Source organism: Micromonospora sp. BQ11, assembly GCF_052068135.1.
Taxonomy (GTDB): Bacteria; Actinomycetota; Actinomycetes; order Mycobacteriales; family Micromonosporaceae; genus Micromonospora.
In genome coordinates this window covers 514,091-557,902 of sequence record NZ_JBQHDB010000003.1, presented here as the reverse complement: position 1 = coordinate 557,902, position 43,812 = coordinate 514,091, and the positions used below count along the sequence as shown (strand labels likewise).

General features: G+C 69.1%; 41 protein-coding genes and 2 pseudogenes (1 of these 43 running past the window's edge). 28 read left to right on the top strand and 15 right to left on the bottom strand.

The window, feature by feature from the left end; genetic code table 11:
* Positions 1-1,935, top strand: a 1,935-nt coding sequence (locus ACTMSW_RS09645; RefSeq protein ID WP_441180179.1) for a ricin-type beta-trefoil lectin domain protein, incomplete at its 5' end; no start/stop codon positions are given.
* A 362-nt stretch (positions 1,936-2,297) separates the two neighbouring features.
* Here ACTMSW_RS09645 and ACTMSW_RS09640 read toward each other — a convergent pair.
* On the bottom strand, positions 2,298-2,654 hold the full coding sequence (locus ACTMSW_RS09640) for a VOC family protein (protein ID WP_441180178.1): 357 nt from the start codon (positions 2,652-2,654) through the stop codon (positions 2,298-2,300).
* A gap of 470 nt (positions 2,655-3,124) precedes the next feature.
* Here ACTMSW_RS09640 and ACTMSW_RS09635 point away from each other — a divergent pair, with 470 nt between their 5' ends.
* The 9 genes and pseudogenes from ACTMSW_RS09635 (at position 3,125) to ACTMSW_RS09595 (ending at position 12,367) form a co-directional block, all read left to right on the top strand.
* Complete coding sequence (locus ACTMSW_RS09635; protein ID WP_441180177.1) at positions 3,125-4,108, top strand: hypothetical protein; 984 nt, start codon at positions 3,125-3,127, stop codon at positions 4,106-4,108.
* A gap of 37 nt (positions 4,109-4,145) precedes the next feature.
* Positions 4,146-4,682, top strand: a complete 537-nt coding sequence (locus ACTMSW_RS09630; protein WP_441180176.1) for an adenylyltransferase/cytidyltransferase family protein — start codon at positions 4,146-4,148, stop codon at positions 4,680-4,682.
* Positions 4,683-5,381: 699 nt separating this feature from the next.
* Positions 5,382-6,569 carry a TerB family tellurite resistance protein gene (locus tag ACTMSW_RS09625; protein ID WP_441180175.1) on the top strand — a complete coding sequence of 396 codons (1,188 nt, stop codon included), beginning with the start codon at positions 5,382-5,384 and terminating at the stop codon, positions 6,567-6,569.
* Positions 6,559-7,962 carry a hypothetical protein gene (locus ACTMSW_RS09620; RefSeq protein ID WP_441180174.1) on the top strand — a complete coding sequence of 468 codons (1,404 nt, stop codon included), beginning with the start codon at positions 6,559-6,561 and terminating at the stop codon, positions 7,960-7,962. The genes ACTMSW_RS09625 and ACTMSW_RS09620 overlap by 11 nt, the downstream gene beginning before the upstream one ends.
* Positions 7,963-8,017: 55 nt before the next feature.
* A complete protein-coding gene (locus ACTMSW_RS09615) occupies positions 8,018-8,197 on the top strand; it encodes a hypothetical protein (RefSeq protein ID WP_441180173.1) in 180 nt (59 codons plus the stop codon).
* 389 nt (positions 8,198-8,586) lie between these two features.
* Positions 8,587-9,615 (top strand): Kelch repeat-containing protein, encoded by a 1,029-nt coding sequence (locus ACTMSW_RS09610; protein WP_441180172.1) that lies wholly within the window; start codon positions 8,587-8,589, stop codon positions 9,613-9,615.
* 366 nt (positions 9,616-9,981) lie between these two features.
* Positions 9,982-10,810, top strand: a pseudogene (locus ACTMSW_RS09605) (ABC transporter ATP-binding protein).
* On the top strand, positions 10,807-11,568 hold the full coding sequence (locus ACTMSW_RS09600; RefSeq protein WP_441180171.1) for an ABC transporter permease: 762 nt from the start codon (positions 10,807-10,809) through the stop codon (positions 11,566-11,568). Before ACTMSW_RS09605 ends, ACTMSW_RS09600 begins: the two are co-directional and overlap by 4 nt.
* 29 nt (positions 11,569-11,597) lie before the next feature.
* Positions 11,598-12,367: pseudogene (locus ACTMSW_RS09595) on the top strand (MerR family transcriptional regulator).
* 110 nt (positions 12,368-12,477) lie between these two features.
* Here the strand turns inward: ACTMSW_RS09595 and ACTMSW_RS09590 are convergent.
* Positions 12,478-14,799, bottom strand: coding sequence for a sigma-70 family RNA polymerase sigma factor (locus ACTMSW_RS09590; protein ID WP_441180170.1), 2,322 nt, complete (start codon positions 14,797-14,799; stop codon positions 12,478-12,480).
* A 135-nt stretch (positions 14,800-14,934) separates the two neighbouring features.
* A complete protein-coding gene (locus ACTMSW_RS09585) occupies positions 14,935-15,987 on the bottom strand; it encodes a LysR family transcriptional regulator (protein ID WP_441180169.1) in 1,053 nt (350 codons plus the stop codon).
* A 420-nt stretch (positions 15,988-16,407) separates the two neighbouring features.
* On the opposite strand from ACTMSW_RS09585, the gene ACTMSW_RS09580 reads away from it, so the two are divergent.
* The 8 genes from ACTMSW_RS09580 (at position 16,408) to ACTMSW_RS09545 (ending at position 25,273) form a co-directional block, all read left to right on the top strand.
* On the top strand, positions 16,408-18,306 hold the full coding sequence (locus ACTMSW_RS09580) for a choice-of-anchor Q domain-containing protein (RefSeq protein ID WP_441180168.1): 1,899 nt from the start codon (positions 16,408-16,410) through the stop codon (positions 18,304-18,306).
* A gap of 120 nt (positions 18,307-18,426) precedes the next feature.
* Positions 18,427-18,984 (top strand): RNA polymerase sigma factor, encoded by a 558-nt coding sequence (locus ACTMSW_RS09575; protein WP_441180167.1) that lies wholly within the window; start codon positions 18,427-18,429, stop codon positions 18,982-18,984.
* 114 nt (positions 18,985-19,098) lie between these two features.
* Entirely contained in the window at positions 19,099-19,959 is an 861-nt protein-coding gene (locus ACTMSW_RS09570; RefSeq protein WP_441180166.1) for a hypothetical protein, read from the top strand.
* A complete protein-coding gene (locus ACTMSW_RS09565; protein ID WP_441180165.1) occupies positions 19,956-20,837 on the top strand; it encodes an ABC transporter ATP-binding protein in 882 nt (293 codons plus the stop codon). Before ACTMSW_RS09570 ends, ACTMSW_RS09565 begins: the two co-directional genes overlap by 4 nt.
* Positions 20,834-22,480 (top strand): hypothetical protein, encoded by a 1,647-nt coding sequence (locus tag ACTMSW_RS09560; protein ID WP_441180164.1) that lies wholly within the window; start codon positions 20,834-20,836, stop codon positions 22,478-22,480. The genes ACTMSW_RS09565 and ACTMSW_RS09560 overlap by 4 nt, the downstream gene beginning before the upstream one ends.
* The gene (locus tag ACTMSW_RS09555) at positions 22,477-23,163 is read left to right on the top strand and encodes a hypothetical protein (protein WP_441180163.1); all 687 of its coding nucleotides are present in this window, start codon (positions 22,477-22,479) and stop codon (positions 23,161-23,163) included. The genes ACTMSW_RS09560 and ACTMSW_RS09555 overlap by 4 nt, the downstream gene beginning before the upstream one ends.
* A gap of 356 nt (positions 23,164-23,519) precedes the next feature.
* A complete protein-coding gene (locus ACTMSW_RS09550; protein WP_441180162.1) occupies positions 23,520-24,674 on the top strand; it encodes a sensor histidine kinase in 1,155 nt (384 codons plus the stop codon).
* Complete coding sequence (locus ACTMSW_RS09545; protein WP_441180161.1) at positions 24,671-25,273, top strand: response regulator; 603 nt, start codon at positions 24,671-24,673, stop codon at positions 25,271-25,273. Before ACTMSW_RS09550 ends, ACTMSW_RS09545 begins: the two co-directional genes overlap by 4 nt.
* 49 nt (positions 25,274-25,322) lie before the next feature.
* On the opposite strand, the gene ACTMSW_RS09540 is transcribed toward ACTMSW_RS09545, so the two are convergent.
* On the bottom strand, positions 25,323-25,445 hold the full coding sequence (locus ACTMSW_RS09540; RefSeq protein WP_441180160.1) for a hypothetical protein: 123 nt from the start codon (positions 25,443-25,445) through the stop codon (positions 25,323-25,325).
* Positions 25,446-25,762: 317 nt separating this feature from the next.
* Positions 25,763-26,965 (bottom strand): low temperature requirement protein A, encoded by a 1,203-nt coding sequence (locus tag ACTMSW_RS09535; RefSeq protein WP_441180159.1) that lies wholly within the window; start codon positions 26,963-26,965, stop codon positions 25,763-25,765.
* Between ACTMSW_RS09535 and ACTMSW_RS09530 the strand changes: the two genes are divergently transcribed.
* Genes ACTMSW_RS09530 through ACTMSW_RS09515 form a run of 4 tightly spaced genes read left to right on the top strand, consistent with a single transcriptional unit; the run spans position 26,964 to position 30,265 of the window.
* Positions 26,964-27,611: a lactococcin 972 family bacteriocin gene (locus ACTMSW_RS09530; protein ID WP_441180158.1), complete on the top strand. Its 648-nt coding sequence runs from the start codon at positions 26,964-26,966 to the stop codon at positions 27,609-27,611. The genes ACTMSW_RS09535 and ACTMSW_RS09530 overlap by 2 nt on opposite strands.
* Before the next feature lie 55 nt (positions 27,612-27,666).
* Positions 27,667-28,158, top strand: coding sequence for a hypothetical protein (locus ACTMSW_RS09525; RefSeq protein WP_441180157.1), 492 nt, complete (start codon positions 27,667-27,669; stop codon positions 28,156-28,158).
* Positions 28,159-28,217: 59 nt separating this feature from the next.
* Positions 28,218-29,678 carry a hypothetical protein gene (locus ACTMSW_RS09520; protein WP_441180156.1) on the top strand — a complete coding sequence of 487 codons (1,461 nt, stop codon included), beginning with the start codon at positions 28,218-28,220 and terminating at the stop codon, positions 29,676-29,678.
* Positions 29,675-30,265, top strand: a complete 591-nt coding sequence (locus tag ACTMSW_RS09515) for an ATP-binding cassette domain-containing protein (RefSeq protein WP_441180155.1) — start codon at positions 29,675-29,677, stop codon at positions 30,263-30,265. The genes ACTMSW_RS09520 and ACTMSW_RS09515 overlap by 4 nt, the downstream gene beginning before the upstream one ends.
* A gap of 10 nt (positions 30,266-30,275) precedes the next feature.
* On the opposite strand, the gene ACTMSW_RS09510 is transcribed toward ACTMSW_RS09515, so the two are convergent.
* From ACTMSW_RS09510 to ACTMSW_RS09485, 6 genes are all read right to left on the bottom strand, one after another.
* Entirely contained in the window at positions 30,276-30,932 is a 657-nt protein-coding gene (locus ACTMSW_RS09510; RefSeq protein WP_441180154.1) for a response regulator, read from the bottom strand.
* Positions 30,929-32,083 carry a sensor histidine kinase gene (locus ACTMSW_RS09505; RefSeq protein ID WP_441180153.1) on the bottom strand — a complete coding sequence of 385 codons (1,155 nt, stop codon included), beginning with the start codon at positions 32,081-32,083 and terminating at the stop codon, positions 30,929-30,931. The genes ACTMSW_RS09510 and ACTMSW_RS09505 overlap by 4 nt, the downstream gene beginning before the upstream one ends.
* Positions 32,084-32,106: 23 nt before the next feature.
* On the bottom strand, positions 32,107-32,856 hold the full coding sequence (locus ACTMSW_RS09500) for an ABC transporter permease (RefSeq protein WP_441180152.1): 750 nt from the start codon (positions 32,854-32,856) through the stop codon (positions 32,107-32,109).
* Complete coding sequence (locus tag ACTMSW_RS09495; protein WP_441180151.1) at positions 32,853-33,749, bottom strand: ABC transporter ATP-binding protein; 897 nt, start codon at positions 33,747-33,749, stop codon at positions 32,853-32,855. The genes ACTMSW_RS09500 and ACTMSW_RS09495 overlap by 4 nt, the downstream gene beginning before the upstream one ends.
* 287 nt (positions 33,750-34,036) lie before the next feature.
* On the bottom strand, positions 34,037-34,366 hold the full coding sequence (locus tag ACTMSW_RS09490; protein ID WP_441180150.1) for an FtsX-like permease family protein: 330 nt from the start codon (positions 34,364-34,366) through the stop codon (positions 34,037-34,039).
* A 55-nt stretch (positions 34,367-34,421) separates the two neighbouring features.
* Positions 34,422-35,300 (bottom strand): LysR family transcriptional regulator, encoded by an 879-nt coding sequence (locus ACTMSW_RS09485; protein ID WP_441180199.1) that lies wholly within the window; start codon positions 35,298-35,300, stop codon positions 34,422-34,424.
* Between the two features lie 101 nt (positions 35,301-35,401).
* Between ACTMSW_RS09485 and ACTMSW_RS09480 the strand changes: the two genes are divergently transcribed.
* On the top strand, positions 35,402-36,118 hold the full coding sequence (locus tag ACTMSW_RS09480) for an SDR family oxidoreductase (protein WP_441180149.1): 717 nt from the start codon (positions 35,402-35,404) through the stop codon (positions 36,116-36,118).
* An 86-nt stretch (positions 36,119-36,204) separates the two neighbouring features.
* Here the strand turns inward: ACTMSW_RS09480 and ACTMSW_RS09475 are convergent, their stop codons facing one another.
* Both ACTMSW_RS09475 and ACTMSW_RS09470 read right to left on the bottom strand, forming a co-directional pair.
* Positions 36,205-36,891 carry a response regulator gene (locus ACTMSW_RS09475; RefSeq protein WP_441180148.1) on the bottom strand — a complete coding sequence of 229 codons (687 nt, stop codon included), beginning with the start codon at positions 36,889-36,891 and terminating at the stop codon, positions 36,205-36,207.
* Entirely contained in the window at positions 36,888-38,144 is a 1,257-nt protein-coding gene (locus ACTMSW_RS09470; protein WP_441180147.1) for a sensor histidine kinase, read from the bottom strand. The genes ACTMSW_RS09475 and ACTMSW_RS09470 overlap by 4 nt, the downstream gene beginning before the upstream one ends.
* 132 nt (positions 38,145-38,276) lie before the next feature.
* Between ACTMSW_RS09470 and ACTMSW_RS09465 the strand changes: the two genes are divergently transcribed.
* The 3 genes from ACTMSW_RS09465 (at position 38,277) to ACTMSW_RS09455 (ending at position 41,223) form a co-directional block, all read left to right on the top strand.
* Positions 38,277-39,011 carry a DedA family protein gene (locus ACTMSW_RS09465; protein WP_441180146.1) on the top strand — a complete coding sequence of 245 codons (735 nt, stop codon included), beginning with the start codon at positions 38,277-38,279 and terminating at the stop codon, positions 39,009-39,011.
* Between the two features lie 47 nt (positions 39,012-39,058).
* Positions 39,059-40,186, top strand: a complete 1,128-nt coding sequence (locus ACTMSW_RS09460) for an acyltransferase family protein (RefSeq protein ID WP_441180145.1) — start codon at positions 39,059-39,061, stop codon at positions 40,184-40,186.
* Positions 40,187-40,296: 110 nt separating this feature from the next.
* Positions 40,297-41,223: an NADP-dependent oxidoreductase gene (locus ACTMSW_RS09455; RefSeq protein WP_441180144.1), complete on the top strand. Its 927-nt coding sequence runs from the start codon at positions 40,297-40,299 to the stop codon at positions 41,221-41,223.
* Between the two features lie 292 nt (positions 41,224-41,515).
* Here the strand turns inward: ACTMSW_RS09455 and ACTMSW_RS09450 are convergent, their stop codons facing one another.
* Positions 41,516-41,884, bottom strand: a complete 369-nt coding sequence (locus ACTMSW_RS09450) for a MerR family transcriptional regulator (protein WP_441180198.1) — start codon at positions 41,882-41,884, stop codon at positions 41,516-41,518.
* 144 nt (positions 41,885-42,028) lie between these two features.
* Positions 42,029-42,637 (bottom strand): TetR/AcrR family transcriptional regulator, encoded by a 609-nt coding sequence (locus tag ACTMSW_RS09445; protein ID WP_441180143.1) that lies wholly within the window; start codon positions 42,635-42,637, stop codon positions 42,029-42,031.
* A gap of 102 nt (positions 42,638-42,739) precedes the next feature.
* Here ACTMSW_RS09445 and ACTMSW_RS09440 point away from each other — a divergent pair, with 102 nt between their 5' ends.
* Together ACTMSW_RS09440 and ACTMSW_RS09435 are read left to right on the top strand one after the other, a co-directional pair.
* Positions 42,740-43,390: a hypothetical protein gene (locus ACTMSW_RS09440; RefSeq protein WP_441180142.1), complete on the top strand. Its 651-nt coding sequence runs from the start codon at positions 42,740-42,742 to the stop codon at positions 43,388-43,390.
* 30 nt (positions 43,391-43,420) lie between these two features.
* A protein-coding gene (locus ACTMSW_RS09435; protein ID WP_441180197.1) for a lysostaphin resistance A-like protein crosses the window boundary here: on the top strand, positions 43,421-43,812 show its start. The gene runs 577 nt beyond the window's last position; only the first 392 of its 969 coding nucleotides appear in the window; it begins with the start codon at positions 43,421-43,423; the stop codon falls past the right edge of the window.

Here is a 43,812-nt window from a genome sequence, read left to right as displayed (position 1 = left end):
CGCGACGGCGGTCAGCAGATCACCCTGGAGTGGAAGACTCCCGGCTCGTCGTCCTTCGTCGTGGTGCCCAACTCGGCGCTGAGCACCGACGCCGGCGTGGTGCGGGTCACCGCCCCGGGTAAGAAGGAGTGCGAGGGGGTCACCGACTCGCCCGGCGACGGCCTGCCGCTGAACGGGGTGCATCCCAGCTACACGCTGACGAACTTGCGGCCGAACGGCTTCCAGCCGCAGGTGACCGGCATGGACTGGTTCGCCGATGGCCGCATGGCCATCTCCACCTGGGGCGGCACGGACAACACCAGCGGTGAGGTCTACATCCTGAGCAATACCGGCGGCGCGACCGGGCCGGGTAGCGTGACGACGAAGAAGATCGCCGGTGGTCTCAAGGAACCGATGGGCCTGAAGATCGTCGACGGGGTCGTCTACGTGTCGGAGAAGCAGCGGCTGACCCGGCTCGTCGACACCAACAACGACGACGTGGCCGACAACCTGGAGACCGTCGCGACGTGGCCGTTCGGGGGCAACTTCCACGAGTTCGCCTTCGGTCTGCTGTACCAGGCGCCGCACTTCTACCTGAACCTGTCGGTGTCGATCAACTACGGTGGGGCGACCACGGACCCGCAGCCGGCGGCGAACCGGGGCACCACGATCAAGGTGCACAAGGACACCGGGGCGGTGTCCTACGTGGCTGGTGGTCTGCGGACCCCGCACGGCATCGGGTGGGGGCCGGAGAACGGCATCTTCGTCACCGACAACCAGGGTGGCTGGCTGCCCTCGTCGAAGCTGCTGCACATCAAGCAGGACCGGTTCTTCAACCACTACATGAACCCGGACGGCCCGTTCGACAACAACCCGGTGACCCCGCCGGTGCTGTGGATGCCGCAGAACGAGATCGCCAACTCCCCCAGCGGTCTGGTGACGGTGCCCAGCGGCACCTACGCCGGGCAGCTGCTCATCGGTGACGTCACCTACGGCGGTCTGCAGCGGGCGTTCCTGGAGAAGGTCAACGGCGAGTACCAGGGCGCACTGTTCCGCATGACCCAGGGCCTGGAGGCGGGTATCTCCGAGGTTCACCTCGGCCCGGACGGCGCGATCTACGTCGGCGGGCTCGGCGCCGGCGGCAACTGGGGACAGTCCGGCAAGCTGCAGTACGGGTTGCAGAAGCTGACCCCGAACAACACCGCCACCTTCGACATCAAGGCCATGCGGGCCACCAGCGGCGGTTTCGAGCTGGAGTACACCCAGCCGCTCTCGGCCGACACTGCGAATGGCCTCGCCGCCCGTTACAAGATCAAGCAGTGGCGCTACCAGGCCACCGCCGGCTACGGCGGCCCGAAGATCGATGAGGAGACACTCACGGCCACCTCCGCGACGCTGTCCGCGGACAAGAAGACCGTCACGTTGACCATCCCCGGCCGCAAGGCCGGCCACGTGGTGTACGTCCGCTCTCCGCGCCCGTTCAGCTCCGAGAGCGGCCAGTCGCTGTGGAGCACCGAGGCCTGGTACACCCTCAACGCCATCCCCGGCACCACCACGCCGCCGCCCGGCGGCACGGCAGGCACGATCACCGGCATCGGCGGCAAGTGCCTGGACGTCAGCAACTCGGGCACCGCCGACGGCACCAAGATCCAGCTCTGGACCTGCAACGGCACGAACGCCCAGAAGTGGACCCGTGTCGGCGACACCTTCCAGGCGCTCGGCAAGTGCCTGGACGTCAGCCAGGGCGGCACCGCCAACGGCACGAAGGTGCAGCTGTGGAGCTGCAACGGCTCGGGGGCACAGGTGTGGCAGCCACAGTCCAACGGCTCCATCCTGAATCCGCAATCCGGCAAGGTTCTCGACGCCGCCGGGGTCAGCTCCGCTGACGGCACCCAGATCCATATCTGGAGCTACGTGGGCGGCGCCAACCAGCACTGGACCATCAACGGCGGATAGCAGCACCCCGCTTCGCCGGTGACGACACAGGGCGGGGAGGCCACAGGTGGCTTCCCCGCCCTCCGGCTGCTCAGGCCCGCCGGGCCACGCCCTGAGCAGACCGCCGACGAGCGTGGCTGCCTCGGCAAGTCGCGCGGCAACCCGCTCACCGGTTGAGGGTTTCCCGAAATCAGCGCGGTGTCGCCCAGGTGCAGCCGGACCCGACCATCGAGCAACCAGCCCGCATTCGAGGTCACTGCCAGCGCGTCACCGAGCCGCACCGTCATCGAAGGCTTCAAAAAGTACGCGATGGAGCTGCCCGAAGTCCTGTCGGTACTCGGGCGCCGTGAGATCGTTGGCTTCGTGCAGCCGCGAACGCCTCATCATTCGTAGTACTGAACGAGGCAGAACTCATGGCCTTCCGGATCTGCCATGACGACGACCACGCCCTCGTCGTATTGATGCCGGTCACCCGTCGCCCGGCCGCCCAGCTTGATTACCGCCGCCACGGCCTTCTCAATGTCGTCAACGGTGACGTCGAGGTGGATCCGCACCTTGCCAGCGGCAGGCTCGGACACCGGCTGAAACACCAACCGCGGCTGAGGATCACCCCGTTCGCCGAGGTAGATCCAACCATCCTGCGACGGTCCAGGTTCCCGACCCAGCAAGGCGCTCCAAAATCGGGCCACGCGTTCGGGATCGAGGCAGTCAATCGTCACACCAGACCAGGTGTACGTCACGTGCACGATCCTGACAGATTTTCGGATCTACCCGGTGGACCTCCCGACATGAGCAGTCCGAACCCGTGTTGCCAGGGCGGCAGCGAAACTGCCAGCGGGGTCGGCAGACACGTTCGCCCGTCCTGAGAGGAGGGCGTCGGGGCCGACAGATGGCCTCTGCGTGATCGCGGACGCCACCAGGAGGTCCTTGCTGTGCTCGGGCGGGCTTGATGCAGTAGCGGCTGGCGGTCGACTCGTTGAACAGTGTCATGCGTCGTCTCTGCTGCCCTCGGTGGCCCGGGTCGTGCGGTGGTTCGAGCGAGGCGGCCCCGGCCGAGCAGCCGACCCGCTGCGGCTCCTCGTCGTTCCGGGCATCGCCGAAGAGCACGTCGAAGCGGTGCTTCTCCACTGCGGTCGAGCACCACCGGTGTCGCGCTTGGCCCGTAGGCCATGCTCGACGCCGTACGTCGTCGCGACCCTACGATCCGCGCATGAGCGACTGGCTCGACGTCAGCGACAAGCTGGGTTCGGTCATCGGCGCGCTTATGGGCTTGGTTGCCGTTGGGATCACGATCGGTGGATCCCTGCTGCGGCGGCGGGCGTCCCGGACGGCCCTCGCCGGACCGGAGTTGACCGCTCTTCCGCAGGATCAGGACCACGATGCGGCCCGTCATCGCTACCGCTTCTTCGGGCACGTGCCCGCGCTGTCCGAGGTGTACGTCCGGCAGCAGGTCGCTGGCCTGGGCGCAGCCGACCTGGCGATCGGTATCGTGGACATGCTCGCCGACAGCCGGCACACGGTCCTGCTCGGCGGGGCCGGAGCGGGAATGTCGGCGTTGGTCGCCGCGGTCGTGGCCGAAGGCGCCCGGGATGCGCTCCGGGGCCGTCGGCCGAAGGTCGTCACTGTTGCCGTCGCCGGCGGATCTGGTCGAGCAGTCTCTGCCGGGTGCCCTAGCCCTTGTCTGCCGCGACGACCGAGAAGCTCGACCTGCCGGCGTCCACTTTCGACCGGCCGCCAGCTCGCTCGCTGGCGGTTCATGGTCGACGGGATCGACGGGGTCGACGATTCGGAGGCACGGTCACGGGTGCTCTGGTCGCTGCAGAGCCGGCTCGCCAAGCCGTCGGTGGCACACCAGCTCGTCGTCACGACCCGGCCGCTGCCTGAAGAGGAGATGTCGGCGCTCCGGGCGTCCGGTGTCGACACCTACGAGCTGCAGCCGTTCGATCAGGATGAGCTGGACGCCTTCGCTCGGCGCTGGTTCGCCACCCGGCGTCCCGAGGCACCGGACGAGGCGAATGAGCTGGCCGTGCGGTTCGTGGCCCGGGTGGCGGGTGCCCGGCTCGGCCCGGTGGCCCGAGTACCACTGCTGACGACGATCGCCGCGATGGCCGCAGAGATGGTCGACTTCTCCGGGGAGACTGCGTCAGCGACGTTCAAGGTTCGTCCTCGTGTTGGATTGGGGGGATCGGCCTGATCGTGCAGAGCAGGCGTGCCTGCTGGGATCCGGCTCGTTGCCGCCGAGCGCGCCGCTGGCGGCCGACGCGCCTACCAGCACGGGGGAGACGAACGACGACCGAGTCGCACGGCCAGCTAGCGAGGTGATGTGCGCCATGGTAGAGGGTAAGATCAACAGCCACAAGACGCGCGTCTATGTGGATATGGTGGGAGACCTGTTCCACCCGGGCCATGTCGCACTTCTCCGAGCGGCTCGTGGATTCGGCGATTGGCTAATCGTCGGAGTGCTTTCTGACGAAACCGTCGCCTCCTACAAGCGGAGGCCCATCATGAGCCTCGCCGAGCGGGTCTCGATCGTCGAGGCATGCCGGTACGTCGACGAGGTGGTGCCCGACTCGCCCTATCAGCTCACTCCCGAATTTCTGGACGAGATGCAGATATCCGTGGTCGTGCACGGGGACGACATCTCGCCGGAGGTCATCGAGGCGGTATACGGACCGATAGCCGCGGACGGCCGACTGCAGCTCGTCAAATACACCGCCGGAGTTTCCACGACGGATCTCATCAACCGGGTGAAGAGATATCTGGCGTAAGGCCACCCGCCACCACGGCCGATTACACAAGCTCTGAATACCCCGAGCGCAAGTCGAGCATGCCGTGCCGTCACATGTTCTGGGTATTTCCTGCTACTACGACGAGGGCTCGCGATCGAGGCAACCAGGTTCGACGAACGGAAACCCGCATACGCGCATCACCAACGATGCCGCCACCGCGACCGCATCATCATCGAAGCCGGCTTGAGCTTCTGCCCTTGGTCGGCTCTCAGGATCTGTAGTGGGGTGGAGACGGGGACGGTCGTTCTGCCGGGCTTGGCACGTACCGTGTCGGCGGTAGCGATGCCGGCCAGGACAGAACGGCGGTGACAGCCGCCGCCAGCGGCGGCAGACAGATCATGGCCGGGTCCGGCGGCGTACAGCCGGCGCAGGTCAGGTCCGACGAGCACCTCGCGGTGCGGTGCGTCGCGAGGTGACGACGCCGGCCAAGCGCGACAGCTCACTGAGCGCGACGAGCCCGCCGAGACTGCCCTCGCTGTCAGAAGCCGGGGTGCCGATGAGCCGCCCGGCGGCGGCCCGGCTCCGGGTGGCTCGCCAGGCATGGAGGTGCTCGGCGAGGTGGCGACGCCATAGCCGTAGGCATCGAAATTTGGCCGATGAGGACATGATCTAGGGCCGCCGGGAGGACGTCGTCTCGTCGGTGATCACCGATAGCCTTTCGCCAAAGAAGTGAAAGGGATGGCGATGGACCTTCGTGAGGTTGGGCTTGGACGGCTGAAGGGCGTTGCCGACGCCGCTGGACGGATGGTTGCCGACAGCACGAGCGTGGCGAGGCAGCTTGTTGCCGATGCTGCTGGCGAGGCACAGGAGAGAGTGAAGCAGTCCGCCGAGCAGGTGATGGCGAAGGTCGAAGAAGTCAAGGAGGACCTGTCGGCCTGGTCGTCCCGCAACCCCGCCAATGTCGGCGACTTGTCCGCGCTCAACGCCGACGGGAAGTTGCTCTACTGCCGCGTGTTGGTCAGCTTGGCGCTGGTCGACGGCCTCCTCGATCCTCGCGAGATCGCGAACCTGTACTTGTTCGCGTCGACCATTGGACTCGACGGCGAAGCACGATCGGAGTTGCGCAGGGAGATCACTGGAGCGCAACGCGATGCAGTGAGCGACGCACCGGACATCGACGCCACTGTGGAGCTGTCCAGGAAATTGCGCGAGCTCCTCGAGGAAGATCAGCGCGAGCCGGTGTTCACGGTGCTGGTGCGCGATCTGGTGCGAATCTCGCGTGCTGACAGGCATGCTGCCGACGCCGAGCGCGAGCGAATCGTGCTGGTCGCAGGACTGGTGTTCCCCGAGTCGGCTGACAAGGTCGTGGAGGCGACCGAACGCTTTGTGATCACGGAAGAGGACTTCGCTTCCGGCAGGATCACGACCAGCCAGTTGGAGACCACCACCAAGGACATCGCTGCCAAGGCGGCGGCGTTCGGTGCACCGATCGCCGCGATCAGTCTTGCTGGCAGCGTCTCCGGCCTCAGCGGGGCGGGAATCACCTCGGGTCTGGCGGCCCTGGGGTTCGGCGGTCTCCTGGGCCTGAGCGCGATGGCCACCGGAATCGGCACGGTGGTGATTCTCGGGGTCGCGGTCCATCAGGGCACGCGTTGGGCGCTGGCCACCAACGAGCGTGAACGTGAGAATCGGCGCGAGCATCTGATTCAGCAAGTCATCAAGAATCACCAGCAGGCAATGGCAGAGCTCACCGACGACATCGCAGGGCTCGCGCACCGGATGGAGGTCTACCTCACCCAGACCACCAGGAACGAGGAGCGACTCGCCACGCTCAGGGCTGAGTTGGCCGCCTTCCAGGCGGCCCTGGTGAATCTGCACACCAGTCAGGAGGCCTTCGAACGGCGGGAGCCGCTCAGTGCCGAGTGACCAGCTTTCGGCTGCCGCCGCGGTCGTGGCTTACCAGTCCGTCACGCTGACTGAACTGCGGGGCTTGTTCGACCGAATGGAATTCGACCTCAAGGACGTCCTCGAACGCGAACGTCGCGTCAGCGACACTCTGGACTCGGTCGAGTCCGAGTTCGACGCGGTGCGCGCCCGTCTCCAAGCGATGGGCGTCCTCGTACCAGCCCCCGAGTCCCAGTCGAACGCAGCGACCACCGTGAGTGTCCAGGCACCGAACAGCTCCCGTTACGCCGTGCCCGTCGTTCCGGCTGGCGACGACTTCGACCAGCTCGTCAGACTTGCCGAAGCCCGGTTGGATCTGCTGGGTATCGATCTGAGCCGGGATCCGCTCCAACAGGTTCTTCCCTCCGGCCAGATAGCTCGCAGCCTGGGCAGCTACACCGAGGAACATGGCGACATCAGCTGGGACGAGACCGACTGGACAGTCGTCCTCATTGCCGGAGCTCTCGCGACCCTCCTCGACGTCATCCTCGTCCGCATCCCCCAGGATTCCACCTTCCTGGGCGAGAAGCAGGCGGGATCGCCCCTCACCACGTGGCTCAAGGACCGTGACCGCGCACAAGACATCCACACCCGATTCTTCAAGAGGTTCGAGAAGCTCGCCAAAGTGCCCTATGACGCCCCGACCACGAAGGCCACCGACGGCCTGATCAGCGGCATGCGGCCGGCTACCCATCGGCTCCAGAGCCTCGGCCACGATCCGGCCCTGGGTTTCCTCGCCGGCGTGGCAGATCTCATGCACGGCACCGGCACCTACATCGACAAGGCAGGGCAACTGATCCAGGTACCCACCGACTACGACCCGGTCGACCTGATCACCGCGTTCATCACCCAGGTGCGCCATCTACTCTCGGACGTCTACACCCCTGCCGGTCTGCAGCCTCCGTTCTTCAGCCTGCTTCAACTCGGACAGATACGTTCCCCGTTCGCATTGGACCCTTCCGGCGTCACGGTGCCCTGGACCGACGTCGCCCGCTACATGTACACGAACGGCTACGACCTGCGCCACTTCTTCACGATGGGCATCACGCCTGGCGTCGTGTCCGCGATCATCCGCGGATACTGGCTTCTCAAGAGCTATGCCACCGGCGGTAGCGCAGCGCAACGGAAGCTGGAGCACGCCAAACTCACCTCCATGCTGCTGCTCGGGCACACCATCGCCACCTCAGGCACTCTTCTCAAGACCGGGCTGCTGTTCGGCATGAACCCGGCCGCCCTCAACTACAACCAGATTCTCGCCATGGCGCCCGCCACCATCGCCTGGTTCACAGAAGCCGTCGCCCGCGACCATCGAATCACACAAGCGCTGGACAAGGAATGGGAATTGCTCCTCGCCGAATCCGATGGGCAATCGTGATCAGCGAGCACCTCGCGGGCCTTGGCAGACTTCCTTGTCCCGACAGCCTCCAGAAGTGACTCTCGCCGATGCGGGACAGACGTCCGTGATGCCAGGCGGCCGCCGCCTCGGAGACGCCCATCAGATCCATCAGGTCGAGGGTGGCGTCCGGATCGAGGCGTTCGACGTCGCCGCGCAGCGCCCGGAGCAGCACGTTCCAGACCTCGTCGCCGTCGCCGTGAACCGTGCCCTGTAGTGGTCGCCGCACTTGAGCAGTACTGACGCGTCGACCGCCAGGAAGGGTCGCGGCTCGTACACCTTTGCCGGACCCGGCGCCGCCGCCTTTCCCGCGGGCACCGCCCACGGTGCAGGTGAGGAAACTTCCCTTTCGCATTGTGCGGAAATGACCCGGCGAGGAAACCCACAATGACTTGCCGAGGGACCACTTATCGGCCACGGCACCTTTTCGCCATCGGTGGGAAGTGACAGATTTCCGCGGTTGTGGCGTACGTCAGGCTGTTAGCGTGCGCGAAAGCGGAAACGCCCGCCGACGCATCGCGAAGGAGCGCCGTAGTCGTGACGACAATTCGTATTCTCGGCCGTGCTGCGCCAGGTAGGACACTGTGCCTCGCCATTGCCGTCGCGGTGGCCCAGATTCTGACACCCGTCGCCGGTGCCGTGGGCGGGGGTGACCCACCCGCAGTCGACTGGCGGGCGGAGGACGCGCTGTCGAGCCCCCGCTACGCGCTGGCGGCGGCCACGGCGTCGGACGGGTCGATCTTCGCAATCGGGGGCGCCGGCGGGGCTTCGGTCACCGGGGTCGTGGAGGTCTACACACCTCGAACGAGACAGTGGAAGGCCGGTCCGTCGCTGCCCCACCCCAGGTACCGGCATGCGGCGGCCACTGGCGGAGACGGGCGCGTCTACGCGATCGGTGGCAACTCTCCCGGCGCCGAGGGAGCGTTCCTCAGCTCCGTGCTCGCCCTGACACCGGGCGACGACCACTGGGTGCCCCTGGCGCCGATGCCCACCGGACGACAACTGCTTGCCGCAACAGCCGGCACCGACGGCCGCGTCTACGCCGTTGGCGGGCACCGCGGCGACTCGCTCGCCACTCTCGAGATCTACGACCCGACGGTGGACCGGTGGGCCACCGGAGCGTCGATGCCCACGCCGCGCAACGACATGGGGGTGGCGGGCGGACCGGACGGGCGGATCTATGCGATCGGCGGCTGCGGAGACGGTCTCCTGAACGCTCTCGACATCGTCGAGGCGTACTCGCCCGCCACCGACTCCTGGACGACTCTCGCGCCGCTTCCCAGCCGGCGGTGTCTCGTCGACGCCACGACCGGCCCGGACGGCCGGATCTACGCGATAGGGGGCTGTGAGCTGGTGACCGACGCCACGGGAGCGCCAGTCGACTGTGTGGACACCACCCGGGTGGACGCGTACTCACCCGACACCGACACCTGGGAGACAGTCACCGGCACCACCGTCGCCCATCGTGAAGGGGCGGCGGTCACGAGCGGCAGGAGGATCTTCGCCATCGGCGGGCACACCACCGCGGTGGAGTCGGCGCGGGTGACTGCCCGCCACCGGGTCCCCCAGCCTCCGGTCGGCGACTCTTCCCCCGACCCCCAGCCCCCGGCGGAGGCGTCGCGCACCGGACGTTAGCGACGGCTGGGTGCCTGGGGGATCCGATCGCCGATCCGACTCCGCTGGAGCACTTCGTCACGGCCGGGCAAGGTGATGCGCGCCCGACCTGCTCACCCTCGCGGCGGAGACGGCCGGCGCGACGGGCGTACGCATCGAGGTGCCGGGACTGGCCGACGTGGTGGCGCGAGCCGGCTGGTGACCGAGGCCCGGCGGCTCGCCACCGCGCTGACCGCCTGATCCGCTGACTAGCCTGCAGTGCCGACAGCAGGTAGTCCGGTCGCTGAGCCCACCCGTAGGCCCGACATCCACGTCGGCGGCTGATGCCGGCCAGATGTTGGTTCCGGGCTTGACCTTGACGCAGCGTCAACCCTGCATGCTGGCGCCATGTCCAGAGATTCTCGTCAGACAGCCGAGCCGGCTATCCAGATTCAGGGCCTGGAGAAGTCGTACAAGCAACTGCACGTGTTGCGCGGCGTGGACTTCGACGTGGCGCGGGGCACTATCTTCGCGCTGCTCGGCTCCAACGGGGCTGGCAAGACCACCCTCGTGCGGATCCTGTCGACGCTGCTCCGGCCGGAGGCGGGAACGGCCAGGGTCAACGGCTTCGACGTCACCACCCAGGCGGCGAAGGTTCGCGAGTCCATCAGCCTGACCGGGCAGGCAGTTCGCGGCCGTCGACGAGATCCTCAGCGGGCGGGAGAACCTCATGCTGGTCGCCCGGTTGCGGCACCTGCGGGACCCGGGCCGGATCGCGGACGACCTGTTGGCCCGCTTCGCGCTGACCGACGCGGCCACCCGGAAGGTGTCGACGTACTCCGGCGGCATGCGCCGCCGCCTCGACATCGCGATGAGCCTCATCGGGAACCCGCCGGTGATCTTCCTCGACGAACCGACCACCGGACTGGACCCGCAAGCGCGCCTCGAGGTGTGGCAGGCCGTCCGAGAGCTCGCCCGGCAGGGCACGACGGTCCTGCTCACCACGCAGTACCTCGACGAGGCCGAACAACTCGCCGACCGGATCGCGATCCTGCACCAGGGACGCATCATCGCCGACGGCACCCTCGGCGAACTGAAGCGGCTGCTTCCGCCGGCCACGGTCGAGTACGTCGAGAAGCAGCCGAGTCTCGAGGACGTCTTCCTCGCGATCATCGGCGACCAGGGCACAGCAGACGCCCCCAACCCGACGGCACAAGCAGTCAAGGACCCTCGATGAACAGGCACTTCCTCGGCGACACCGCCGTCCTGCTGGGGCGGTCCCTGCGCCACATCAGCCGCAGCCCGGACACCATCATCACCACCGCGATCATGCCGATCGCCTTCATGCTGCTGTTCGTCTACGTGTTCGGCGGCGCAATCCAGACCGGGTCGGACAGTTACGTCAACTACCTGCTGCCCGGCATCCTGCTCATCACCGTTGCCTCCGGCATCTCCTACACCGCGTACCGGCTCTTCCTGGACATGAAGAGCGGCATCTTCGAGCGGTTCCAATCCATGCCGGTCGCACGCTCGTCCGTGTTGTGGGCGCACATGCTGACCTCGCTGGTCGCCAACCTCGTCTCGCTGGTCGTGGTGGTGCTGGTCGCCTTGGCCATGGGCTTCCGCTCGCAGGCCGGCGCGCCGGCCTGGTTCGCGGTCACCGGCATCCTGATGCTGTTCACGCTGGCCCTGACCTGGCTCGCCGTGATCCCGGGCCTCACCGCGAAGTCCGTGGACGGCGCGAGCGCATTCTCCTACCCACTCATCTTCCTACCGTTCATCAGTTCGGCCTTCGTACCCACGCAGAGCATGCCCGGTCCGGTGCGCGTCTTCGCCGAGAACCAGCCGGTGACCGCCATCGTCAACACGATCCGCGACCTGTTCGCCCAGCAGCGAGTCGATGGCGACATCTGGATCGCCCTCGCCTGGTGCACCGGTCTCCTCGTTGTCGCCTACGGCGTCGCCATGGCCATCTACCGCCGCCACGTCGGTTGACGACGGCCATCGTCGTGCAGGCTGAAACCATGCTGACGATCGGACAGTTGGCGTCCTACGCCGGGGTGACGATCCGTGCGGTGCGGCACTACCACCAGATCGGGCTGCTGCGGGAGCCGGAGCGGGACGCCTCCGGCTACCGCAGCTACGACGCCGCCGCGGTCGTGCGACTCATCCGGATCCGGACCCTCGCCGAGGCAGGGGTCCCGCTGGCCCGGGTCAGCGAACTTCTCGACGCCGACCCGGAGACGTTCGCGGCCGCGACCATGGAGATCGACCGGCGGTTGGGTACCCAGATTCGCGAGCTGCAGGAGCACCGACGGCGCATCGCGCGGCTCGGCTGCGGCGACTCCCTGGCCGTTCCGGCGGAGGTGGTCGACTACCTCGACCGCCTGAGAGGCACCGGAGCGCCGGCTGCCGTCATCGAGGCCGAGCGCGACGGGTGGATCCTCATGGCGGCGCGGTGGCCAGAGGTGATTCCGGAACTCATGGCCGACAAGGTGGCCCAGCTGGCCAATCCGAAGGTCGTCCAGCTTTACCAGCTGATCGGCCGGATCGCGGACGACGGGGCGACGAGGAGCTGCTACGCGACACGGCCGACCTGATGAGTGAGCTGTTCGAAGAGGCTGCGGCCAACGGGGAGCTCGATCGGCAGGACGACGTCACGCCCGACGCGGCATTCGTCCGCCTGATGGACGCGTTCGCCGGCGCCGCCCACCCCGCTGTCGGGCGGTTGCGCGACCTGCTCGCCGAGCGTGGCTGGACCGGGTGGACCGTGATCGAGAAACGCGAGCCATGAGGCTTGTGAAGGAGGTGATGGTGCGCCGCCCGGTGACCGTCGCCGCGTCGCGTACCGGCATGACGACACGGGCAGCCGACGCTGACGGCAGGCCCGGGTGCGGTTCGCCGTCAACGGCGTTCGAGGGCTCCGCGATCCACCGGGCGCGCGCGGGCGGCCCGACCGGCGTCCAGCTTCGGGGCCAGCTCCTCCGCGCCGCTGTCAGCAGCGGGGCTGCCCCCCGCGAGGCGGAAGTCGGCGGCGTCCGCGTCGACGAAGCGCGGCGAGCCGGTGAGCACCGCTGGATCCCTCGGCGTATCGAATTCTCCGGCCAGCAGGTTGTGGTCGAAGCGGACGCCGGTGGAGCGGTGGACCATCGCCGCCGGACTGCCCGGGCCGGGCACCACGATGTTGTTGCTGACCCGTACGTCCCGGGCCCTGGTGACCGCCAGGTCGATGTCGATGGCGGGGTGGGTGGCGTTGTGGTAGAGCGTGTTGTTGACGACGTCGACGTGTGAGCCGTCGAAGATGTTGATCCCGCGCCCGCCGTTGTGGTGCGCGATGTTGTTCTCCACCAGGGTCCGCCCGGTGTACGGCTGCTGGAACAGCGGAGCGCCACGGATGTCGTCGTTCTCCAGCGACTCGACGATGATGCCGTTGCCGTCGGTCACCCTCCTGGCCGCACCGCTGCACAGGCACGGGACCAGGTTCTGATTCTCGGACGACACGTTGCCCCGGATGACCATCTTGTAGCCCGTACGGCTGTCGGAGTTCCACAGGTTCGAGAACGAGATGCCGCTGCCGCCGTACGGTGAGTACCAGCCGTTGCGGCTGGTGATGTTGTAGGCCGCGGTCACGTAGTCGGCGTACTGCACCGAGAGGCCGGCCAGCGTGCAGTCCGTCAGGGTGTTGCCCCAGACCACGACATGATGCGGACGCCGCGGCGGGTCGGCGTTTCGGAGTTCGGTGACGGCGATGCAGCTGTTGGAGACGGCGGGATCGGAGACGTCACCCCGCTTCGCCGCCGCGACCTGCTCCTTCGTCAGCTTGGTGCGCAGACCGGTGACGGTGAAGCCGGAGACGGTGACGTAGGAGGCACGCACCCAGATGCCCTGCCATTGCGAGGCACGTACCACCGGACGCGCACCGGGATAGGCGGCCCACGTGATCCACTTCTTCGGGGTGCCGGATCGCTGGATCGTCACGACGCTCGACTGGCGCGCGTCGCTGTACTCGCCGTCGTCGACCAGCACCGTGTCCCCCGGCTCGGTCAGCTCGGCGGCACGCCGCAGCGTCCGAAGGGGCTCGGCGCGCGACCGACCGCTGTTGCGGTCGTCGCCGGTGCCGGAGACGTACAGGTAACGGCCGCCCTGGGTCGGCGGCGTCTCACGCGCCGACCAGTCGGGGCCGCCGAAGCCGGCTCCGGCGCCGACCGGAGCCGCTGCCGTGGCGGACGGAGACGCTGACGGTGTGGCCGAGGCGGAGAAGGCGGGTGTACTCGGCGGGGCGGCGGTGAATCGGGGTGCCGTGACGATCGAGGGGGTGGGTGACCGGTTGACGATGAAGGCACCGACGCCGAGCACGGTGACGAGGGCGGCCCCGACCACGGTGACCCACTTGACCACCGGGTTCTGCAGGATGCCCGACGTGGGGACAGCCAGCTTGCCGGCGGCGTCGCCCAGGTGCGGGGGAGGGGCCAGCAACGGTACGGTGACCAGAAGCCGCTCCAGTGGCAGTAGCGTGGCCGCCGCTGCACCGCAACGGCGGCATCCCTGCACGTGCCGGGTCAGCCGTTTGCGCCAGACCGGAGCTGGCCGACCGTCCCAGGTTCTCAGCAGACTACGGAGTTCGGCGCAGCCCTCCGGCCCCTCCATGGCGGCCAGGGCATCGACGATCAAGCGGGCCGCCTCCACGCGGAGCCACAGCCGTTGCAACCGAACCCGGGCGTGCGATGCGGAGATGCCGAGTGCCGGAGCCAGCTCGCTCCTTGCCATGGCATCGACCTGCACCAGCCACCACAGGCTGAGTAACGCCTGGTCGTCGGCATCGAGCCAGCCGGTCGCCGCCGCGAGCGTACGCCGCTGCCGGCCGGCCTCCAGGCGGTGTACTGCCTCGTCGCCCGGAGCGACGTGCTCGGCCACCAGATCGTCGGGGTCGGCAAGGGTGAAACGCTGCCGGTCGGCGCCGATCCGGTTGCCCCGCCGCCGGGTCTCGCGGATCGCGATCGTCACCAGCCACGAGCGGAATTTGGCCGGTTCCCGCAGCCGCGGCAACCCGGCCATCGCTCGCACCATCGTCTCCTGCGTCACGTCGTCCGCGTCCGCCGGAGGCAGGGTTCGGGCGGCGACGTTGTAGACCAGCGGCAGATGCTCGCGCAGCAGCCGGTCCAACGCGGCCCGATCGCCCTGTTGCGCGGCGACGATCAGGTCGGCCGGCACCACGTCCGCGCTCACCGGCACCCTCCCTGGTGACGCTGGTGCCACGGCCGTCTGGGGGCGCGCGTGGCGCCGCATCCCGACCAACCCCCAGAACCCGATCTCACCGTCGGCCTCTCCGTTTCCGGACGTCGCCGGGACTCGTCCCGCTTTTCACGACGTCGTGGCGTACCGCTGCACAGTGGTACGGCCGGGGTGCGAGAGCCGTTGAACGATAGCCGGGCGGTGGCGGGCCGGTCGCTCGGCCAGGCTTTCGGCCACACCGCGCATCGTCGCCAGCACCCGGTGGGCCAGCTCGGCCGGGGTGGTGGACGACCACGACAGGTAGGCCGCACATTCCGGGGCACCGCGAACCGGCCGTCGGACCACGGTCTGCCCGGATGCGGTGAGAGGGCCGGCGAACGCCACGACCCGCCCGGCCGCCACCATTCGCTGGATCTCCTCGGCGTCGTCGCTGGTGGGCACGACCCGTGGGCGAAAACCGCCCAGCGCCGCGCAGGTCCGCTCCAGCAGGGCAGGGCCGTGCCCACTGGCGCCACCGGCCCACACCTCGTCGGCGAGGTCAGCCAGCTCGACCGAGTTCCCCGCGGCCAGCCGGTGGCCCGCCGGCAGTTCAACCGCCAGCGGCGACTCCCCGATCAGGGCCGTCTCCAGGTCGCGCAGGTCGGGCGGCTCGGTGAAGGGCATCCTGTACCACAGCCCGAGCTGCACCTGCCCCGCTCGGAGCCGGTCGGCGAGCACCCTGGGCGACGGAGCCGTCCCGCACGTCCAGCGGACTCGACGAAACCGTTGCACCAGGGGTCTGAGCATCCGGGGCGGCTCCACTGCGCTGACGTCGAGCCGTGCGGCGAGCCGCTGCGGTGACGACGCAGGCTCGGGCGGTTCGACCGTGGTCCCGGTCATCTCGAGCTGGACCTGTGCCCAGCTCCGGGCGGTTCGGTCGATCCAGTCGCTGAGCACGAGTCCGGCGGCCGTCAGGGTGGTCACCCGCGTGCTGCGTTCCAGCAGACGCACCCCGAGGGACTCCTCCAGCCGGCGGATCCGTACTGAGAGGGCCGGTTGCGTGATCTGTAGGGTGGCTGCCGCCCGGGTGAAGTTGAGCTCCTCCGCAACGGCCCGGAAGGCGGTCAGGTCGCCCCAGTTGATCCGGGCGAGGCCGCTCTCCCGAGCCAGCAGGTGCGGCCCGATCTTGCAGTCGTCATGCATCACAACTCTCCCTCCTGCCGGTACACGGCGTACCGGGCTCTCGCCGTGCAGACCCGGTCGGGACGCGGGGCGTAACACGAACTGGAAAGAAACGACGGGAAGTCCCCGGTGACACCTCGGCCCCGCCCAACGTCGAAGAGCCGCTACGCGTACCAGCGGGGTGCCGGGCGCCGACTGATAAGGCTGTCGACATGAATAGTCCCCGAAGCCTGCTTATCGTCGTCGCCGAACGACGGACAGTCCTGATTGATAACGTTCTCGACATGACCATCCATGGCCGAGTCAATATCATTGCGCTCTTCCCTTAAGTGTTCTTGAAGTAAACGCAGACAACCCGGGATGAACAATTGTTGCCGTTAGTCTCTTGACGCCGCAGAACTATCGCCGGCGATGCCGCTTCATCGATCTCTCGGAGTTGTCGTGTCCGTTCCTCACCACGTTCCTGCCCACACCGCCCGGCCGAAGGGGCGGCGGCTGTTGGTCGCCGCCGTCACGGTGCTCACCGTCGGGGCCGTCGGGCTGACCGCCGCGGTCGCCTCGGCGGGCGACAAACCGGCGGTCGACTCCCTCGTCCTGCTCGACGCCAGCAGCGATCAGCGGGTGCCCGGCCGGCAGCCGCTACGCTCCCGCGAAACGGTCGACCTGGCCGCGCTGGGCACCCGGGAACTGAGCGTGCAGGCGCTCACGTCCGCGAAGGTGGGCAGCGTCCGTTTCGAGGTCGACGGTAAAACCACCCGGGTCGAGAACCACCAGCCGTACGTGCTCAACGGCGACGCGGAAAAGGGCACCGACTTCCTGCCGTGGCAGCCCACCGTCGGGCGGCACACCCTCGTGATCACTCCATACCTCAAGGACCACGGCAAGGGCGAGGCCGGCACTCCCGTCCGCATCACCCTCACCGTCACCGACGGCGATTCCCCGACCCCTCCGGCGCCGGGTCCGGGCGCCACCGATCCGAACGCCGCGCCCGGCACCCCGAAGCCCGGCACCTCGAAGCCCGCCACGCCCGGAACTCCCGCGTGGTCGGCGGGCCGGATCGCCGGTGCCGGTATCGGCGGGCCGACCTGGTCCGCCGGACAGTTGCCGCCCACCCAGGGCGGGCGGCACCGGTACGTCAGCGGGAACGGCAACGACCAGGCCGACGGGCTGACCCCGGCCACCGCGCTTCGCACCCTGCAGCGGGCGGCCGACCTCACACAGCCCGGAGACACCGTGGTGATCGGCGACGGCACCTACTCCGCGCCGGGTAGGCAGTTCGTACTGGGCATCAGGCGTTCCGGCACGCCGAGCAAGTGGATCACCTACGCCAGCGCGCCGGGCGCCACCCCGAGGATCGAGGCCACCGGGTGGCAGGGTGTGGCGGTCAACGCCCGCTACGTCACGGTGGCCGGGCTGACCGTGCAGGGCGCGACCGACCGGCTGACGGAGCGGCAGAAGAACGCCGCCCGTAACGGCGACCTGAAGGATCCGATGATCAACACCAGTTGCATCGCGGTGGCCGAGCCGCACGGAGGTGGCGAGTCGACGTACCCGCACCACGTCCGGATCCACGGCAACACCGTGTCCGGCTGCCCGCTCAACGGCATCAGCGCGATGCACGCCGACTACGTCGAGGTCACCCACAACCTGTCGTTCGGCAACAGCAACTGGTCACCCTACGGCGGCAGTGGAATCTCGCTGTTCCAGGCGTGGAACTCCGACGGCAGCACCGGCCACAAGATGATCGTCCGCGGCAACATCACCCGCAACAACGGCTCGTTCGTCAAGTGCGGCTGCAGCGACTTCAAGGAGATCACCGACGGCGGCGGCATCATCATCGACTCCTTCGACAACCGGGACGCGAAGATCAAGAAGCCGTACCGCGGGAGGACGCTGGTGGAGAACAACATCGCCTACGGCAACGGTGCCCGCGGCATCAACGTCTTCCGCAGCGCCCACGTCGACGTCGTCAACAACACCGTCCACCACAACGGCCATCAGCCCTCGATCAGGGACAACATGAGCGTCGTCAAGGCGAGCGACGTCCGGGTCTTCAACAACATCCTGGTCAGTGCCGGTGGCGACATCACCGCCGCCTCGATGTCCGCGGCTACCGGAGTCACGTTCGACTCCAATCTGATCGCGGGTGGGACGAACGTCTCCGACCCACGCAAGCTGTCCGGCAACCCCCAGCTGGCCAACCCGGGCGGGGGCGACTTCCGGCTCCGGAACGGCAGCCCGGCCATCGACAGCGGAACCGCAAGCCTCGCCGCAAAGACCGACGCCAGCGCCACTCCGCGGACCGGTCCGGTCGACCGGGGCGCCATCGAACACCGCTGACACGACCCCGTCAGCGTGGGGCCCGGCGTGCGTCGCCGGGCCCCACCGCTGCGCCCTGGGGTGGCCGAGAATCTCCTCCGACATGTGAACCGCTGACCCGGTGCTGTGCGATAGAGGTGTGTGACGACTGCTGCTGTCCCGCCGCCGAGCGACGCTGAGCTGCTCAGCGCGGTCGCGGCCGGCGACCGCGCGTCTTTCGAGGCCCTGTACCGCAGGCATGCGCCGTGGCTGGTGGTCCGGTTGAGGTACCGCTGCGCGGACGAAGCCCTGGTCGATGATGTGGTGCAGGACGCGTTCCTGCAGGTGTGGCGGGGCGATACCGGCTTCGAGTCGCGCGACACCGGTGAGGTTGCCGGCTGGTTGTGGCGTATCTGCTCCCGCCGGCTGGTTGATGCGGTGCGTCGGCGGGGGACGCGTGATCGGTTGTGGCAGCGGCTCAGCTGGCGCCGCGCGGATGTGGCGGCGTCGGCCGAGGATCTGGTGCTGGCCGGAGTGGAGCACGGCGATCTGGCGGGGGCGCTGGGGCGCCTGTCGCCGGAGCTTCGGGCCGTGCTGCAGGCGACGGTCCTGGACGGGTTGACCACACGCGAGGCCGCGGTGCTGCTCGGTATCCCGGCCGGCACGGTCAAGACCCGGGCCATGCGGGCCCGCGCGCAGCTGCGCCGGGAGTTGGCGTGAACACGACGGGCGCGGTGCGGGCCTCGGTTCGCCGGACGCGCGGTGTGCGCGGCGGGTCACCGGTCAGCGGTACGGCTTCGGGCGATCGTCGTTGCGCGGAAGGGGGTGGCCCGGGTGGGTGGTGACTGGCATCTCGATGCGGGTCTGCTGGACAGCTACGGCGAGGGCCGGTTGGACGGGCCGGTGCTGTGGTCGGTGGAGGCGCACCTGGCGGCGTGTGCTGTCTGCCGTGGGCGAATCGCCACCGCTTCGGCGGCGCCGGCGGTCGAGCGGATCTGGCAGCGCCTTGACGCTGCCGTCGATGCGCCGCGCCCCGGTGCCGTGGAGTGGCTGCTGCTGCGGATCGGCGTACCCGAACACCTGGCCCGGTTGTTGGCCGCCACCCCGACGCTGCGGTTGTCCTGGCTGTGTGCGGTGGCGGTGACCCTCACCATCGGGGTCGCAGCGAGTTGGCTCGGTCGCTTCGCGCAGATGCCTCTCGCTCTGCTGGCCGTGGTTCCGATGATCGCGGTGGTCGGTGTCGCGGTGGCCTTCGGGCCGCGCGTCGACCCGACGTACGAGATCGGGCTGGCCGCGCCCTTCGACACGTTCCGCCTCGTGCTGTTGCGTACGTCCGCGGTGCTGACCGTGACGATCGTCCTGGCGGGCCTCGCCGGCGTCGCCGCCCCAGGCGCCGGCCTGCGGACGATGGCGTGGTTGGCCCCGGCGCTGCTGCTGACCGTCGCGACGCTGGGGTTGAGTCCGGCGCTCGGCCCGGTCCGGGCCGCGAGGATCACCGGCGCCACGTGGTTGCTCGCGCTGGTCACGACCGTCCGGCTGCCCACCGGCTCGTCCGCGCTGTTCGAGCCGGCCGTCCAGGCCGGCATGGCAGCCACCGCCACCGCCGCCGCGGTGGCCGTCCTGGTCAACCGGTGGCGCTTCGACACCGGGCACCGCCTACCCCTGACCCCTCGATCCCGGAGGTTGCACCGATGACCGTCGCATCACCCTCGTACACCGACGTGTCCGTCCGGGGGGTGACCCTGCGCTACGGGCGGACCACGGCCCTGCACGACGTCTCGTTCGCCTTCGGTGCCGGCGTCACCGGCCTGCTGGGCCCGAATGGTGCGGGAAAGACCACCCTGCTGCGGGTGCTGGCCACCGCGATCACACCGGACACCGGGACGGTGTCGGTGTTCGGGGCCGACCCGAGCGCTCCGGCCGGCCGGCTCGCCGCCCGCAGACGGCTCGGCTACATGCCGCAGGAGCCCGGCTTCCACCCGAACTTCACCACGTTCGAGTTCGTCGACTACGTGGCGATCCTCAAGGAACTGGGCGACCGCCGCACGCGCCACGACCAGGTGCGCCACGCGCTCGCCGAGGTCGGACTCTCCGACGAGCGGAGCAGGCGCATCAAGGCGCTGTCCGGCGGCATGCGCCGGCGCGTCGCGCTGGCTGCCGCGATCGTCGGCCACCCCGACCTGTTGATCCTGGACGAGCCGACCGTCGGGTTGGACCCCGAGCAACGGCTACGGTTCCGCGAACTGATCGCCGAGCTGGGCGAACGCTGCACCGTGCTGCTGTCGACCCACCAGACCGAGGACGTCATGTCCCTGTGCCGGCGGGTGGTGGTGCTGCACACCGGCCGGGTCCGCTTCGAAGGGCCCCCGGCGGAACTGGCCGACGTGGCCCGGGGGCGGGTCTGGCTGAGCCAGGCCCGCGGCGTGGACACCGTCGCGGCGTGGCGTACCGGCGAGGGCGAGTACCGCAACCTCGGCTCCCCACCGCCGGGCGCCCGGCTGATCCCCCCGACCTTGGAGGACGGCTACCTGCTGCTTGGCGGGGCCGACGCACAGCAGGAGGCCCACGCATGACCACCGTGCGATCCACCGCACCGCGGCACACCGTCACCGACGCCCCGGCCGGCGGCTTGGGCGAGGCGAACGCCGCGACCCTGGCCCTGGCCCGGGTCGAGAACTGGCGCCTGCTGCGCCACCCGATCGTGCTGACCGCGGTCACGCTGGTCCTGACCGGCTGGATCGTGCCGGCGTTCACCGGCTCCGTCACCAGGTTCCCGGTGCTGTACGCCGAGGACTCGGCCCTCCTGTTCGAGATGACGCTGATCGCCGCAGCGGTCATGATCGCCGCCAATCTGGCCGTGCTGCGCACACACCGTCACGGCGTGACCGTGTTCACCGACGTGCTGGTCCTGCCCGCCTGGCGACGGACCCTGGCCCACCTGCTCTCCCTCCTGCCGTCGGCCGCCGTCGCCGGCATCCTCGCCGTCGCCCGCATCGCGCAACTGGGCCTGCAGTCCGGCGCGGCCGGCTCACCGGACCCGCTGCAACTGGCTGTCGCACCGGCCCTGGTCCTGCTGTTCGGCGCGGTAGGGGTGCTGCTTGGCAGCCTCGTACGCTCCACCGTCGTCGTACCGGTGCTGCTCGTGCTGCTCCTGTTCTTCTGGCTGTTCCGGCCCCCCTTCTTCGCGGGGAGCGAGAAGCGCCTCAGCTGGTTGTCGCCGGTCGAACTGTTCCCCGGTGACGTCGGCCCCGGCGGTCTGCCGCCGGTGCAGTTGATGTACGAACCGGCCGGCGCGCACCTGCTCTACCTGCTCGCCCTGGCCGTGCTCATCGCGGTGGCCGCGCTGCTGCGCGCCGGCGCGCCGGCGATTCGTACCGCGCCTGCCGGCGTGCTCGCGCTGCTGGTCGTCGTGGCCAGCGGTGTCGCCCAGGTGCAGCCGACGCCGGACGACGTCATCGCCCGCCGCACCACCATGACCAACGAACCGTCCCGTTTCCACGACTGCGTTCAGCGGGACACCGTCACCTACTGCGCCTTCCCGGAGTTCGTCGCCTGGACCGAGGCCTGGCGACGGGTCGTCGACGGTGTCCGGCGTCCGGTGCCCGCCGAGCGCGCGACGACGCCCCTCGTCGTACGGCAACGCACCGTCGCGGCGAACATCGACAAGTCCGGGTCCGTCCAGAACGGGGCGTCCCTGCGGGCGTGGCAGGACGACGACCGTCGCGCCGGAACCCCAGAGGCCATCTCGGTCGGCACCCAGTGGGGGACACCGATGGACGAGATCGGCTTCGCCGTACACGTCGCGCACCGTGTGGTCACCGGAGCCGCGATCGCCTCGGAGAAGGCGCTCGCGTGCGGCGGCGTGGGGGTGCTCACGGTGTGGTTGGCCGCACAGTCCACGCACGCCGCCGGGAAAGGACTACCGGAACTGCTCGACGCCTCCAGCAGCGGACGATCCGAATACTTCCAGTCGCTCGGTGGCGGCGAGCAGATCGAGATAGGCATCCGCGAAATCACCGTGGCGCAGCAACTACTGGAACAGCCGGCCGACAGGATCACCGACGTCGTGGCCCGATCCTGGTCGCGATTGACCGCACCGGGAACGACCCTCGAGCAGGCCGCAGAGCTCCTCGGCACGACCGCCCCGACCAAGCTCGCCCCCATGCCACCCGAGGAACTCGCCTACTACGGCGACGACTTCAAGGAATGCGGATGAGCCTCGCGCCGGCCCTGCTGCCCCACACAGTCCGAGGCGCCCGCTGGACACCAGTGGCCGCCGCGGCCGCCGCCGGAATCGCGTTCGTCCTGGTCATGACGCTGGTCCCGGTGACGCACGACACCACCGGCCTGACCAACGTGCTGCGCATCGCCGCACTGTTCGGCGCGGTCGGCGCCGCGTTCCTCCTCGACGACCCCAGCGAGTCCAGCACCGCCGCCACACCGGTGCCCCGACCCCTGAGGATCCTGCTCCGGCCGCTGGTCGCGATACCCGCGCTCCTGCTGTGGTGGGCCTCGGTCCTGCTGTTGCTACGTCGTGACACCGACCCACAGACCTGGCAAGCAGTACCGGCCGCCGGCTGCACCCTGGAGATGGCCGCGCTGGCCACCGTGGCACTGGCCGCAGCCGCCCACGCGGTACGCCGCCCACCGCACACCGAAGGCGGAACGACCGCGGCGCCGACCGTCATCGTGCTCGTCGCCGCCGCCCAGTTCGCTCCCGACCGATACCGGCTGTTCCCGGCGCCCCGTGACGAACACTGGATCACCGTCCACCGCTGGTGGATGGTGATCCTGATCGTCGCCCTGCTCCTGCTGGCCTGGGCCAGCCGTGACCTTGCCGCTACGCGCCGGTGCGGGCGTAGCGCAGCAGCGAGATCAGGCCGTCGCGGTCGACGGTAGCGCCGGTCGTCTCGGCGGCGGTCACTGTACCGTCCGGACGGTATCGGACCTGCATAGACAATGGCCCGCTTCCTTGACCGCAGGTGGAGGCGACTTCCTAGGACGCTTTAGAGCGTGTGGTGACCGACGCTCACTGGCTTCCGGGATCCGGACGGGCCGAGGGGTCGGGGTGGCGGTTACTCGATGAAGAGGGGTCGGGGTGGCGGTTACTCGATGAAGATCGACCACGGTGGGAAGTGGGAGACGCAGTACTGACGCCTGCTCCAACCGCCGTCGGTAAGGGCCGGTCAGCTCGTCACCGTTCCATGTGACGTGGTGTCACTGGTTGCGGCCGGTTCCTGCCGGATACTGGGGGAGTGACCGCAGGAGCGCCGCGTTTCAGCGAGTCGACCCAGGGGCGGCTGCGCCGACTCAGCCTCGTGACGTCACTACCGCCACTGATAATTGCCGCGGCAGTCCTCCTCTACAGAGACGCGCACACCTGGTGGCATGTCATCGTCCTGGCGCCGGGTGTCGGGGCGGCGCTGGTGGCCTTCGAACGGTGGACGGCGGACGACCTCGGCCGGGTCGCCCTGCCCTGCATGGTCGTCGCGGGAGTGGTGTGGCCGCTCGGGGTGCTGGTGACGGGCAGCCCGAACGCGTACTGGGGCGTCTGTTCCGTGGGTTCTCTCGCTCTGCGCCAGCTGTGGCGGCGTCGGGGTCTGGCAGCGGTCGGGCTGTTCTCCTACGTCGCCGTCGTCGGCGCGGCACGGCTGCTGGTGGACCGGGACGACGTACGCGACGTCCTGGTCACCTACGTCCTCGTCCCGACGGCCCTCACCGTCGTGGTGACCTTCTTGACCGTGTTGGGCGAACGGTTCTACGACCTCATTCGGGAACTCGAACAGACCAGGGAGAGGGAAGCGGAGCTGGCGGTCATCCGGGAACGCGTCCGGTTCGCCAGCGATCTGCACGACATCCAGGGCCACACCCTGCACGTGGTGAAGCTGAAGATCGCACTGGCGCAGAAAATGATGCTCCGCGACACCGATCAGGCGGCGAGGGAACTGCGGGAAACCTACGCGCTGGTAAGCGACACCATCGCCCAGACCAAAGAACTCGCCTACGCCCAACGGCGACTCAACCTCTCGACCGAACTCGAGAACGCGAAGAACCTGTTCGAGGCCGCAGGCATCCGGGTACGGGTGACCAGACAGGCCGACGTCGACGCCCGCACCAGCGAATTGCTCGGCCAGGTCCTGCGCGAGACGACCACCAACATCCTGCGACACGCGCAGGCCACACAGGTGCAGATCACCCTCTCCGGATCCGGCATCACCATCGTCAACGACGGCGCAACCAGCGACACCCTTCCCGAACTCAGAGGGCTGGCCACCCTCAAGCAACGGGTAGCAGCCGACAGGGGTGAACTCACCGTCGAACAGACCGACGGGCGGTTCCTCACAGCCGCGACGTTCCCGCCCGCCCGCGCCGACGCGGCCCCGACGGCCCCGCGAAAGGACGGCCGATGACCACCATCGTGCTCGCCGACGACGAGGTGCTGCTCCGCAAGGCCCTGGCCGCGCTGCTCCCCATGGAGGGTGACATCACCGTCCTCGCGGAGGCGCAGGACGGTGAGACGGCCATCGAAGCGACCCTTCGACACCGGCCCGACGTGCTCGTCATCGACCTCGAGATGCCGGGCGTGGACGGACTCGGCGCCGTCGCGCAGGTCCGCCGCACACGCCCGGAACAGGTGATCCTCATGCTGACCCGGCACGCCCGCCCCGGCGTCCTGCGCAAAGCCCTGAAACTTGGCGTCCAAGGCTTCGTCAGCAAGTCCGCAGAGCCGGCACACATCGCCTCGGTCGTCACCACCCTGCACGCCGGCAAACGGTGGATCGACCCCGACGTGTCCGCGCTCGCCGTCATCGACGACTGCCCCCTCACCGACCGCGAACTCGACGTCCTGCGGGTAACCGGCGAGGGCTACTCGGTCGCCGACATCGCCGCCCGCCTCCACCTCGCCCAGGGCACCGTACGCAACTACCTCTCCAACGCCATGCAGAAGACCCAGACCCACACCCGCCACGAAGCGGCGCGCTACGCCCGCGAACACGACTGGCTGTGAGATCGGATACCTGGTCCGGGCTCCCGCGCACCCTGGTTGTGCGCTGATCTCAGTCCGCGGAGGCCGTGGCCTCGGTCCCCTGGGTCAGGCGCTCGTAGCAGACCAGGGCGACGACGAACGCGGTGAGCAGGCCGAGCGCGGCCAGGGCGGGTAGGGCCCGGGCTGCTGGCATCAGGAGCAGGGCCACGCCGGCGGCGAGTTGTGCTGTCGGGGCGGATCGGACGGCAAACCGTAGGAACAGCGCTCGGCCGGTGAGATAGAGAACCAGCCCGCCGTAGAGCGCGGTCGTCGAGGTCCACTCAACGGCTCTCCGGCGGGGTGGTGGTGGCCCTGGCTGTGGGCCAGGTTGGCGAGGACCTGCTTGATGCCCAGCGCAAGGTAGATGACGCCGGCGATCAGGGGGAGGAGACCCAGGCTGTACGCGTCGGTGGCGATCCTGTCACGCCGCTCTCTGCGAGGGCGAGACGATTCGTGCCGCTGCTCGACCTCTCAGGATCTGTGGTGAGGTGGGGGCGGGGAAGCATGTTCGGCTGGTTGTCGCCTGGCACGTATGGTGTCGGCGGTGGCGATGCCGGCCAGGACCACAACGGCGGTGACGGCCCCGGCCAGCGGCGGCAGGTAGATCATGGCCGGGGAGGCGCCGGCGAGCACCAGTGCGCCGACCAGCCGGGACCGGGACACCCGGTTGAATACCGCGTGTTCGAGCAGGGAACGCCCGACCAGGAACAGTATTGGTCCGCCGAGGATGACGACGATCCAGGCCGGCTCGGTGTGTCCGGCCGGGTGGCTGATCACGAGTTCGTAGCCGACGGCAACAACGACGATGCCGACCATCATGAGTAGGTGCGCGAACAATGCCTCGCGGGTGAGGCGGGCGGGCTCGCGTGAAGCGGTGATCGCCTCGGGCAACAGCTCACCGGCCCGGAAGAGGTAGACCCGGAACAGCAGCACGGTGGTGATGAAGGAGACCGTGAACGCAGCGGCAGGTCCGCCGTGGCTAAAGGAGGTGTCGCTGTAGGCCGAGCCGGTGGTCAGAATCAGCTCGCCGAGCGCGATGATGAAGAACTGCCGGTAGCGCTCGGACAGGTACTCGGACAGGACGGGCCACTGACCTGGCCGGGTCCAGGGTGCGGGGTAGAACAGCAGTATTGCCGTGATGTCGATGGCGATCGCCAGTGTCCACAAGATTCCGCGTGCCGGTTCCGGCAGGATCGCTCCGGCGATCCACGGCACGGCGGACATCGCGAACCAGAAAAGCACCCCCGCTGCTCGACGTTGGGCTTCGTGGCCGCGTAGCGCCGGCACGAGGATGAGGCCACGAATGATGTGGACCGCCACGTACGCGCCGGCGAAGACGAAGCGCCCGTCGCCGAACGCCCGCGGTGCCGCGACCGCCATCATCAGGGCGCCGAGCATGGCTGTGTAGACCAGCAATTGGATTCGCGGGTGCTGGGTGTCGTAGGTGTTGGTCACCCACGTCGTGACGAACCACAGCACCAGGATGGCCAACAGCAACAGGAGGGTCTCGCTGGCTTCGGCGAGGACCATCCGCCGCTCGCCGAGGTCCTCGGCCAGCCGGTGTGAGACCCGGTTGAGCGCAAAGACGAACACCAGGTCGAAGAAGAGCTCCAGAAGGCTCGGCCGTTGCGGCTGCCCGGGCTTTCGCAGCAGGGCGGTTGCCCCTGTCGACATGGTTTCGCCCGTCCTGTCGGCCTCGTCTGTCTCCTGGCTATTGGTACCACCCTTGGCGGCTCGTCAAGGCGGTACCGGAGGAGTAGCGGCGGTGCAACCAACGCCGAAGCAAGGATCAAATACAAGATCCTTGAGGACGATTGACCAAGCGGTCGCTCGCGACCGGCCGATGAGTGACCACCACATCTCGCCCTTCCCAGGCCAGTCGGACGGTATTCGCCCGGGCCCAGGGCTGGCGGTGTGTAGGTCCTTGTGTAGGCGTTTGTGTAGCCCGTCATGGTCTGCTCTGTGCCGGCAGGCCCTCTCCACGCCGGTGGCGTCTCCACGCCGGTGGCGTCGAAAGCGGCTCCTGAGGATCCGCAAGACATTCGCCGCAGTCGTCATCGGCGCGAGCGCAGTGACGGCAATGGCGGCACCGGCAATGGCCGACAGACAGTACGTGGGCGGCGGGACCTGGGACTACGGCTTCACAGGCCTGGGCTCGATCGTGTACTCCAACTACTACCACCCGAGCACCGATCACGGCTCTTCGGTGCAGGTAGCCGGAATAACCTACCGCAGTGCCTGTGTCGGGCCGGGTACCTGGTCGCACGTCCAGAAGTGGTCGGCCGTCTCCGGAAACAGGGCGTTCTGGCGATACTGCTGAGATGGTCGGGTGTGGGCGCTCACGGCGCCCACACCCGTTCAGGAGAGGAGCGCATTTGCTGCCCAAGGCAATAAAGTTCGCCTATGTCGTGGTCGTGCTGGCCTCGGCCATGATTGCGTTCGTCACGCTGCGCGGACATAGCGAGCTGGCAACAGCGGGCAGCTCATTCGTCCTCCAGGTTGACAAGCCGGATGACGGCGCCGGCGCCTTGCAGGTGGCCGATGCGGTCGAGGGCTTCGCCCGAGAGCACCGGATCAACGTCGGCCGTCTCTACGACGATCCCCTTGATGTCAGCGGACGCAGCGTCTTCCTGACCGTCGGTGACACGTCCGCCACGTCATCGACCTGGATCAACAGCGACTATCCAGGTTTCAGTCCCGAGGTGACGTTGGCCTTCCGTCCGTACCAGGAGGCCCGAAATCTGACGGCGGACGGTACGTACCTGGTCTACGGGTCACGGCAGCAGGGCGACGCACTGCGTGAGATGTTCAAAGCCTCGGTTATCAGAGCGTTCTGGCGCCGGTCCCGTCCCCCGGCGCGCAACTGAGAGCCCTCGGCGCCGGGGCGCTGACTACTTTCGTCCTGGCCATCGCTCTGGTCATCGTCGTGACGGTCGCGTCGAGTGTGCTCCTCAACGCGAGGTTCTACGGGATTCAGCGGTTGCACGGGCGGTCACCGGCCAATCTGGTGGGGGGTGACTACCAACGCGTCCTCCTCTTCGCCGCCGTGGTGGTCCTCGCGGTCAACCTGGCCCTCGCCGGCCCTCTTTATCTCTACAAGGATCTCCATCAGGTCGGCGCCTTCCTGCGGATGGAACTGATCATCGTCGGCGCCCTGGTGGCTCTGGCGCTCGCCGTCCAGGGATTGACGGTCATCCTGTTGCAGCGCAGCCCGATCCTCGAGGCGGTCGGGGGCCGGGTGAGCGCCAGCTGGGCCTTCGCCGGTTCCTACGTGCTGCGCGGCTGGAGTCTCCTGCTGGTCCTGTCCATCCTGTCCTCGGGCCTGACCGCGCTGTGGACGCTGACCGACGCGCGGGCCGCCCATCGGACCTGGGCCGCGGCCGGCGATGCCTATCACCTGCGGGTGAGCGCGGCGATCGAGTACGCGAAGGACGGACCGCAGATCGACAGCCGGATCGGCCAGACGCTGCGGGAGGCCGACGAGCGCGGCGAGGTGACGATCGCCGCCCGCCACGTGCTCAGCGAGTCGAAGCACGACATCCTGGTGGTGAACGAGCGTTACCTGAGCCAGCACGACGTACGCGACGCGAGTGGTGCGCGAGTGACGCCCGGCGCGACCGCGCGGCTGCTGGTACCGGTGCGATACCGCGCGGAGGCGGCCCGGATCGCGGACGAACTGCCCCGTTGGGCGGCGATGGCCGTTCGGGGCGTGAAGCCTGAGGTCCCTGCCGAGCCCATGCGGGACGGCCAGTCGCTGATGTTCTCCACCAACGGAACCGGGGACCGGACCCCGTTGCTGCGTGACCCGGTGGTGCTGGTCGCCCCCGCCGCCTCCGGGATCATCGCTGACGGCGAGTACACCACCATGGCCACCAACGGCGGCATCGTGGTGCAGAATCCCGAGCAAACCATGCGCGTTCTCAGCGACGCCGGCCTGGGTGACTACATCCTCGGAGTCACCCCGGTCGCCCACGATGCCGGACAGCGGTACCTCGAAGCCCGGCGTGACGCGGCGATCCAGCTGATCAATCTGATCATCGGGGCCGCTCTGCTGGTGTTCACCGCAGTGGCCATCGCCTTCGTGTACTGCGGTCGCAACGCGCAGAGCCTGTTTGCCAAACACCTTCACGGTTGGGGATTCGTGCGCGCGCACTGGCGGGTCCTGGCCCTGGAGACGACACTCGGCGCCGTACTGCTGGCCTGGACCTGGAGTGAGTCGGCGGCGATCATCGCTCGCAGCCGGATCACCACGCTTCCCCCGCTGCCGACGTACGTGGTCGAGGGGGCGACCTGGCAGTCGGTGCTGACGGGCGGTGTCGTGCTGACCGCCCTGCTGCTGGCCACCGGGGCCCTGCTGTGGCTGTCCCCGCGGAAGGAGATCCGATGATCGTCGCCGATCGCATCACCAAGGCCTTCGGGCCGAACCCGCTGTGGTCCGGGCTCTCGTTCAGCGTGGGGCGGGGAGAAATGCTCGCCTTGACCAGGCCGAGCGGCGCCGGCAAGTCCACCCTGCTCAACTGCCTGGGTCTGCTGGAGCGGGTGGACTCGGGCACGATCGAGGTCGACGGCCGGAGCATCACGAACCTGCGGGCTGCGGGCCGACGACGGTTCCGCCGCGACACCCTGGGTTACCTGTTCCAGAACTACGCCCTGATCGAGAACGCCAGCATCGATGCGAACCTGGCGGTCGCGGGTCGCCGAGAGACGTTCGCGTCCGCGTTACGAGCCGTGGGCCTGGAAGGGCGTGGCCAGGAACCGGTCTACCGGCTGAGCGGCGGTGAGCAGCAACGGGTAGCCATGGCCCGGCTCCTGGCCAAGAAGCCGACGGTCATCCTGGCCGACGAGCCGACGGCCGCCCTGGACACCGACAACACCGACCTGATCCTCACCCTGCTACGTAAGCTGGCCGAAGGTGGCACCGCTTCCGAAGACCATCGAGGTTGTCGAGGCCGCCGAAAGGACCCTGGACGGTGACGACGCGGGTTCAGGCGCGTGGTTCAACCAGGCCGTTGTCGTACGCGAAGATCACTGCCTGGATCCGGTCTCTCGCTCCAATCTTGGCCAGGACGCGTCCGACATGCTTCTTCACCGTGGATTCGGTGAGGGTGAAGCGTTCGGCGATCTCGGTGTTGGTGGCGCCCTGGCCGATCGCTTCGAGGACCTCCCGCTCTCGCTCGCTCAGCGTGCCCAGGCGGGGGTCGGCACGTGCGGTCGGCGCCGTCTCCTGCAGGTAGGCGTCCATCAGCTTGCGGGTCAGGCTGGGGGCTACCACCGAGTCTCCGCTCGCAACGGCGCGGATACCCGCGATCAGCTCCTCAGGACGGGCGTCCTTGAGGAGGAAGCCGCTCGCTCCGGCTCGCAGTCCGGCATACACGTATTCATCCAGGTCGAATGTGGTCAGGATCAGCACGCGGGTGCGTGAGCCGGCCGCGGTGATGCGGCGGGTGGCCTCGATACCGTCCATACCGGGCATGCGCACGTCCATCAGCACCACGTCGGGGCGGGTCTGCTCCACCATCCGCACCGCCTCTGCACCGGCGGAGGCCTCGCCCACCACGCTCATGCCGGGGGTGCCGTCGAGCAGCATCCGGAAACCCATTCGCTGCAACGGCTGGTCGTCGACGATCAGCACCGTGGTCATGAGGGCTCCTTGAGGACGACGTCGACGAGCCAGCCTCTTCCGGTCGGGCCGGCGGTCACCACCCCGCCGTACATGGCGGCGCGTTCCCGCATGCCGAGCAGGCCGTGGCTCGGGGCAGCGGGTTCGCCACGGCCGTTGTCGCGTACCTGTACCCGTACCTCTCCATCGGAGGCAGCGAGAGTGACGTCCGCGGCCGCGCCGCGCCCGGCGTGTTTGAGGGTGTTGGTGAGAGCTTCCTGAACGATGCGGTAGACCGCGAGCTGCACACCTCGACCGAGGGTGTGCAGCTCGCCCGAGGTGGAGTAGGTGACCGGCAGCCCGGCCGCCCGCACGCTCGGCAACAGCCGGTCGAGATCCTCGATGCCGGGCTGCGGGCTCAACTGCGGATCAGCGTCTCCCTCGCGCAGCACGCCCAGCACCCGCCGCAGCTCGGACAGCGCCTGCCGGCCGGTGTCACCGATCAACCGGAGCGGTTCGGCGGTCTGCTCGGCCCGCGCGGTCGCGAGCGCGGCGCCGCCGTCGGCCAGGCCCACGATCACCGAGACGTGATGGCCGACGATGTCGTGCATCTCGCGGGCCACCCGGGCCCGCTCCTCGGCGACGGCGAGGCGGGCCCGCTGATCCCGCTCGACCTCCAGGCGGGCGGCGCGGTCCTCGAGGGCGATGAGGTACGCCCGGCGGGTGCGCACCGCGACGCCGGACGCGACCGCGGCCACCAGTGTGCCGATCGCCAGGAACAGCGTGATGGTGCGGTTCTCCGTCACCGAGTCGAACAGGTAGATCTCGGCGACCGAGAGCGCGAGGCTGATCCCGGAGGCCCAGGCCAGCGCCCGCCACGAACCGCGCGAGGCCACCCCGAACAGCATCACGAGCAGGATCACCCCGGCGCCGACGGCGACGCCCAGCAATCCCTCGATCAACTCGATGGTCGCGGCGACCAGGAACGCCGGGAGCGGGTACCGCCGCCGCCAGTACAGCGGTGGTAGCAGGACCAGGGTCGCGATCGTCGCCGACACGGGATCTTGGATGAGGTTGGGGATGCTGAAGAGCACGATCGGAACGGCCACCAGGGTGTCCATGACCCACGGGCGGCGCCGGTCGAAGGCCCGCAGCCGCGCCTGCCGGTCCACCAGCCATCCCTGCGTGCTCATCAGCCGATTCTCCCCTTACGCGCCTACGCGTCGGTCATCTTGAGCCGGTATGCCGCCGCGGCGAGCGTCACGACCACGTACCCGGCGAAGACCGCGAGACCGGTCCACGGCGCCAGGGTGCCCTCCGCCTGGGTCAGCGCCATCACGGCGCTGCCGGCGTTGCTGGGCAGGTACGGGGTGACGGCCTCGGCGATCGAGTCCGGCAGCAACGCGGCCAGACCGGGCACGATCAGCAGGACACCGGCCAGGATCGCGATGGCGCCGGCGCTGGAGCGAAGGAGCATGCCGAGCGCGACGCCGAGCACCGCGACCAGGCCCAGATAGAGGCCGGCGCCGAGCAGGGCCCGCAGCACACCGTCGTCGCCGAGGCCCAGACCGCCGACCTTGTCGTTGAGCACGGCCGACCCCAGTGCGAAAGCGGCGAAGGCGCCGGCGGTCATCGTGACGAAGGCCGCCGACCCCGCCACGAGGCTCTTCGACCACAGCACCGGCAACCGGCGCGGCACCGCGGCGAGGGTCGCCCGGATCATGCCGGTGGTGTATTCGCTCGCCCCCAGCAGCGCGCCGAGCACGCCGACGGACAGGGCGGCCAGGAAGCTGCCGGACAGGGCCAGGTCGACCGAGGTCATGCCGTCGCCCGAGAAGGAAGCCGAGGCGATCATGCCCAAGGCGATCAAGAGGAGGACGGAGATGCCGGTCGTGGTCCAGGTGGAGCGCAGTGAGGAGAACTTGGTCCATTCGGCGGCGACGACGCCACCAGGGGTGATCTTCATCGGGAGGCCTCGTATTCGACAGCGTCGCGGGTCAGGTCCATGAACGCCTCTTCGAGCGAGGCGTTCTGCGGGGTGAGTTCGAACAGTGGGATGCCGCGGGTGGCCGCGGCCAACCCGATCTGGCGGGCGGAGACGCCGGCGACGAACAGCTCCTCGGCGCCGGTCGAGGTGACCGTGACGCCGGGGCCGGCGATCACCGTGCGCAGCGCGTCGGGGTCGGCGGTGACGACCCGGACGCCTTCGGCGGTCACGAAGTCGGCCACGGTGGTGTCGGCGAGCAGTTGACCCCGACCGATGATGACCAGGTGGTCCGCGATCAGCGAGACCTCGCTCATCAGGTGCGAGGACAGCATCACGGTGCGGCCCTCGGCGGCCAGGCCGGTGAGCAGGTTGCGCACCCAGAGGACACCCTCCGGGTCGAGTCCGTTGACCGGCTCGTCGAGCATCACCACGGCCGGGTCGCCGAGCAACGCGGCCGCGATGCCGAGCCGCTGGCCCATTCCGAGGGAGAAGGCCCCGACCCGCTTGTGGGCGACGGCCGAGAGGCCGACCAGGTCGAGCACCTCGTCGACGCGGGAGCGCGGGATGCCGTTCGTGCGAGCCATGGCGAGAAGATGGCTGACCGCCGTGCGGCCGGGGTGTACCGCCTTGGCCTCGAGCAGAACGCCGATCTCGCGCAGCGGCGCCTTCGACGACGCGTAGGGCTTGCCGTTGACCAGAACGTCGCCCGAGGTCGGCGCATCGAGGCCGACGATCATCCGCATGGTTGTCGACTTGCCGGCGCCGTTGGGGCCGAGGAAGCCGGTGACCTGTCCGGGCTTCGCGGTGAACGACAGGTGGTCCACGACCGTCTTCGCGCCGTACCGCTTGGTTACTTCGCGTACCTGAATCATGCCCACCACGCTAGATTCGGGCCGCGCCAGCATCCTGGTACCGCAGTCCGCACTTCAGAGCCGCCGGTGGTACCCGGGTACCACCGGCAACCCTTCAGCCGGGTGGCCGCTCGCGTCGCGGGAAGCCCGCACCATCCCCGCCAACACGGGGCGAAACCACGCGATCGGGCGGTAGTCGCCCATCCTCATGAAACGGTTCTGGTGGCTGCCAGGGTTCGGAAACCGGTCATGCGCGCCGGGGCGGTCGCCGGCGTCGTGCCGGCCACCGCCCCGCGCGGGTGTGCCGATTACCGGCGCAGGATCGCTCGTGCCGGCAGGGTGACCGCGAGCAGCGCCAGGCCGGCGGCGGCGACGGCGAAGGATCCGTACGCCAGCGGGGACACGTACGGCGCTTCGCCGGTCGTCCCGCTCATCATCGGGATCAGCGTGGCCGCGACGATGGCGGAGCCGAGGATGATGCCCGAGAGGGAGACGAGCAGGCTCTCCCAGTGGAGCATCGTGAGGACCTGGCGCCGGGTGGAGCCGACCAGGCGCAGCGTGCTCAGCTCCCGACGGCGGTCGAATCTCCTAGCCCGGTGCCCATCGCCCTGCTCGAGCGGACATGAGGCGGTCGTCACCCGGTGATGTCGGCCAAGCGTTCCCGCGAGAGGGTCATGGCCTCGCCGTACCGACTCAAGCGATGCCCGAGCGACCCCCGTCGAGTTCGGTGTCGCGAAGCTCGGCCGCGGAACGGACGAGTGCGGCGATCGCCGGTGAGTAGGCACGGCGTGGCCACGCGATCACCGTGGTGACGGTCGGCGCGTCGACGACGGGCACGGCGACGTGGTCGGGCCATTGCCAGGCGCGGCTGGAGGCGGGGATGACCAGCAGCGTCCGGCCGAGGGCGACAAGCTGGGCAAGTTGTGCCTGGGTGCGCACCTCCGGTCCGGGTCCTTCCGGGTAGGACCCGTCCAGTCGTGGCCAGCGGGCGATCGGCAGGTCCGGTACGTCGCGGACCTGCGCCATGGTGAGGTGCTCGCGTGCTGCGAGGGGGTGCCCGACGGGCAGGAGCGCGACCTGACCCTCGACGTGGAGGTCCTGAGTGTCGAACCCGGCGAGGTCGTCGTAGGGCCGGTGCATGAGGGCCAGGTCGGCGCGCCCGTCGCGTAAAAGCTGGGCCTGTTCACCGACCTCGCAGAGGAGGACCTCGACCGGCGGCGTACCGGACTCGCGAGCGACCGCGGCGAGGAGCCGCTGCAGGAGTTCGTGCGACGCCCCGGCCTTCGTCGCGAGCACGAGCGGCCGTGTTGCGTCAGCGGCGCGCTGGGTTCGACGGGCCGCCGCCGCCACCGCGTCGAGAGCCGCCCGGGCCTCTCGGAGCAGTACCGCGCCGGCGTCGGTGAGCCGCGCACCGCGGCGGTCGCGGTCGAAGAGCTGGACACCGAGCCGGTGCTCGAGCTGGCGGATGGCGCGCGAGAGCGGCGGTTGGGCGATTCCGAGCCGGTCGGCGGCGCGGCCGAAGTGAAGTTCCTCGGCGACGGCGACGAAGTACCGCAGTTCGCGGGTCTCCATGTCGGGCACGATCCAACCCTACGGTCTGATACCTGAGGAGTATCACGGCTTACCTAATCAATCTTGGACGAAAGGTGCAGGACCGACCGAGTATCGACGCCATGAACAATACGAAGGTCGCAGTGGTCACCGGAGCGAACAAGGGCATCGGATTCGCCATCGCTCACGGCCTGGGGACGATGGGGTTTGCTGTCGCCGTGGGCGCACGGGACGACGCCCGCCGGGAGGAAGCCGTCCAGCAGTTGCGAGTGGCGGGAGTGGACGCGTTCGGGGTCGCCCTTGACGTGACCTCCGATGACAGCGTCGCCGCAGCGGCAACGGCCATTGAGCAGAGGTTCGGTCGGCTCGACGTGCTGGTCAACAACGCCGGCATCGCCGGACGGACCGACGGGGGCGCGCAGGACCCGACGAGCCTTGATCTGGAGGTCGTCAGCACCGTTCTCGACACGAACGTGTTCGGAGTCGTCCGGGTGACGAACGCGATGCTGCCGCTGCTCCGTCGCGCGCAGTCACCGCGCATCGTCAACATGTCGAGCAACATGGGCTCGCTGACGTTGCAGACCGGTCCGATCCTGGCCGCGTATGCCCCCTCGAAGTCGATGCTCAACAGCATCACCGTTCAGTACGCCCGTGCATTCGCGGACACGAACATCGTCGTGAACGCCGCCTGCCCCGGCTATGTCGCCACCGACTTCACAGGTTTCAGCGCACCGCGGACGCCCGAGCAGGGTGCCGCCATCGCGCTCCGGCTCGCCACCCTGTCGGACGACGGGCCGCGGGGCGGCTTCTTCGACGACGAGGGCGTTGTTGCCTGGTGACATGGATGGAGTACGACATCGCCTGGTTCAGGCCGTACATACCTCCCAGCCCACCGCCACGACGCCGAATGGGTCGAGGTCACGCACTACGTGCCGGGGCGGGCCTGACCGCCGGGCGTGACGAGGCCGGTCTCGTAGCCGAACACCACGGCCTGGACCCGGTCACGCAGGTTGAGCTTCTGCAGGATCCGGCTGACGTGTGTCTTGGTGGTCGGCTCGGCGATGAACAGCGAGGCGGCGATCTCGGTGTTCGACATGCCGAGCGCTATCAGGCGCAGTACTTCGCGTTCGCGGTCGGTGAGGGCGTTGAGCGCCGTGGTGCCGGTGGGACGGTGCGGCCGCGCCTCGACGAAGTTCTCGATGAGCCGACGGGTGACGCTCGGCGCCAGCAGCGCCTCGCCGCCGGCCACCACCCGGACGGCCCGGACCAGGTCGTCGGGGTCGCTGTCCTTGAGGAGAAAGCCGCTGGCACCGGCCTGCAGCGCGGCGTAGATGTAGTCGTCGAGGTCGAACGTCGTCAGCATCAGCACCCGCGGGGTGTGCCCCGCCGGGCGGTCCGAACCGAGCAGGGCCCGGGTCGCGGCCAGCCCGTCGAGTACCGGCATCCGGACGTCCATCAGGACGACGTCGGGGCGCAGGCTGCGGCTGCGGTCCACGCCGAGTTGCCCGTTCTCCGCCTCACCGACGACCTCGATGTCGGGTTGCGCCTGCAGGATCGCCCGGATGCCTACTCGAATCATCGACTGGTCGTCCACGATGAGTGCGCGGATCACCGCGGGTCCCTGATCGGCATGCGTGCCGTCACGCGGTAGCCGCCTCCGTCGCGGGGGCCCGCCTCCACCGATCCGCCGACCAGCCGGACCCGCTCGCGCATTCCGGTCAGCCCGTGACCGGTCAGCCCGGAGGTCTCCATCGGCTGGGCCGGCCGCGGCGCGGCCTCGTTGACGACCGACAGCACCAGATCACTTCCTTCAAGCCCGAGATCAATCAGCGTACGCGCGCCGGGCGCGTGCCGGATGACGTTGCTGAGCGACTCCTGAACGATGCGGTACGCGGCCAGGGCCACGGGCTCCGGCACGGCCGCTGCCCGTACGGCGTCGGTCTGGCGCACCTCGACCGGCAGGCCTGCCCGTTCCGCCGACGCCACCAGGTCCGGCAGCCCGCCGAGGTCGGGCACCGGAGCCAGCTCGGTGTCCGCGTCCTCCGCCCGCAGCACGGACAGCAGCTGTCGCATCTCGCGCATCGCCGACCGCGCGTCGGCGGCGATCCGTTTGAACTCCGCCGCGGCCTCCGGGTCCAGGTTCTTGATCCGGTACGACGCCGAGGTGGCCTGCATGTGGATCACCGACATGCCGTGCGCGACGACGTCGTGCAGTTCTCTGGCGATCCGGGTGCGCTCCTCGGCGACCGCCCGCTGGCTCTGCTCGACCTCGACGTCGCGGCGTGCGTCGGCCAGCTCCCGGCGGACCTCGTTCCAGCGGCGGACCACCATGACGGCGCCGAGCACAGCGGCCGACAACGCCGGATACAGAATCATGATCAGCAGCCCGTCCGCGACCGACCGACCACGCGGATCGAGCAGCGCCACGACCGGGATGAACAGGGAGCTCACCCACCACGTCAGCACCGCGACACGCGAGCTGTGGCGGGCCGCGACCAGGCCGATGTGCGCGACCAGCGTGAGCAGTCCCGGCACGGTGAGCGGCCACGTCGACGCCGAGCCGGCGGGGAGGGCCACCGCGACCACGACCACGCCCAGCAGTTGCAGCGCGGTCGCCTCGCGGGGCCGGATGAGGACAAGGGGCAGCGCGGCGCTCTGGGCGATGCCCGCGAGCACCGCGGCCATCGGGTGCATGCCGAACAGTTGAGCGCCCAGCGCCGCGTTCATGGGCAGGGCGACGAGCGCAAACCCTCCGGCGACCAGCCACCACAGCAGCCACGACAGGATCGGCCGGCGCTGCCGCAGGTCGATCCCGGCGGGCGTAGGGGAACCGGCTTGCTGGTCCGGCTCCGGCGATGCTGTCACGCGGCCACCGTATACGGGAGATCATCGTGCTGCGTCCAACCGGAGATGTACGCCGCCCCCTACGCCGGGACGACTCGTAACGGCACCGCAGGGCGACGTCGCGGCCGGTGTCCGACGCCCACGCTTCAGCGCATGGATCTGATGAGTCTGGTCGACCCGGTGATGACCTCACCGCTGCTCTACCCGCTACTGGCGGCTCTGGGCAGCCTGGACGGCGTCCTGCCGGTCATCCCGTCCGAGGCGGCGGTCCTCGCGGCCGGCGTGTTCACCCGCACCGGCACGCTGAGCCTGCCGTTGGTCGTCGTGGCCACCGCCGTCGGCGTGTTCATCGGCGACCACCTCGCGTACGGCTTGAGCCGCAGCGCTTCCGGACCGCGGCTGCTCGGGCGTTCCGCGCGCGTCGGCCGGGCCGTCGCCGCGGCGGGCCGGCAGCTCGAGGGCCGCGCCGGCCTGTTGATCGTGATGTCTCGGTTCCTGCCCGGCGGCCGCGTGACGATGAACGTTGCCGCCGGCACGACCGGGTTGCCGCTGTCGCGGTTCAGCCCGGCGTCGGCGATCGCGGCGCTGGCCTGGGCAGCGTACGTCGCGGGGCTGGGTGTGCTGGGTGGCGCGGCCTTCGTCGAGAACCCCGTGCTCGGCATCGCCGTCGGCCTCGGCTTGTCGTTCCTGGTCGGGGGCATCGTCGAGGTGATCCGCCGCCGGCTCACCCGCCGTGCCGGCCGCCGGAGCGGTGGTGCACGGCAGTCGTACCTGCGTGGCAGTTCCCCGAGATGGGCGCGCTCCTCGATGCGGAACAGCACACCGTCTGCGTCATCGCGACCAGCCCCATCCGTACCCGGCGTGCCGTCTGCGTCACCAGCGACGTGAATTCGTCCAACGGCAGATCCCGGCGAGACATCCACGAGGGGAACGTCATGCAGCCGCGCGACCGGTTCATCGACGGGCTCCGCGCGCTGGCCATCCTCGGTGTCGTCGGTGGGCACTGGCTGGTCGGCGCGTTGGTGGCGACCCCGACAGGCGGCCTGCGAATCGACAGCCCGCTTCGACACCTGGAGTGGCTGCACCCGTCCACCTGGTTCCTGCAGATGCTGGGCCTGTTCTTCCTCGTCGGCGGGTACACGGCGGCGCAGGGACTGCGCCGTGCCCGGGCGCGTGGCGAGACCGACACCCAGTGGGTGCGGCGGCGGCTGTGGCGGATCGGGCGCCCGGTTGTCGCCGCGACGGTGATCCTGGCGGTGGCGCTGCCGCTGCTCGGCGTCCTCGGGCTCGGGGCCGATACCGCCTGGACGACCGCGGTGCTGTTCCTGCAGCCGTTGTGGTTCATGGGCGTGTACGCGGTGCTCACCGCCCTCACGCCTCTTGTCCTCAGGCTCGACCGCTGGGGCGGGCTCCGGGTGGTCATGGCGCTCGCCGTCGCCGTGGCCGTGGTGGACGCCCTGCGCTTCGCCCGGGACGTCGAGCCGGCCGCCGTCGGTTATCTGAGCGTGTTTCCGGCCTGGTGCTTCGCGTACCAGCTGGGGGTGGCCTGGTCGGCGGGGCGTGTCGACCGGCGGGTCGCCGGCGGTCTGCTCGCCGGGGGCCTGGCGTTGTTCGTGTTCCTGCTCGCCGTGCTGGATTACCCGGTGAGCATCGTGAGCGTGCCCGGCTCCACGCGGTCCAACTCCAACCCGCCGTCGCTGCTGGTCCCGGCCCTCGCCGCGATCCAGGCGGGCACCGCCCTGCTGCTCCGCGGCCGGATCGAGCGGCTCCTGCGCCGACCCCGGATCTGGGCCGCGGTGACCGTCCTCAACGGGAGCGCGATGAGCGTGTTCTGCTGGCACCAGGTGGCGCTCGTCGGCGTCTCCGAGCTCGCCCGGCGGGTTGGCACGCTGCCCGGCCTCGGTGACGCGCCCGTCGACGCGGGGTGGGTCGCTGCCCGGCTCGCCTGGTACCCGGTGCTCGCGCTCGTACTGGCCGGCCTGGTCGTGCTGGTACGCCGATACGAGCACCCGGTGCCCGCCGTTGTCCTCAAGCTGGAGACTGCCGACCCGGTCAGCAGCTGAGCTCGTGTTCACCCCGTGGATAAGCGTGACGCCGGCTACAGAACCTTGCCCCTGACGCCGATGTCAGTAGTTAGCGTTCGGCCATCAACGCAGAGCAGAGAGAGGCGACCATGAGTCGAGCTTTCGGATATGACGCCTTCGGTGGGCCGGAGGTACAGACCTACTTCGACCGCCCCGATCCGCAGCCGCGGGAGGGGGAGCTCCTGATCAGGCTGCGGGCCGCCGGAGTGGCCCGCCTCGACAGCCTGCTTCGGTCCGGCTACGTGCCGGCGCTGAACGGGCACGTTCCCTTCCCGCAGGTGATGGGCATGGAGGCCGCCGGTGACGTGCTCGCGGTCGGGGCGGGCGTCTCCGACATCCAGGTTGGCGACGCGGTGTTCGGGTTCGCGCTCAACGGCGCCGGAACGTACGCCGAGACGACCGTGCTGCCGGCGGCGAACGTGGCGCGCAAGCCGGAGAAGCTGTCGTACGAGAGCGCGGCGACGATTCCCGTCTCGGGCACCACGGCGCTGGACGCCCTCGATGGTCTGGACCTGCCGCAAGGTGCCACGGTGCTGATCAACGGTGTCGGCGGGAGCACCGGCCTGGTCACCGCTCAGCTCGCCGGAGCCCGTGGCCTGAAGGTGATCGGCACGGGCAGTGACGGCAAGCGGCCGGTCGCCGAATCGCTGGGCGTCACCTTCGTCAGCTACAACGCCGGCGACGTGACCGAGCAGGTCCGCGCGCTGGCGCCGGCCGGCGTGGACGGCGTGATCGATCTGGTCGGCGGTGACTCGCTGCGGTCGGTCGCCGGCCTGGTCAAGGACGTCAAGCGGCTCATCTCCGTCGCCGACATGTCGGTGCCGGAGTTGGGCGGGACGTTCGTGGTCCGCCGGCTCGACCGATCAGGGCTCGAGACGGTCGCCGCACTGATGGTGGCCGGCACGATCGATCCGCACATCACCCGCACATTTCCTCTCGACCAGGCCGCCGAGGCTCTGGCCGCCGTCGAAAGCGGTCACGCCACCGGCAAGGTGGTCATCACCTTCCCCGCCTGATCACCGCCGAGGCCGATCGGTCCGGGAGATCGTGTCCGCTCCTACCGATGGCACGGCACGCCTTGTCCGGAACTGGCGTGTCCACCGACGCGCCAGCTCCGGATGGCGCCGGCGTGGCAGTCACCGGCGCCGCTCGCACACGTAGTCGCTTACGCCACAGCGGCGATGTCGCACCCCCCCCGCATGAGCCGGCCATCCACCCACCGAACCTGTACCCGAATCGCATGGACGACGCGGTGGGCCGACCGGTCGGTATCGGTCCGGTCCCCAGCGAATCGGGTCACGACCCGGGTCAGACGCGGGCGTGTTCCCGGCGGTGAGCGCGGTTGGCGGCAATCAGATCGTCGAGTTCGCCGCGGGTCCGGATCAGGTCCTCGATGTGCCGATCGAGCCGGTCGCGCTCCTGGCGCATCCGCTCCGCGGCCGCGTCGGAGGTTTCCTCACCCGGTGATTCGACACAGGGCAGCAGGTCGACGATCGTCCGGCTGCTCAGGCCGGCGGAGAACAGTCGCTGGATGAGAAGGACCCGCTCGACCTGGCTCTCGGCGTAGCGGCGCTGACCGCTCGGGCTGCGCAGGCTGGTCAGCAGTCCCTGCTCCTCGTAGTAGCGCAGGGATCGCACGCTCACCCCGGTACGGGCGGCGAGTTCACCGATCCGAATGGTGGCGGTCACCTCTACCTCCCCGTTCTCACCTGACATGGGTGTGAGGTCCAGTCTATCCACGTGTCGGAAGTGGCCCCGGTGCGGCGTCGCCGCATCGGGGGTGCTGCCGGAATGTGGACAACTGGAGCACAGGTGGCTTTCTCATGCGGTTCGGGCGTCGAGGACGCAGTCAACGGCCGTGTAGAGGGTCTCGGTTTCGGCCTTCAGGATCGACTCCTCGGCGGGCAGGGCTCGTTCGATCGAAAGCCCGTTGAGGACGGTGAGCAGGAATCTCACTCGGCGTGCGTGGTCTTCCCTGGGTAGCGCGCCTTCGTCAGCGAGAACGGCCAGCCAGTACTCGATACGGCGCCAGCCTCCCCGCTCCAGGGCGAGATACGCCGCGCGCACCTCCTCGGTGGGGTCGGGTGCGATGAACATCTCGTACGCCTTGCCCCACGCCTCACGTGCCTGCTTCCCGACGCCGGCGGGGGCGAGCACCTGCCGGAGACAGTTGACCAGGCGATCCCGGGCGGGGAGCGACCGGTCGCGGATCGGGTCGTCTGGGAAAACGTGTTCGTAGATTCTGGCGAGCACGGTGTCCTGCAGCTCGCGCTGGGTCGGAAAGTGGAACCTGAGCGAGCCCGTGCTCACCCCGGCCCGTGCCGCGACCGCACGCACGCTCAGCCTCGCAGTCACATCCTCTGCGAGCATCGCCGCCGCAGCCGCGAGGATCCGTTCCCGCGAGCCGGTGCTCCCGTCGTCCTGGGTCACCCTTCCACCTCCCGTCACATCGTACTAGCACGCCGTGCTACCGTTGCTACTAGTACAGCGTGTTAGTGAGACGCGGCAGGGATGGGCGGGGGAGGGGGGATCGTGATCGAGGACTGGCGGCAACGGCGGGCAGCCAAGCGCATCAAGGCCGGAGACGGGCGGGCGTTGAAACGCCTCCGCTGGTGGCAGCTGCCCTTCCGCGCACTGTTCTACCTCCCGCTGCCCCACGGGGATGGTCGGCAGACGGTCTATGCCGTCGACATCCCACGCCGGACCGACCCGGAAGGTGGCAAGGCGCGAGCGCACCTGTACCTCGACGGCAGACACCACGCTGAGTCCAAGCTTCCGGCGGCCTTCCCTGTCGAGGGCGGCACCATCGAAGTGGCGATCAGTGCGTTCGGTCTCAAGCGCTGCCACTACGTCACCACGTCCGGCGCGGAGTACCAGCTCACTCCGGATCCAAAGTCCGCCGAAGGGCGCCGTGCCCGCCTCGAACGCGATCACCCGGGGCTGAGCCGCTTGATCGGTTTCCTCTCGGTGCTGATGCTCCTCATCGGCGTGGGCCTGAACCTGCTGCAGCTCGCGGAACCGATTTCGCAGGCCCCCCCGATCGCCGAAAACATCGGAACTTTCGAATCGCCCATCCACCTACCGATCTGGCTCAACTTCGCCCTCGCTGTCGGGGCCATATTGGGGAGCACTGAGCGGGCACTCCGCCTGCGTTTCAGCGCACTCGACCAACTCGGGAAATAACCACATCCATAAGAGGAAGCCGTGACCACAATGAACAAGCCGAACTGGCTGCTCACTCCGGGCGAGCCCCGCAATGGGCCGTCAGTTCCAGCTGGAGTGGAGTACCACCGTGTCCTCGCCGGCGACGAACGCCGGATCGGTCGCGGTATTCTCGCGATCATCCTCCTGCTGGCCGGGTTCGTCATCTTCCCGACGGTCATCGGCCTGGTGACCACGCTCATCGACGCGCAGCTCGGCGGGACGTCGCCGACCGAGGGCCGCACCGAATACACGCCGCTCAAACACGCCGGTTCGATGATCTCCCTCGCCCTGCTCATCCCGTGGAGCATGCTGATTCAACGGTGGCTCTACGGTGTGCCCGGTAGGTCCCTGCACTCCGTGACGTCGCGGTTCCGCTTCGACCTGTTCGGCAAAGCGCTCTT

Coding starts and splice junctions, on each gene's coding strand:
- ACTMSW_RS09455 (WP_441180144.1), top strand. CDS start 40,297: ATGAGTCGAGCTTTCGGATATGACGCCTTCGGTGGGCCGGAGGTACAG.
- ACTMSW_RS09625 (WP_441180175.1), top strand. CDS start 5,382: ATGGCGATGGACCTTCGTGAGGTTGGGCTTGGACGGCTGAAGGGCGTT.
- ACTMSW_RS09510 (WP_441180154.1), bottom strand. CDS start 30,932: ATGACCACGGTGCTGATCGTCGACGACCAGCCGTTGCAGCGAATGGGT.
- ACTMSW_RS09635 (WP_441180177.1), top strand. CDS start 3,125: ATGAGCGACTGGCTCGACGTCAGCGACAAGCTGGGTTCGGTCATCGGC.
- ACTMSW_RS09540 (WP_441180160.1), bottom strand. CDS start 25,445: ATGCCAGCAGCCCGGGCCCTACCCGCCCTGGCCGCGCTCGGCCTGCTC.
- ACTMSW_RS09555 (WP_441180163.1), top strand. CDS start 22,477: ATGAGCCTCGCGCCGGCCCTGCTGCCCCACACAGTCCGAGGCGCCCGC.
- ACTMSW_RS09460 (WP_441180145.1), top strand. CDS start 39,059: ATGCAGCCGCGCGACCGGTTCATCGACGGGCTCCGCGCGCTGGCCATC.
- ACTMSW_RS09485 (WP_441180199.1), bottom strand. CDS start 35,300: ATGGAGACCCGCGAACTGCGGTACTTCGTCGCCGTCGCCGAGGAACTT.
- ACTMSW_RS09515 (WP_441180155.1), top strand. CDS start 29,675: ATGATCGTCGCCGATCGCATCACCAAGGCCTTCGGGCCGAACCCGCTG.
- ACTMSW_RS09480 (WP_441180149.1), top strand. CDS start 35,402: ATGAACAATACGAAGGTCGCAGTGGTCACCGGAGCGAACAAGGGCATC.
- ACTMSW_RS09545 (WP_441180161.1), top strand. CDS start 24,671: ATGACCACCATCGTGCTCGCCGACGACGAGGTGCTGCTCCGCAAGGCC.
- ACTMSW_RS09495 (WP_441180151.1), bottom strand. CDS start 33,749: ATGATTCAGGTACGCGAAGTAACCAAGCGGTACGGCGCGAAGACGGTC.
- ACTMSW_RS09600 (WP_441180171.1), top strand. CDS start 10,807: ATGAACAGGCACTTCCTCGGCGACACCGCCGTCCTGCTGGGGCGGTCC.
- ACTMSW_RS09500 (WP_441180152.1), bottom strand. CDS start 32,856: ATGAAGATCACCCCTGGTGGCGTCGTCGCCGCCGAATGGACCAAGTTC.
- ACTMSW_RS09465 (WP_441180146.1), top strand. CDS start 38,277: ATGGATCTGATGAGTCTGGTCGACCCGGTGATGACCTCACCGCTGCTC.
- ACTMSW_RS09505 (WP_441180153.1), bottom strand. CDS start 32,083: ATGAGCACGCAGGGATGGCTGGTGGACCGGCAGGCGCGGCTGCGGGCC.
- ACTMSW_RS09560 (WP_441180164.1), top strand. CDS start 20,834: ATGACCACCGTGCGATCCACCGCACCGCGGCACACCGTCACCGACGCC.
- ACTMSW_RS09530 (WP_441180158.1), top strand. CDS start 26,964: ATGGTTTCGCCCGTCCTGTCGGCCTCGTCTGTCTCCTGGCTATTGGTA.
- ACTMSW_RS09585 (WP_441180169.1), bottom strand. CDS start 15,987: ATGCATGACGACTGCAAGATCGGGCCGCACCTGCTGGCTCGGGAGAGC.
- ACTMSW_RS09535 (WP_441180159.1), bottom strand. CDS start 26,965: ATGTCGACAGGGGCAACCGCCCTGCTGCGAAAGCCCGGGCAGCCGCAA.
- ACTMSW_RS09565 (WP_441180165.1), top strand. CDS start 19,956: ATGACCGTCGCATCACCCTCGTACACCGACGTGTCCGTCCGGGGGGTG.